The organism is Microbacterium sp. Root280D1, assembly GCF_001428975.1.
Taxonomy (GTDB): domain Bacteria; phylum Actinomycetota; class Actinomycetes; order Actinomycetales; family Microbacteriaceae; genus Microbacterium.
This window is the reverse complement of the sequence record NZ_LMJK01000002.1, coordinates 675,753-731,336: the sequence shown is the minus strand read 5'-3', so window position 1 is coordinate 731,336 and position 55,584 is coordinate 675,753. Positions and strand designations below refer to the sequence as shown.

The 55,584-nt window shown below is 66.9% G+C and carries 57 protein-coding genes and 2 tRNA genes (1 of these 59 cut by a window edge); 21 read left to right on the top strand and 38 right to left on the bottom strand.

The annotated features are described in order from the left end of the window. Positions 1–450: 450 nt before the first annotated feature. The 4 genes from ASE34_RS09710 to ASE34_RS09700 form a co-directional block, all read right to left on the bottom strand. Positions 451–1,578 (bottom strand): hypothetical protein, encoded by a 1,128-nt coding sequence (locus ASE34_RS09710; protein WP_056278732.1) that lies wholly within the window; start codon positions 1,576–1,578, stop codon positions 451–453. A 367-nt stretch (positions 1,579–1,945) separates the two neighbouring features. Next, positions 1,946–2,284 carry a helix-turn-helix domain-containing protein gene (locus ASE34_RS17550; RefSeq protein ID WP_082586583.1) on the bottom strand — a complete coding sequence of 113 codons (339 nt, stop codon included), beginning with the start codon at positions 2,282–2,284 and terminating at the stop codon, positions 1,946–1,948. 4 nt (positions 2,285–2,288) lie between these two features. Continuing rightward, positions 2,289–3,395: a tyrosine-type recombinase/integrase gene (locus ASE34_RS09705; protein WP_056278731.1), complete on the bottom strand. Its 1,107-nt coding sequence runs from the start codon at positions 3,393–3,395 to the stop codon at positions 2,289–2,291. A gap of 332 nt (positions 3,396–3,727) precedes the next feature. Continuing rightward, positions 3,728–4,054, bottom strand: a complete 327-nt coding sequence (locus ASE34_RS09700; RefSeq protein WP_056278730.1) for a hypothetical protein — start codon at positions 4,052–4,054, stop codon at positions 3,728–3,730. A gap of 100 nt (positions 4,055–4,154) precedes the next feature. Here ASE34_RS09700 and ASE34_RS09695 point away from each other — a divergent pair, with 100 nt between their 5' ends. Next, complete coding sequence (locus ASE34_RS09695; RefSeq protein ID WP_056278729.1) at positions 4,155–5,000, top strand: class I SAM-dependent methyltransferase; 846 nt, start codon at positions 4,155–4,157, stop codon at positions 4,998–5,000. Between the two features lie 66 nt (positions 5,001–5,066). On the opposite strand, the gene ASE34_RS09690 is transcribed toward ASE34_RS09695, so the two are convergent. From ASE34_RS09690 to ASE34_RS09680, 3 genes are read right to left on the bottom strand one after another with little or no spacing between them, the layout of a single operon-like run. Beyond that, a complete protein-coding gene (locus ASE34_RS09690) occupies positions 5,067–7,418 on the bottom strand; it encodes an ATP-binding cassette domain-containing protein (RefSeq protein ID WP_056278728.1) in 2,352 nt (783 codons plus the stop codon). A gap of 25 nt (positions 7,419–7,443) precedes the next feature. Continuing rightward, positions 7,444–7,854: a VOC family protein gene (locus ASE34_RS09685; RefSeq protein ID WP_056279056.1), complete on the bottom strand. Its 411-nt coding sequence runs from the start codon at positions 7,852–7,854 to the stop codon at positions 7,444–7,446. Positions 7,855–7,859: 5 nt separating this feature from the next. Further along, positions 7,860–8,258, bottom strand: a complete 399-nt coding sequence (locus tag ASE34_RS09680) for a helix-turn-helix transcriptional regulator (protein WP_235567500.1) — start codon at positions 8,256–8,258, stop codon at positions 7,860–7,862. Between the two features lie 179 nt (positions 8,259–8,437). Between ASE34_RS09680 and ASE34_RS09675 the strand changes: the two genes are divergently transcribed. Continuing rightward, the gene (locus ASE34_RS09675; RefSeq protein ID WP_056278726.1) at positions 8,438–9,037 is read left to right on the top strand and encodes an HdeD family acid-resistance protein; all 600 of its coding nucleotides are present in this window, start codon (positions 8,438–8,440) and stop codon (positions 9,035–9,037) included. Positions 9,038–9,100: 63 nt separating this feature from the next. Here ASE34_RS09675 and ASE34_RS09670 read toward each other — a convergent pair whose 3' ends face one another. Further along, the gene (locus ASE34_RS09670; protein ID WP_056278725.1) at positions 9,101–9,865 is read right to left on the bottom strand and encodes an SDR family oxidoreductase; all 765 of its coding nucleotides are present in this window, start codon (positions 9,863–9,865) and stop codon (positions 9,101–9,103) included. A gap of 120 nt (positions 9,866–9,985) precedes the next feature. Here ASE34_RS09670 and ASE34_RS09665 point away from each other — a divergent pair, with 120 nt between their 5' ends. The 4 genes from ASE34_RS09665 (at position 9,986) to ASE34_RS09650 (ending at position 12,674) form a co-directional block, all read left to right on the top strand. Beyond that, positions 9,986–10,459: an NfeD family protein gene (locus tag ASE34_RS09665; RefSeq protein ID WP_053096071.1), complete on the top strand. Its 474-nt coding sequence runs from the start codon at positions 9,986–9,988 to the stop codon at positions 10,457–10,459. 9 nt (positions 10,460–10,468) lie between these two features. Beyond that, a complete protein-coding gene (locus ASE34_RS09660; RefSeq protein WP_056278724.1) occupies positions 10,469–11,395 on the top strand; it encodes an SPFH domain-containing protein in 927 nt (308 codons plus the stop codon). Further along, positions 11,392–12,165: a glycerophosphodiester phosphodiesterase family protein gene (locus tag ASE34_RS09655; RefSeq protein WP_056278723.1), complete on the top strand. Its 774-nt coding sequence runs from the start codon at positions 11,392–11,394 to the stop codon at positions 12,163–12,165. The genes ASE34_RS09660 and ASE34_RS09655 overlap by 4 nt, the downstream gene beginning before the upstream one ends. A gap of 125 nt (positions 12,166–12,290) precedes the next feature. Continuing rightward, positions 12,291–12,674 carry an RNA polymerase-binding protein RbpA gene (locus tag ASE34_RS09650; protein WP_053096068.1) on the top strand — a complete coding sequence of 128 codons (384 nt, stop codon included), beginning with the start codon at positions 12,291–12,293 and terminating at the stop codon, positions 12,672–12,674. Here the strand turns inward: ASE34_RS09650 and lnt are convergent. The 9 genes from lnt to ASE34_RS09605 are packed head-to-tail and all read right to left on the bottom strand — an operon-like array spanning position 12,671 to position 22,386. Then, a complete protein-coding gene (gene lnt, locus ASE34_RS09645) occupies positions 12,671–14,194 on the bottom strand; it encodes an apolipoprotein N-acyltransferase (protein WP_056278722.1) in 1,524 nt (507 codons plus the stop codon). The genes ASE34_RS09650 and lnt overlap by 4 nt on opposite strands. Positions 14,195–14,205: 11 nt before the next feature. Continuing rightward, on the bottom strand, positions 14,206–16,683 hold the full coding sequence (locus ASE34_RS09640; protein WP_056278721.1) for a DEAD/DEAH box helicase: 2,478 nt from the start codon (positions 16,681–16,683) through the stop codon (positions 14,206–14,208). After that, complete coding sequence (tatC, locus tag ASE34_RS09635; protein ID WP_056278720.1) at positions 16,680–17,438, bottom strand: twin-arginine translocase subunit TatC; 759 nt, start codon at positions 17,436–17,438, stop codon at positions 16,680–16,682. Before tatC ends, ASE34_RS09640 begins: the two co-directional genes overlap by 4 nt. A gap of 54 nt (positions 17,439–17,492) precedes the next feature. Beyond that, positions 17,493–17,750, bottom strand: a complete 258-nt coding sequence (gene tatA, locus ASE34_RS09630) for a Sec-independent protein translocase subunit TatA (RefSeq protein ID WP_053096064.1) — start codon at positions 17,748–17,750, stop codon at positions 17,493–17,495. 27 nt (positions 17,751–17,777) lie between these two features. Then, on the bottom strand, positions 17,778–18,767 hold the full coding sequence (locus tag ASE34_RS09625; RefSeq protein ID WP_056278719.1) for a helix-turn-helix transcriptional regulator: 990 nt from the start codon (positions 18,765–18,767) through the stop codon (positions 17,778–17,780). Then, positions 18,764–19,759, bottom strand: a complete 996-nt coding sequence (locus ASE34_RS09620) for a helix-turn-helix transcriptional regulator (RefSeq protein WP_056278718.1) — start codon at positions 19,757–19,759, stop codon at positions 18,764–18,766. The genes ASE34_RS09625 and ASE34_RS09620 overlap by 4 nt, the downstream gene beginning before the upstream one ends. After that, positions 19,759–20,676 (bottom strand): hypothetical protein, encoded by a 918-nt coding sequence (locus ASE34_RS09615; protein ID WP_056278717.1) that lies wholly within the window; start codon positions 20,674–20,676, stop codon positions 19,759–19,761. Before ASE34_RS09615 ends, ASE34_RS09620 begins: the two co-directional genes overlap by 1 nt. 10 nt (positions 20,677–20,686) lie before the next feature. Then, positions 20,687–21,706: a tRNA (adenine-N1)-methyltransferase gene (locus ASE34_RS09610; protein ID WP_053096060.1), complete on the bottom strand. Its 1,020-nt coding sequence runs from the start codon at positions 21,704–21,706 to the stop codon at positions 20,687–20,689. Then, positions 21,703–22,386: an HAD family hydrolase gene (locus ASE34_RS09605; RefSeq protein WP_072591272.1), complete on the bottom strand. Its 684-nt coding sequence runs from the start codon at positions 22,384–22,386 to the stop codon at positions 21,703–21,705. Before ASE34_RS09605 ends, ASE34_RS09610 begins: the two co-directional genes overlap by 4 nt. A gap of 91 nt (positions 22,387–22,477) precedes the next feature. On the opposite strand from ASE34_RS09605, the gene ASE34_RS09600 reads away from it, so the two are divergent. Then, complete coding sequence (locus ASE34_RS09600) at positions 22,478–23,326, top strand: PAC2 family protein (protein ID WP_053096058.1); 849 nt, start codon at positions 22,478–22,480, stop codon at positions 23,324–23,326. Positions 23,327–23,344: 18 nt separating this feature from the next. On the opposite strand, the gene ASE34_RS09595 is transcribed toward ASE34_RS09600, so the two are convergent. Both ASE34_RS09595 and ASE34_RS09590 read right to left on the bottom strand, forming a co-directional pair. Continuing rightward, positions 23,345–24,169 carry an undecaprenyl-diphosphate phosphatase gene (locus tag ASE34_RS09595; RefSeq protein ID WP_053096057.1) on the bottom strand — a complete coding sequence of 275 codons (825 nt, stop codon included), beginning with the start codon at positions 24,167–24,169 and terminating at the stop codon, positions 23,345–23,347. Positions 24,170–24,214: 45 nt separating this feature from the next. Continuing rightward, the gene (locus tag ASE34_RS09590; RefSeq protein ID WP_056278716.1) at positions 24,215–25,510 is read right to left on the bottom strand and encodes a M20/M25/M40 family metallo-hydrolase; all 1,296 of its coding nucleotides are present in this window, start codon (positions 25,508–25,510) and stop codon (positions 24,215–24,217) included. 113 nt (positions 25,511–25,623) lie between these two features. Between ASE34_RS09590 and ASE34_RS09585 the strand changes: the two genes are divergently transcribed. After that, a tRNA-Leu gene (locus ASE34_RS09585) sits at positions 25,624–25,706 on the top strand. A 122-nt stretch (positions 25,707–25,828) separates the two neighbouring features. Here the strand turns inward: ASE34_RS09585 and ASE34_RS09580 are convergent. Both ASE34_RS09580 and ASE34_RS09575 read right to left on the bottom strand, forming a co-directional pair. Then, positions 25,829–26,926 (bottom strand): VIT1/CCC1 transporter family protein, encoded by a 1,098-nt coding sequence (locus ASE34_RS09580; protein ID WP_056278715.1) that lies wholly within the window; start codon positions 26,924–26,926, stop codon positions 25,829–25,831. Positions 26,927–27,051: 125 nt separating this feature from the next. Beyond that, the gene (locus ASE34_RS09575; protein ID WP_072591269.1) at positions 27,052–28,794 is read right to left on the bottom strand and encodes a DEAD/DEAH box helicase; all 1,743 of its coding nucleotides are present in this window, start codon (positions 28,792–28,794) and stop codon (positions 27,052–27,054) included. Between the two features lie 147 nt (positions 28,795–28,941). Between ASE34_RS09575 and ASE34_RS09570 the strand changes: the two genes are divergently transcribed. Beyond that, the gene (locus tag ASE34_RS09570; protein ID WP_053096053.1) at positions 28,942–29,769 is read left to right on the top strand and encodes an SGNH/GDSL hydrolase family protein; all 828 of its coding nucleotides are present in this window, start codon (positions 28,942–28,944) and stop codon (positions 29,767–29,769) included. Between the two features lie 18 nt (positions 29,770–29,787). On the opposite strand, the gene ASE34_RS09565 is transcribed toward ASE34_RS09570, so the two are convergent. Then, positions 29,788–30,591, bottom strand: a complete 804-nt coding sequence (locus tag ASE34_RS09565) for a TrmH family RNA methyltransferase (protein WP_053099109.1) — start codon at positions 30,589–30,591, stop codon at positions 29,788–29,790. Positions 30,592–30,689: 98 nt separating this feature from the next. Here ASE34_RS09565 and ASE34_RS09560 point away from each other — a divergent pair, with 98 nt between their 5' ends. Next, positions 30,690–31,529, top strand: coding sequence for a Sir2 family NAD-dependent protein deacetylase (locus ASE34_RS09560; protein WP_056278713.1), 840 nt, complete (start codon positions 30,690–30,692; stop codon positions 31,527–31,529). Then, on the top strand, positions 31,526–32,113 hold the full coding sequence (locus ASE34_RS09555; protein WP_053096051.1) for a histidine phosphatase family protein: 588 nt from the start codon (positions 31,526–31,528) through the stop codon (positions 32,111–32,113). The genes ASE34_RS09560 and ASE34_RS09555 overlap by 4 nt, the downstream gene beginning before the upstream one ends. A gap of 26 nt (positions 32,114–32,139) precedes the next feature. Here ASE34_RS09555 and ASE34_RS09550 read toward each other — a convergent pair whose 3' ends face one another. Genes ASE34_RS09550 through ASE34_RS09530 form a run of 5 tightly spaced genes read right to left on the bottom strand, consistent with a single transcriptional unit; the run spans position 32,140 to position 38,102 of the window. Further along, positions 32,140–32,946 carry an HpcH/HpaI aldolase/citrate lyase family protein gene (locus ASE34_RS09550; protein WP_056278712.1) on the bottom strand — a complete coding sequence of 269 codons (807 nt, stop codon included), beginning with the start codon at positions 32,944–32,946 and terminating at the stop codon, positions 32,140–32,142. Further along, entirely contained in the window at positions 32,943–33,422 is a 480-nt protein-coding gene (locus ASE34_RS09545; RefSeq protein ID WP_056279055.1) for a MaoC family dehydratase, read from the bottom strand. Before ASE34_RS09545 ends, ASE34_RS09550 begins: the two co-directional genes overlap by 4 nt. Before the next feature lie 47 nt (positions 33,423–33,469). Beyond that, positions 33,470–34,618, bottom strand: a complete 1,149-nt coding sequence (locus tag ASE34_RS09540; protein WP_056278711.1) for an acyl-CoA dehydrogenase family protein — start codon at positions 34,616–34,618, stop codon at positions 33,470–33,472. Positions 34,619–34,620: 2 nt separating this feature from the next. After that, positions 34,621–36,543, bottom strand: a complete 1,923-nt coding sequence (locus tag ASE34_RS09535; RefSeq protein ID WP_056278710.1) for an acetyl/propionyl/methylcrotonyl-CoA carboxylase subunit alpha — start codon at positions 36,541–36,543, stop codon at positions 34,621–34,623. Positions 36,544–36,548: 5 nt separating this feature from the next. Further along, positions 36,549–38,102, bottom strand: coding sequence for a carboxyl transferase domain-containing protein (locus ASE34_RS09530; RefSeq protein ID WP_056279054.1), 1,554 nt, complete (start codon positions 38,100–38,102; stop codon positions 36,549–36,551). A gap of 112 nt (positions 38,103–38,214) precedes the next feature. On the opposite strand from ASE34_RS09530, the gene ASE34_RS09525 reads away from it, so the two are divergent. Continuing rightward, a complete protein-coding gene (locus ASE34_RS09525) occupies positions 38,215–38,808 on the top strand; it encodes a TetR/AcrR family transcriptional regulator (RefSeq protein WP_053096047.1) in 594 nt (197 codons plus the stop codon). Here the strand turns inward: ASE34_RS09525 and ASE34_RS09520 are convergent. From ASE34_RS09520 to pdhA, 3 genes are read right to left on the bottom strand one after another with little or no spacing between them, the layout of a single operon-like run. Further along, entirely contained in the window at positions 38,801–40,165 is a 1,365-nt protein-coding gene (locus ASE34_RS09520; protein WP_056278709.1) for a dihydrolipoamide acetyltransferase family protein, read from the bottom strand. The two genes, ASE34_RS09525 and ASE34_RS09520, sit on opposite strands and share 8 nt — an antisense overlap. Next, positions 40,162–41,172, bottom strand: coding sequence for an alpha-ketoacid dehydrogenase subunit beta (locus tag ASE34_RS09515; RefSeq protein WP_056278708.1), 1,011 nt, complete (start codon positions 41,170–41,172; stop codon positions 40,162–40,164). The genes ASE34_RS09520 and ASE34_RS09515 overlap by 4 nt, the downstream gene beginning before the upstream one ends. A 2-nt stretch (positions 41,173–41,174) precedes the next feature. Beyond that, entirely contained in the window at positions 41,175–42,290 is a 1,116-nt protein-coding gene (gene pdhA / locus ASE34_RS09510) for a pyruvate dehydrogenase (acetyl-transferring) E1 component subunit alpha (protein WP_056278707.1), read from the bottom strand. Positions 42,291–42,458: 168 nt separating this feature from the next. On the opposite strand from pdhA, the gene ASE34_RS09505 reads away from it, so the two are divergent. Then, positions 42,459–42,932 carry an Lrp/AsnC family transcriptional regulator gene (locus ASE34_RS09505; protein ID WP_053096043.1) on the top strand — a complete coding sequence of 158 codons (474 nt, stop codon included), beginning with the start codon at positions 42,459–42,461 and terminating at the stop codon, positions 42,930–42,932. On the opposite strand, the gene ASE34_RS09500 is transcribed toward ASE34_RS09505, so the two are convergent. After that, positions 42,904–43,803, bottom strand: a complete 900-nt coding sequence (locus ASE34_RS09500) for an alpha/beta fold hydrolase (protein ID WP_056278706.1) — start codon at positions 43,801–43,803, stop codon at positions 42,904–42,906. The two genes, ASE34_RS09505 and ASE34_RS09500, sit on opposite strands and share 29 nt — an antisense overlap. Positions 43,804–43,883: 80 nt before the next feature. Between ASE34_RS09500 and ASE34_RS09495 the strand changes: the two genes are divergently transcribed. The 6 genes from ASE34_RS09495 to ASE34_RS17545 all read left to right on the top strand — a co-directional run bounded on the left by ASE34_RS09495 (position 43,884) and on the right by ASE34_RS17545 (position 48,335). Next, positions 43,884–44,636 carry an exonuclease domain-containing protein gene (locus ASE34_RS09495; RefSeq protein WP_056279053.1) on the top strand — a complete coding sequence of 251 codons (753 nt, stop codon included), beginning with the start codon at positions 43,884–43,886 and terminating at the stop codon, positions 44,634–44,636. Next, the gene (locus ASE34_RS09490; RefSeq protein ID WP_056278705.1) at positions 44,617–45,555 is read left to right on the top strand and encodes a helix-turn-helix transcriptional regulator; all 939 of its coding nucleotides are present in this window, start codon (positions 44,617–44,619) and stop codon (positions 45,553–45,555) included. The genes ASE34_RS09495 and ASE34_RS09490 overlap by 20 nt, the downstream gene beginning before the upstream one ends. Before the next feature lie 86 nt (positions 45,556–45,641). After that, complete coding sequence (locus ASE34_RS09485; protein WP_056278704.1) at positions 45,642–45,974, top strand: hypothetical protein; 333 nt, start codon at positions 45,642–45,644, stop codon at positions 45,972–45,974. Between the two features lie 77 nt (positions 45,975–46,051). Further along, positions 46,052–46,882: a glycosyltransferase family 2 protein gene (locus tag ASE34_RS09480; RefSeq protein WP_230100815.1), complete on the top strand. Its 831-nt coding sequence runs from the start codon at positions 46,052–46,054 to the stop codon at positions 46,880–46,882. Continuing rightward, positions 46,879–47,712, top strand: a complete 834-nt coding sequence (locus tag ASE34_RS09475) for an endonuclease/exonuclease/phosphatase family protein (protein ID WP_235567478.1) — start codon at positions 46,879–46,881, stop codon at positions 47,710–47,712. Before ASE34_RS09480 ends, ASE34_RS09475 begins: the two co-directional genes overlap by 4 nt. Next, positions 47,709–48,335, top strand: a complete 627-nt coding sequence (locus ASE34_RS17545) for a hypothetical protein (RefSeq protein WP_082586582.1) — start codon at positions 47,709–47,711, stop codon at positions 48,333–48,335. Before ASE34_RS09475 ends, ASE34_RS17545 begins: the two co-directional genes overlap by 4 nt. Here ASE34_RS17545 and ASE34_RS09470 read toward each other — a convergent pair. Together ASE34_RS09470 and ASE34_RS09465 are read right to left on the bottom strand one after the other, a co-directional pair. Further along, positions 48,317–48,390: transfer RNA gene (locus ASE34_RS09470), tRNA-Ile, on the bottom strand. The genes ASE34_RS17545 and ASE34_RS09470 overlap by 19 nt on opposite strands. Before the next feature lie 29 nt (positions 48,391–48,419). After that, positions 48,420–48,956, bottom strand: coding sequence for a gamma carbonic anhydrase family protein (locus ASE34_RS09465; protein WP_056278703.1), 537 nt, complete (start codon positions 48,954–48,956; stop codon positions 48,420–48,422). Between the two features lie 140 nt (positions 48,957–49,096). On the opposite strand from ASE34_RS09465, the gene ASE34_RS09460 reads away from it, so the two are divergent. Continuing rightward, positions 49,097–49,582 (top strand): Dps family protein, encoded by a 486-nt coding sequence (locus tag ASE34_RS09460; protein ID WP_053096038.1) that lies wholly within the window; start codon positions 49,097–49,099, stop codon positions 49,580–49,582. A gap of 57 nt (positions 49,583–49,639) precedes the next feature. Here the strand turns inward: ASE34_RS09460 and ASE34_RS09455 are convergent, their stop codons facing one another. Genes ASE34_RS09455 through ASE34_RS09435 form a run of 5 tightly spaced genes read right to left on the bottom strand, consistent with a single transcriptional unit; the run spans position 49,640 to position 54,505 of the window. After that, positions 49,640–51,136, bottom strand: a complete 1,497-nt coding sequence (locus ASE34_RS09455) for an amidohydrolase (RefSeq protein ID WP_056278702.1) — start codon at positions 51,134–51,136, stop codon at positions 49,640–49,642. Then, positions 51,133–51,774, bottom strand: a complete 642-nt coding sequence (locus ASE34_RS09450) for an FMN-binding negative transcriptional regulator (protein ID WP_053096036.1) — start codon at positions 51,772–51,774, stop codon at positions 51,133–51,135. Before ASE34_RS09450 ends, ASE34_RS09455 begins: the two co-directional genes overlap by 4 nt. A gap of 23 nt (positions 51,775–51,797) precedes the next feature. Beyond that, positions 51,798–52,796 (bottom strand): Fpg/Nei family DNA glycosylase, encoded by a 999-nt coding sequence (locus tag ASE34_RS09445; protein ID WP_056278701.1) that lies wholly within the window; start codon positions 52,794–52,796, stop codon positions 51,798–51,800. Position 52,797: 1 nt separating this feature from the next. Then, positions 52,798–53,283: a ribose-5-phosphate isomerase gene (locus ASE34_RS09440; RefSeq protein WP_053096034.1), complete on the bottom strand. Its 486-nt coding sequence runs from the start codon at positions 53,281–53,283 to the stop codon at positions 52,798–52,800. 37 nt (positions 53,284–53,320) lie between these two features. Further along, positions 53,321–54,505, bottom strand: a complete 1,185-nt coding sequence (locus tag ASE34_RS09435; RefSeq protein WP_056278700.1) for a ferrochelatase — start codon at positions 54,503–54,505, stop codon at positions 53,321–53,323. A 124-nt stretch (positions 54,506–54,629) separates the two neighbouring features. On the opposite strand from ASE34_RS09435, the gene pepN reads away from it, so the two are divergent. After that, on the top strand, positions 54,630–55,584 hold the beginning of the coding sequence (gene pepN / locus ASE34_RS09430) for an aminopeptidase N (RefSeq protein ID WP_056278699.1). It continues 1,598 nt past the right edge of the window; only the first 955 of its 2,553 coding nucleotides appear in the window; it begins with the start codon at positions 54,630–54,632; its stop codon lies off the right edge, out of view.

Here is a 55,584-nt window from a genome sequence, read left to right as displayed (position 1 = left end):
CGGGATCCGCATACGTGTTCTCGCGTTGGTCTCCCTCGAGTCTCGAAACTTGCTTGATCGACCATGCCATGAACCCTCCGCCTACAGCTTTGATGTGTCGCACTAGCGTCGGGGCGGCACACTCAAGCGCGACAACGCAGAGGATGAAGAGACGTTAGCGTTCATGCTTCAGCCCGCGCCGTGGGAGAGCCGCACCGACGATGATGCCGCTTCGACTTCGAAACTAGGCGTTCGACACGACTGAGCCGGAACGAGACTCTGCTAAATCCTCGGTGGAGGCGGAAGCGGCTACGCGACCGTTCGTAACGGCGGGGCTATACGACTCGCAGACCGCGCTCCCGCAAGCGTTCGCCCTCCGGTTTGTCGCCCGAGACGGGGGAGTGGCTGCTGACCTTGGCTCTGAACGAGAGATGTTGCTGAACAGCACCGAAGGCGCACCGGCCGACGACGTCAGGAGGTTTCATCCTCACGGTGAAATCGGCCATGCACGTACTGTTCGAAGCGGACGCCCTGGTGGATCTCATGCTGGTCCATCGCGTTGAAGCTGAATCCCATCGCCATTGCGACGAGCGGCGCTGGCATCCGGGTGACGAGGTCGTCCAGGCTGGTGTTCTTCGCTGCGAGAACGTCGATACCAAGCGCGTTTAGCTCCTCTTTCAGTTGTTGCGCGGTGATATGTCTGCCGGCTCGCATCCCGGGGAAGAGGTACGAATTGTCGTCGACTCGCTGGGTTCGGACGCGGGCACGCGCGGCGAGGTGTGCGGAAACGATACTCGCGAACGGCTCCGGCACCGGTACGTCCTTCCCGGAAAATCTGACAATCAGTTCATCGGCATCGGTGCGGGTGAACTGATCAACGCGCATTTTCGAGAGGCGCGTCAGCGGTTGACCGAACAAGAGAAACATCAATGCTGCCGTGCGGGTCGCGAGTTTCAGGTCAGTGGCGTCGCAGTAGAAGCGGATCCAGCGAAGGCGTTCGTCCGCGTCCATCCTTCGCGTGGAGCGCGCGTTGCGGCGCGGCACCGTCAGCGGGTGGGAGAGCTTGTGTTCCGTGCAGTAGTCCAGGAACAGCTTGAGGTTATAGCGTGTGGTCGGCCCAGTTGTCAGCCATTCATCGACGAGTCCCTGTCCACAATCGCCGAGGCTGACATTCTGCACCTCTAGCCATTGCAGGAACTCGCTCGCCGCCGTGATCTGCTGTTTGGCGTAATGTGCGGGGGAGTGGGCGTCCTGCCCCCGCTCGACTAGTTGTCGCACACGATTCAGGTGATGCCAGACGGCATACTGCGTGAGAGGCAGACGCTGGTTCGGCGGGGTCTCTTGGACAACACGGTTGACCCAGTTTTCAAAGGAGACGTAGGCCTCATCGCGAGTCGGGAGCAGCTTCATATCGACGAGCAGTGCTCGTATGTGTTGCACGGCTCCCGTACGCCCAGCACTGTCGAGACCTTCATGGGTGATCGAGATGGATCCGTCCGCGAGTCCGCGGAGGATGGTCTTGACCTTGGGTGAGCGCATCCAGGTAAGCACGCTTGTCGGACGGTCGCTCTCGAGTAGGCGGGTCTTGAGCGCCGACATCGTCGGATCAAACTGATCAGCCCCGTTCAGGACTTCGCTGAGATCGTCGTCAAGGGAACATCGTTCACAATTCCCGCGTCGGAAGATGGCACCCTCGTGCCCGCATCGGTGACAAATGAAGCTGCGCCCGAGGCCGCCGCAGTCAGAGCACACCGAGCGTCCCGACGAGTCGATTCCGGGCAGCAGCCTGTTGGTCGAACACCCGGGACAGTCGCCGAAGGTGTGGGTCGCTCGGTCGTAGCAGCGCCCACAGATCAGACCTTCAGGGAACCGATACTTCGTTGTCGTCTTGGGTGTCTGTTCCTGGCACCGCGCGCACGTGACCTCGCCCGGCGCCCGTGGTCGGCCCTTTGGTCTCCTCCCGTTGTCAGCGGTCATCGGCAATCACCCTCGCTCGTTTCGGTCGGGCTCGGCTCCCCACGGCGTTCAGGTTGGTGACCTCATTCACTGCTCGTTTCGCGGATGCGGCATCTGTTGCCGACGTAGTTATCAGGTCGGCAGGCGTGCAGTGAAAGATGTCGCACAGTGCGGCAAGCAGGGGCAGCGAAAGTCGTTCAGGCCTCCCAGTGACCATCCGCCAAATCTGCGCTGACGACAAGTTGATCCCCCGATCCGCTAGGTGGGGAGCGAGATCTGTGGAGTTATGCATGGCGTTGCGTGCCATCAGCTCAGACAGCTTCCAGTCGTAGTCGGTTGTGCGGCGCATTTCATCATTCCTTGGATCCGTTTCTGAGAGCGTCTCCGATAGTTCCACCGAGCATGTCTCGAACAGTCGAGGTGAGGTATTCGTCGGAAACACCCGTGTACAGCGCGGTGGTCGACGCGTACTCATGACCAACCTGCCTCTGTACAAAGTACGCTGGTGCGCCTGCTTCGATGAGGTGTGTGATGTACGAGTGTCGCAGTGAGTGCATGACGACCTCGCGTCCTAGCCCTATATCGTCCCGATACTGACGGAACCTGGCGCCTAGGGCAGTTTCGGACACGAACGTTCCACGTTCAGTTGTAAATAGCTCGGTGCCGCCTTGAGTTGCCAAGTGGGGATGCCCTCTCTCGAGCCACTCCTCGAGTATCTCGCTGCCCCACGGGAAGAGGGCGAGGACGTTGCGCTGTTTGTAATCCGATCCTCGCATCGCCTTTCCGTACCGGACGTTGAGGTGACCGTACTTACCGAACTCGGGCGCTTTTCGATTGCGACTGAAGTCGAAGGTCTCAAGATGACGGACTTCGTTCCTGCGAAGCCCGAAGCAGTATGCGATCTTGAAGAGTGTCGCGTCGCGAAACGCTGCCGCCCAGCCTTTTCGATCTGTCCGTGCTATGCGTTCGACCTCATCATCGGCACGGTCGAAAAAGGCTTGAAGCTCGGTGTGACGAAACGGTCGACGTCGTCCTCCGTGCTCCGCTTCTTGGATGTGTCGAGCGGTATTCCAGTAGTGGAAGACCGGCGCGGGATGCGTGTCGAAGAGTTCCATACAGCGGTCTATCCAGCCGTATGACTCCGAGCAGATGTAGTCGGTGAAACCCGACAGCGCGTTCTGGTAACTGCGGATCGTGGAACGTTGGTTGCCGTGGACCGCGCGACGGTCAGCGAAGAACTCATCGACCATGTCCACACTCCAGGCCCAGGGGTACTCATTCATCTCGGTAGCGAAGCGGCGGATCAGTCCCTCCCGATTCTCGACAGTGGAGAAAGCAAGATTTCGCGTCAGCTGCTGGCGCCGAAAGCCTTGCAACATCTCGGAAAACACAGTCTCTTCCGGGTGAAGCAGCACGAATCCGGATTGCTGCACGAATCGTCCTTGCTCGTCGAGACCCATGACCTATCCTTTCATTTGATGATTGAATCATGCACTTAACGAAGGATCCGCGCAACCACTAGTTCTGGCACCCATCGACGCGCGTGCTTCTGCTTGGTGGCCACGGACCCGCCACGCCCTTGATGACGAGTAAGCCGATGGCTTCTTCCCAGATCAGACGGCGCTTCTTGCTAGATTTGATCGAGCCGCCACGCACGCGCGAAGGGAACCGCGGCGGATTTCATCTGTTGAAATAAAGCTCAGTCGAACTGACATAATGTACATTATCGGCTATTACCCATTTCGATGGCTCCCGCTGCGCCGTCGTCCAGAACGCCGCGGGACGGCCGATGTCATTCGAGGTCGTATCCGGGTGGATACTCGATCTCCAGCGGCTGACTCGTCGGAGACTCGATAGAACGGGTGCGCTGTCGCAGTCGCTCGACGAGTTCGGGATCCTCGATCTCCGGACCCTCGCCAGCGGCCTCCTTGGACACGATCTGGCTCGCTGGACCGATGAGGAACTTCGCGACTGCTGTGCCGCCGTCGTTCTCCCGCACCGGGATCTCGACGATCTCGGCACGCTCATCGTCTCCCAGTGCTCGGCTGTAAGCCAGCAGCGCATCGGCGATCGCATCTCCAGTGAGGAACTCATCTCCGGCGTAGATGATCTTCTGCATGCTGCTTTTCTAGAGGATGTCGCCGTCGACAAGATCTCCCTTGAACCGCGACTCGTTATTTGCTACGAGAACGATGCGAGCGCATCGCTAGGCTCTAGGCGTGAACGGTAGCAACATCGACATCGATTGGACGGTCGCCCGCGACGCCAATCAGGACAACTGGAACGATCGCGTCCCGCTGCATCAGGTCGCCTACGGTCTCGACGAGTTCGACGATCCTTCGCATCTCAGCGACGTGGTCAGTGCCGATCTCCCGGTGCTTCGCCGATTCCTGCCCGACGGCAGAATCACGGGACTCGACCTGTGCCATCTGCAATGCCATATCGGTACCGACTCCGTCTCGCTGGCCCGTGCGGGAGCGACCGTCACCGGCGTCGACTTCTCGGCGCCGGCCCTTGCTGCGGCCGAAGCGCTGGCCGAGCGCACGGGGGTTTCGGCGACATGGATCGAGACGGACGTCCTCGACGCACGCGCAGCCGTGACGGGTGACTTCGACGTCGTCTACACGAGCATCGGCACGATCACCTGGTTGGACGACCTCGACCGCTGGGCCGCTCAGATCGTCGGCCTGCTGCGTCCGGGAGGCACGTTCTTCATCCGCGACGGACATCCTGCTCTGTACGCGCTCGACGAAGATGCGCCGACGCTCGTGACCCGCTACCCGTATTTCGGTGACGGCCGGGCGCAGCGATGGGACGACGAATCGACCTACGCCGGGGACGGCAAGGTCGCGCACCCGCGCACGTACGAATGGCCGCACCCGCTCTCGGAGATCCTGGGGTCGCTGTTGAAAGCGGGCCTTCGTCTTCTGCACTTCGACGAGGGGCGAACACTCCCCTGGCGGTTCAGTCCTCGGATGGTCGAGGTCCCCGGCGGGTATGCCTGGCCTGAAGCGGAACGGAACCTTCTCCCCTGCACGTACACCGTGGTCGCACGCAAGGACTGATCGCTCGTCGCGAAGGTTCGTACTCATCTGGCGACACGGCTCGTGACATGGCGCCAGCCGCCCGCTCTACGCGCCGACGTACTCTGCCAGATGCTCGCCCGTGACCGTCGATCGCGCAGCCACGAGTTCTGCGGGGCTTCCCTCGAAGACGATGCGGCCGCCATCGTGGCCCGCGCCGGGACCGACGTCGATGATCCAGTCGGCGTGCGCCATCACAGCCTGGTGATGCTCGATCACGATCACGGTCTTTCCGGATTCGACGAGTCGATCGAGCAGTCCGAGGATGTTCTGGACGTCAGCGAGGTGGAGCCCCGTGGTCGGCTCGTCGAGCACGTACGTGTCGCCCTTCTCCCCCATCTGGATGGCCAGCTTGATGCGCTGGCGTTCGCCTCCGGACAAGGTGGACAGCGGCTGTCCCAGCGATAGGTAACCGAGGCCCACATCTTCGAGGCGTCCGAGGATCGTCGCTGCCGCCGGCAGCTTCGCCTCCCCCTCGGAGAAGAACACCCGTGCCTCGGCGACCGGGAGATCCAAGACCTCGGTGATGTCCTTGCCCGCCAGCTTGTACTCGAGGACGGCAGCCTGGAAGCGCTTGCCGCCGCAGTCCTCGCAGGGTGTCTCTATCGTGTCCATGAACCCGAGTTCGGTGATGATGACACCGGCGCCCTTGCAGGTCGGGCAGGCACCCTCGGAGTTCGCGCTGAATAGGGCCGGCTTGACGCCGTTGGCTTTGGCGAACGCCTTGCGGATCGGTTCGAGCATGCCCGTGTAGGTGGCGGGATTGCTGCGCCGTGATCCCTTGATCGCGCCCTGGTCGATCGCCACGACCCCCTCGCGCTTCGACACGGACCCGTGGATCAGGGAGCTCTTGCCGGAACCCGCGACCCCGGTCACGACGGTGAGGATCCCGGTGGGGATGTCGACATCGACGTTCTGCAGGTTGTTGGCCGAGGCGCCTCGGATCTCGATCGCGCCGGTGGCACTGCGCACCGAATCCTTCAGCGCGGCTCGATCGTCGAGGTGGGCGCCGGTGCGGGTTCCGCTGGCCTTCAATCCCTCGATGGTCCCCTCGAAGCAGATCTCACCACCGGCGCTTCCTGCGCCGGGACCGAGGTCCACCACGTGGTCTCCGATGGCGATGGTCTCCGGCTTGTGCTCCACCACCAGCACGGTGTTGCCCTTGTCGCGCAGGCGCAGCAGGAGGGTGTTCATCCGCTGGATGTCATGCGGGTGGAGGCCGATGGTCGGCTCGTCGAACACGTACGTCACATCGGTGAGAGACGAGCCGAGGTGACGCAGCATCTTGATGCGCTGCGCCTCTCCCCCGGACAGCGTCCCAGATGGACGCTCGAGGCTGAGGTATCCCAGGCCGAGCGTGACGAACGCGTCGAGGTTCGCGCTCAGCGCCTCGAGCAGGGGCGCCGCCCCGGGGAGCTCCAGGCCCCTCACCCACTCGGCGAGATCGGTCACCTGCATGCGGCAGGCATCGGCGATGCTGATGCCGTCGATCTTGGAGGACCTCGCTCCTTCGGTGAGGCGGGTGCCATCGCACTCCGGGCATGTCGCGAACGTCGCCACGCGTTCGACGAAGGCGCGGATGTGCGGCTGCAGCGCGTCGAGGTCTTTCGAGAGCATCGACTTCGTGATCTTGGGGATCAACCCCTCGTACGTCATGTTGATGCCCGAGATCTTGACCTTGGTGACCTCGCCGTAGAGGAAGAGCTGTCGCTGCTTCTCGGTGAACTCCGAGACCGGCTTGTCGGCGGGATAGAAGCCCGATGCGGAGAAGCCCTTCACCATCCAGCCGTCCGCCGTGTAGCCGGGAACCATGATCGCTCCCTCGTCGAGAGACTTCGACTCGTCGACGATCTGCGCGAGGTCGAGATCCGACACCGCTCCCCTGCCCTCGCACCGAGGGCACATGCCGCCGAGGTAGATGGCGTCCTTGACGATCTTCTTCTCGCCGCCCGGCCCCGTCATCACTCCGCTGGCCTTCTGAGTCGGGATGTTGAACGAGAACGCCGTCGGGCCTCCGATGTAGGGGTCACCGAGCTTGCTGAAGAGAATGCGCAGCATGGCGTTCGCGTCGGTGACCGTTCCGACGGTGGATCGCGGATTCGCGCCGAGACGCTCCTGATCGACGATGATCGAGGTCGTGAGTCCCTCGAGCACGTCGACGTCCGGACGCGGGACCGACGGCATGAAGCCCTGGACGAACGCGCTGTACGTCTCGTCGATCATGCGCCGTGACTCGGCGGCGATCGTGTCGAAGACCAGCGAGCTCTTGCCGGATCCGGAGACTCCGGTGAAGACGGTGAGGCGACGCTTGGGAATGTCGACGCTCACCTCTTTGAGGTTGTTCTCGCGCGCACCCTGTACGCGGATGATGTCGTGGCCGTCAGCGGGATGCGTCGTCATGGTGATCCTCGAATAGCGACCGGGGTCAGCCGGCCTGGTTGATTCGGAGCAGGTTGCCTGCGGGGTCTCGGAAGGCGCAGTCGCGCACGCCGTAGGGCTGATCCATGGGCTCCTGCACCACATCGGCGCCGTTGTCGACAAGTCGCTCGAACACCGCGTCGAGATCGTCGCTCGCGAGAGTCAGCGCGCCGTAGCTGCCCTTCGCGATGAGTTCGAGGATCGTCTGGCGCTCGGCGTCCGTGATCCCGGGATCGGTTGCCGGCGGGTGCAGCACGATCGACGTCTCCGGCTGCCCCGCGGGACCGACCGTGAGCCACCGTAGGCCGTCGTAGCCGACGTCGTTGCGCACCTCGAAGCCGAGGGCGTCACGGTAGAAGCCGAGAGCCGCCTCGGCATCGGTGTGCGGAAGGAATGCGTAGTGGATGCTGATGTTCATGAGACTCACGTTAGGTGCGCGCCCGTGCGCGGCGCTTCTTGATTCCTGATCGGTCGGATGACGTGCTTCGCCTGGAACGTCGGAATGCCGTCGACGTCGGCGGCGCGCTCACGATACACGCGGGGTGGGACACCGACCAGTTCCGTGAATCGAGTGCTGAACGTGCCCAGCGATGAGCATCCGACTTCGAAGCACACCTCGGTGACGCTGAGGTCGCCGCGGCGCAGCAGAGCCATCGCGCGCTCGATCCGCCGCGTCATCAGATAGGAGTAAGGCGACTCGCCGTAGGTCTCCTTGAAGCGCCTGCTGAGATGGCCGGCCGACATGTGTGCTCCGCGGGCGAGCGCCTCCAGATCGAGAGGCGTGGCGTACTCGCGGTCGATCCGATCCCGCACCTTGCGCATCACGACGAGCTCGCGGAGCCGCGCGTCGTCGTCCGAGGTCACCCCCTGATTTTGCCATGACCGCGCGTGACGGAGTGTGAACGTCGGCGACATATCGATATCGGGTTCCCCCATCCGTCACCGGACAGCGCTACTCTGTCAGCATCCCTCACAGGATTTTCTCAGAAAGGGTCTCCACCATGACTGATTCCCTCGCTTCCGAAGCGAAATCGCTGTTCAAGTCCATTCGAGTCGTCCTGGCCGTCTCCGGTGTCATCGCACTGATCGCGGGCATCGTCCTGCTCGTCTGGCCCGCCAAGTCCGCCGTCATCGTGACGGGCATCTTCGCCACCTACCTCGTGATCGCGGGCCTCGTCTACATCGGGCTCGGCATCTTCTCCCGCGTGAAGGGCGGGTGGGCTCGAGTCGGGCACATCGTGCTGGGCCTCGTGTACATCGTGGCCGGCGTCATCGCGTTCGCGAACCTCGGCGTCGCCGCTGCCACTCTCGCGCTCGTGGTCGTCATCTTCATCGGCATCAGCTGGATCGTCGACGGAGTGGTCGCGTTGTCGCTTCTCGGAAAGGACGGCTCGCGAGTCTGGACGCTGCTCTACGCTCTGCTCAGCATCATCGCCGGTATCGTCGTCCTCTTCTCGCCCCTGTACGCGGCAGCCGTGCTCTGGCTGGTGCTCGGCATCTCGCTCGTCGCCCTCGGAATCGTGCAGATCGTGCGCGCGATCACACTGGGCAAGGACGCGAAGGAGTTCGTGGCATCGGCGAAGGCCGACTCCGCGCTCTGATCCTCCCCGTACCGCGAAGAGCCCCGTCCACGCGGACGGGGCTCTTTCGGTGGTATCAGCCGCTCACTCCGCGGCGAATGCGCTCACATCGCCGACGAGACGCGTGTTGTCGGCGGGGACAGCGTCGATTGCCGCGCGAGCGACCTCCGCGGCGAACTCCGACACGTTGTAGAGCTTGCCTGCGGATTCGCGCCGCTCCGCGATCGCTCCGGGGTTGGCGCGCTCGAGCAGAGTCGCGGTGATCGTGCCTTCGATCATGTCTCCGGACACCACGGTGAAGCCGATGCCCTTCTCTGCGAGGCCGGGGATCCGCTCGCGGAGCGCGTCTTCTCCGGCGCGCTTCGACAGGGCGACGGGCTCGTACTCCGGCATGGTCGGGGTGGTGCGGATGAAGTGCGCCTGGTGGCTCGTGACGAAGACGACCCGCGCGCCGTCGCCGAGCAGCGGAACAGCAGCGTCGAGGACGTTCAGCTGCGCGTCGCGGTTGAGGGTCAGGGCGTAGTCCTCGGCCATTCCCGATTCCATGCCGCCGGAGGCATTGAGGACGAGGACGTCGAGGCGTCCGAATTCGGCCTTCACCGCATCGAACATCTCGCCGACGGACGCGGGATCGGTCAGGTCGGCACCGACGACCAGCACGCGGCGGCCCAGCTCGCGCAGCTGCCCGGCGAGCTTCTCTGCACGTGGGGCCTTGTTGCGGAAGTTGATCACCACGTCGGCGCCGGCCTCGGCGAGGTAGCGCACGGTGTCCGCCCCGATGCCTCGAGACGAGCCGGTGACGAGGGCGACCTTGCCCTCGAGAGAACCTGCGGGAAGAACGTCGGTCACAGTGACTCCTCTGATGCGTGATTCGCCGTGATGACACGGCGCTTTCAGACTATCAAGCCGGCCCCGTCCAGCCGGGACCGGGCTCGACCTGCGTGATAGGTTGACCGCAAAGGAGGCCGCATGGACAACTTCGCGACATTCGTTCAGTTCATCGACCAATGGGCATGGATCGGTTGGCTGATCCTGATCGCCATCTTCCTCGTGATCGAGATGCTGACTCTCGACTTCACCTTCCTGATGCTGAGCTTCGGCAGCGTCGTCGGGCTCGTCACGGACTTCCTCGGCATCCCGGTCTGGGTACAGGTGCTGATCGCCGCCGCGGCGGCCGCGCTCTTCATCCTGTTCCTGCGTCCGCCGCTGATCAAACGCCTGCATCGAGGCGAGGACCCGACCAAGTCCAACGTCGACGCACTTCTCGATCTCCGAGGCATCGCGCTGCAGGACATCACCCAGATCTCCGGCCAGGTGAAGCTGAGCAACGGCGACACCTGGACCGCCCGCACCGCCGGAGCCGTGCCGATCCCGCAAGGATCACCGATCGCCGTCATGACGATCAACGGCGCGACCGCGACCGTCCGTCCCGTCAACGACTAGGAGAGTCTCTTGGACGATGCATCGTTCATCCCCGCAGCGATCGGGTGGATCCTCGTCATCGCGATCATCATCTTCGTGGTGGTCACGCTGGCTCGCTCCATCCGCATCATCCCCCAGGCCACGGCCGGCGTGGTCGAGCGCCTGGGCCGATATCACAAGACACTGACGCCGGGTCTGAACATCCTGGTGCCGTTCATCGACCGGCTGCGTCCCCTCATCGACATGCGCGAGCAGGTCGTGTCCTTCCCACCGCAGCCCGTGATCACCGAGGACAACCTGGTGGTCTCGATCGACACCGTCGTCTACTTCCAGGTGACCGATGCTCGCGCTGCGACATACGAGATCGCCAACTACCTGGGCGCCGTCGAGCAGCTGACGACGACGACACTGCGAAATGTGGTCGGTGGACTCAACCTCGAAGAGGCCCTGACCAGTCGCGACAACATCAACGGACAGCTTCGCGTCGTGCTCGACGAGGCGACGGGCAAGTGGGGAATCCGCGTCGGCCGCGTCGAGCTGAAGGCCATCGACCCGCCCATCTCCATCCAGGACTCGATGGAGAAGCAGATGCGCGCCGAGCGGGACCGTCGAGCGGCGATCCTCACGGCTGAGGGAACCAAGCAGTCGGCGATCCTCGAGGCCGAAGGTGCGCGACAGGCCGAGATCCTCCGCGCAGAGGGCGACAAGCAGGCCGCCGTGCTGCGCGCCCAGGGTGAGGCCGAAGCGATCCAGAACGTGTTCACCGCCATCCACCAGGGCGAGCCTGACGACAAGCTGCTCGCGTACCAGTACCTGCAAATGCTTCCGAAGATCAGCGAAGGCCAGTCGAACAAGCTCTGGATCATCCCGAGCGAGCTGACCGAGGCGCTCAAGGGCATCGGCACCGCGTTCACCCCGCGACCGGGACAGCCCCCGACGAACCTGCCGGACGCGTGACGCACCCGTATTTCGTCAAGGCGCGTCACCCCCGAGTCCTCGCTCACCGCGGTCTGATCACCGCGGCGGGCGGGGACTCCGGTGTCTGGGAGAACTCGGCCGCCGCCGTCGCCGCCGCTCATGCCGCCGGAGCAGAGTACATCGAGACCGACTGCCGGGTGACGGCCGACGGTGACGTCGTGCTCTTCCACGACGCGACGCTGCACAGACTGGCCGACGATCCCCGTCCCGTCGGTGAGGTGCGCACCCGCGAACTCGCCGCGATCTTCTCCGACCACGGCGGGCTACTCACGGTCGCTGACGCACTCTCCGCCTTCCCGACCACGCGCTTCAACATCGACGTCAAGACCGTCGACGCGGCAGCACCCCTCGGCCCCCTCCTGGCGGAACACACGCATCGAGTTCTCGTGACCAGCTTCTCCGATGCGAACCGACGTGCGACGATCGCAGCGGTCCTGCGCGCGGGGGCTCCGCTCCGACCGGCGACGTCGGGCGGCAGCCGCACCATCGCCGCGGTCCGCGCTCTCTCCGCTCTGCGCCTCTGCCCCGGCCGCGCTCTGCTCGACATCGACGTGCTGCAGATTCCTGAGCGGCATCGCGGCGTGAAGGTGCTGACGCCTGCACTCCTCCGAGCGGCGCACCGGCGCGGCGTCGAGGTTCACGTGTGGACGGTGAACGACGCGGACTCCATGCGACGACTCGTCCGGCTCGGTGTCGACGGCATCGTCACCGACCGCGCCGATCTCGCGCTGGTCACGATCGGCCGCTGAGACCGCCACGCCGCCATTACGCTGTGGCGCTGGGATTCCGCTGTGAATAGCGCCGAGAACGCGCTCGTATGGATGAAGCGCACAGGCTGGAGCGTTATACCTGACAGCGACGAGAGGACCACACAATGGCAGATCGCAGCCTACGCGGCATCCGACTCGGCGCCCAGAGCCTACAGAGCGAAGAGGGCGTCGTTTTCATGGAGCGCCGTGAAACCACCTACATCTGTGACACCTGCGGCCATGTCACGAACCTGATGTTCTCGGCGGACGCAGAGCCGCCCCAGACGTGGGAATGCCGTTCCTGCGGAGCGGACGCGCGCCTGAACGTCGACGGCCAGGCCGTCACGCTCGATGCCACGGACGAGAAGGCCGCCCGCACACACTGGGACATGCTTCTCGAGCGTCGTACCCGCGCAGAGCTCGAGGAGCTCCTCGAGGAGCGACTCGCCTTCATCCGTGCCCGCCGCGGCGCAGGTGAAGACCCGACCCGCGAGAAGATCGGCGCCTAGCGCCTGCGGGCGCGCAACCACCCGAAGGCCAACGCGCCCAGTCCGCCCCAGACCAGAAGAACCTGGATCCAGGGTCCCAGGACGACTCCAGCAGTCAGGCCGGAGCGCAGCTCGACATCCTCGAGCAACGCTCCGGCCTTTCCTGCATCCAGGCTCGAGACCGTCGTGCCATCCGCGCGGATCACCTGGCTGGTGCCGACCGTCGAGATGTTCACGACGCTGCGGCCGGTCTCGATCGCACGCATCCGCGCGACGGCGAGTTGCTGCAGATTCTCATTCGTCCCACGGAAGTCCGCGTTGTTCGTCTGGAAGACGAGCACTTCGGCACCGTCTGCCATGCCCTCGCTGATCACGTCGTCGTAGATCACGTCGAAGCAGATCGCCAGCCCGACCTTCACACCGTCGACGTCGACGACCGGCGGATTCGAGCCCGGGGTGTACTCGCGCTGGATCAGACCGATCAGATCGGGTGCGAGTGCGCTGAAGAAGGCGCGGTCGGGGACGTACTCCCCGAAGGGGACCGGATGCCGCTTGTCATGGACCTGCCCGTCGGCGCCCTCTTCCGTCCAGAGCATCGACGTGTTGTAGAACAGACCGTCTCGTTCCGTGGCGGCATTCGCCAGCAGCGGTGCGCCGACACGCGAGGCGATCGCGCTCATTCTTCTCGCCAGAGAGTCCGATTGGAACGGATCGAAGTCGAGCGACCCCTCGGGCCAGACCAGCAGGTCGACGTCCTCGCCGTAGAGCGGTTCGGTCGCGTCGGTCTGCGCGTCGATGAGGGAGTAAGGCTCGCGCTCGTCGAAATACCCGCTCGGCCCGTTCCCCTGCACCGCCGCGATGCGCAGCGACCCGCTGGTGGTCGTGGGGAAGAGCGGTGTGAGCAGCAGAACCACGGTCACGACGACCGGTGCGATCAGCGCAGCCGGCCGGCGCCACAGTCGTTCGCGCACCACCTGGATCACGAGGGCGACGAGGAACACCATCAGGAAGCTGAGACCGCTCACGCCGGTCCAGGACGCGACGTGAGCCAGCGGGCTCTCGGCCTGGCTCATGCCCAGACGAGCCCAGGGGAACCCTCCATAGGGCCAGGAGCCGACGAACACCTCGCGCCCGACCCAGAGCGCCGCCACCACGGCCGGAAGGAGCAGGAGCCGCGCCCAGACGCTCGGGAAGGCTCGGGGCATCCAGCGATAGGCGAGGGTGATCAGGATCACGGCCACCGCCGTGAGCACGCCTTCCAGGACACTCAGCGCCGCCCAGGGCAGCGGGCCCAGGTAGCGAGACGTGAACGACACGAGCAGTCCGAAGAAGAGCACACCGTAGACGAGTCCGACCGCGAGAGCTCCGCCGGCCCGTCGGCCGATCAGCGCCACGAGCAGCAGCGCTGTGGCCGGGAAAGCCAGCACCCACACCGCAGTGGACGGATAGGACAGATTCATCAGGAGCGCGGCCATCGCCGCAGCGGGGAGGGCGAGCGAAAGCGGCAGGAGGGGGCGCTGCGGCACGCGGGGTTCGGGCATCCTTCCTATTCTCACATCGAGGAATAGGCGACGATGCCGCGACGGACGCCGTCCAGAGCCACGCGGGCGTTGCGGGCCAGCGCACCGTCTTCCGCGACGATCGAGAGCTGATCGAGCAGATCGATCGTCTGTTTGGCCCATCGCACGAAGTCGCCGGCCGCCATGTCTGCGTCCACGAGGACGCGGTCCAGCATCCCTCCTCGCGCCCACGAGTGCATCGCACCGGCGAGGCCCGCCGACAGAGGCTCGGATCCCGGCAGATGGTGGTCCTTCTCGAGGTCGTCCAGCTCGGCCCACAGGGTCGTCGTCTTCTCGTACGCTGCGCGGAAGGCACCGCGGGGCAGGTCCCGCTCCCCCGCGTTCGCCTCGTCGCGACGAGGCTCGTAGACGAGGCAGCAGGCCATCGCAGCGAGGGACGGCGCGTCGAGACCGTTCCACAGCCCCTGCCTGAGAGATTCGGCCACCAGCAGATCGCGTTCGCCGTAGATCCGGCGCATCGTCCGCCCGGCCTCGGTGAGCGTTGTCTCCCCCTCGTCGTCTCGGTGGAGATAGTCCAGGGTCTCGAGCACCTCGACGACGCGATCGAAGACGCGAGCCACCGTGCCGGTCCTCGTCTCGATCTGTCGGCGGATGCGATCGTTCTGACGCTTGAGCTTCCAGTACCGCTCGGCCCAGCGCGCATGGGCTTCGCGATCAGGGCATCGATGGCATCCGTGACGCTGCATGCGCGTGCGGAGGCTGTGGATCTGCTTCATGCGCTTGTCGCGCGATGTGCGCGGCGCGTTCGAGTCCTGGCGGTTCTTCTTCTCGAGATCGCTCAGCTCGCGGCGTATCGAGGCGTAGTCCAGGAAGTCGCCGTGATCGCAGACCATCGCCGCCTTGTACCCGTCCAGCGACTCCTCCGCTTCGCGGACCTGTCTCGCCAGTCCGACGACTGCGCGGTCGGCCTGGAACTGCGCGAAAGACGACTCGAGCACTTCGCGGGCCCGGGGCTTGCCGAACAGATCGATCAGGTTGACGGCCATGTTATACGTCGGCCGGAAGCTGGAGTTCAGCGGATAGGTGCGGCGAGAGGCGAGGGCCGCGACCGCCTGCGGATCCATGCCCTCGGTCCACTGCACCACCGCGTGACCTTCGACGTCGATGCCGCGTCGTCCCGCGCGACCGGTGAGCTGCGTGTACTCCCCCGATGTGATCGCGACTCGGGCCTCGCCGTTGAACTTCTCCATCTTCTCGAGAACGACGGTTCTCGCGGGCATGTTGATGCCCAGAGCCAGGGTCTCGGTGGCGAAGACGACCTTCACGAGCTTGCGCTTGAAGAGGTCCTCGACGACCTCCTTGAAGGCCGGCAGCAGACCCGCATGGTGCGCAGCCACACCGCGCTCGAGGTTCTCGAGCCACTCCCAGTAGCCCAGCACACCGAGGTCCTCATCCTGCAGCGAACGGGTCCGGTCCTCGACGATCGCTCGGATCTCCGCGCGCTCCTCGGTCGACGTCAGCCGCACGCCCGATCTCCGGACCTGCTGCACCGCCGCATCGCACCCGACTCTGCTGAAGATGAAGAAGATGGCAGGCAGGAGGTTGGCCTGCTCGAGCAGCCGCACCACGTCCGGGCGATCCATGCGCTCGATCCGACGCACGTTCGCGGAACGGACGGGGCGACGTCCGCCTCGTGGCGGGCGCTGCGCCTGTCGGCCGGCATGGCGATTGCTGCGATACTCCTGCGCCGAACGATTGTTGTCGTAGTTGGAGCCGGTGAAGGAGCGGATCCGCATCAGCTCCTGATTGACCTGTGCGGTCGCGATCCCCGCCCGATCGTCGAAGAGCGGCAGCAGATCATCACGGACGAGCACGTGCTGCTCGAGTGGAACCGGACGGATCTCCGAGACGATCACCTCGGTGTCCCCGCGCACGGTGTCGAGCCAGTCCCCGAACTCCTCGGCGTTCGAGACGGTGGCGCTCAAGGAGACCAGCCGGACGTGCTGCGGCAGGTGGATGATCACCTCCTCCCACACTGCCCCGCGGAAACGATCCGCGAGGTAGTGGACCTCGTCCATGATGACGTAGCGGAGGTCCCGGAGCGCGGCCGAGTCGGCGTAGATCATGTTGCGCAGCACCTCGGTCGTCATCACGACGATCCGGGCGTTGCCGTTGATGTTCGTGTCGCCGGTGAGCAGACCGACGTCGTCCGGGCCGTACACATCGACCAGCTCGCGGAACTTCTGATTCGAGAGCGCCTTCATCGGCGTCGTGTAGAAGGCCTTGTCCCGTGGAGTCTGCATCGCGAGATGGATGGCGAACTCGCCGACGATCGTCTTGCCTGCACCGGTCGGCGCGGCGACGAGCACGCTCTGGCCGTCTTCGAGTGCGTGGCATCCCTCGACCTGGAAGGGGTCGAGCTCGAACTTCTGGTTCGCAGCGAAGGCGACGGTCGCCGGGTGCCCTGCCGCCTGTCGAGCCGCGGCGTATCGTTCGGCCGGCGAGCTCATACGGCCACGGGTTCGATGCCTGCAGCGGCGTCGCGCTTGCGCTTGCGTCGGTCGAAGAGCATCGAGATGAAGGTCGCCGCGAAGTACAGCACGATCATCGATCCCATCAGCAGCAGCATCGAGAACACATCAGCAGGCGGAGTCGTGACGGCGGCGAAGATCGTGCACACCAGGATGGCGACTCGCCAGCCCTTCAGGATGTCGCGGCCCGACATGATGCCGGCGAGATTGAGTGCCACCAGGAAGACAGGCAGCACGAAGGCGATGCCGAGCACGAGCAGGAACTTGAAGACGAAGTCGTAGTAGGTGGAGTAGTCGAAGAACTGCGCCATGCCGGTGGGGACGAACGACGCCATGACTTCGATCACATGCGGAAGCACGAAGAACGCGACCGTGCAACCGCCGAAGAACAGCGGGATGGCCGCCCCGAGGAATCCCCAGGTGTACTGGGTCTCCTTCTTCGTGAGCCCCGGCATGACGAAGGCCCAGACCTGCCACAGCCACACCGGCGCGGAGATCAGGAGTCCGATCGCGAAGGCGATCCGCATGCGCAGATCGAACCCGCTCGTCACGGTGGTGAAATTCAGGCCGGTGTACTCGCGCCCCTGCTGCTCCGCGATCGTGGCGATCGGCACCGAGAGCAGGTCGATGATCGGCCCTGTCACGAAGAAGGCGATGATCATGCCGACCACCAGGGCACCAGCCGCGATGAACAGACGCTTACGGAGCTCGATCAGGTGCGCGCCGAGAGACATCCGCCTGTCACGGCCCGGCGTCTCCTGGTCGGCGGAATCGAGAGCGGACACGAACTAGGCGGATCGAGGAGGCTGACCCGGATCCGTGTCGCGAGCCGTCACCGTGGTGTCTGCGACCGAGGTCGTGGTGGTCGGGGATGCCGGATCTGCGGCATCAGTCGCGTCCTCGTTCTTCATCGCCTTCATCTCGCCCTTGAACACCCGGGCGGACTGACCGAGGCTCTTCGCCAGTGCCGGCAGCTTCGCCGCACCGAAGAGCAGCAGGATGACGGCGAGGATGATCAGCAGATGTGGCCAACCGAAAGCGCCCATGATTCTCCTTCGTCGTTTGGTGAAAGTCTAACGGGCGTTGTCGCCTTCGGGGTGGCGATACAGGGCGAGTCCGGCCGCAGCCCATTCCCGCGCCGCAGTTCGAGCGACGCCGGGATCCACCACTTCGAGGGCGCCGCCGAACTTCGCCGCCAGTCGCTTCACTCCCCGAGGGTCTGCGAGATGCAGCCGAACGGTGACGATCCCATCGCTGGCGTCGGAGTTGTCGGCCGTCAGGAAGTCTCCGAGCAGGGGCGCCATCCGCTCGGGCACCCGCACTCGCACCTCCCCCTCGTCCTCGACGGCCGAGAAGGCCTCAGGGACGTGCTCGCCCGCGTGCGTGATCGGGATGTCGGTCAGCCGGGCATCGCTCACGCGATCCAGGTGGAAGGTGCGCATGGCCTGTCGCATGTGGCACCACCCCTGCAGGTACCACTGCGCGTTGGTGATGAGCACCTGCACGGGATCCACGGTGCGCGTCGTGGGCGCGGCATCGGGAGCCTGATACGTGAACGACACGGCGACGCCGTTCTGCACGGCCCTCGACACCACCTGGCGGACCTCGTCGACGGCGCTGGGTGCGACGACGACCTCGGCCGGCGCATCGGCCGCGCCCCGCGAGAGCTTCGAGATGAGGCCGCTGACCAATCCCGAGTCGGAGACCGCCGGCACGGCCGCGACCATCTGCAGGCCCGCGAGGAGCGCGGCGGCTTCTCGGGCCGTGAATCGAGGAACCCGGCGCAGAGCGACATCGTTGGTGATCTCGATGATGTCCTCTTCGTCGAGGAGGTCCCAGTTGATGTCGAACATCTCCTGCGGCTGCTGCCAGAAGCCGGAATCACCGGGCAGGCCGATGACCGTGAGCTTCTCGACCATCTGCCGCATCTCCGTCGAGGTCACACCGAACTCGGCAGCCGCCTCGGCGAGCGAGACCTGTCCGTGCTCGAGGAGATAGGGCACCAGAGTCAGATAGACGCGGACTCGGTCGGCGGCGAGCAGCGGCTTGCCTCGGGCGCTCATCGGACCTCCCCCGCATCCGAATTCGTCGCCACGACCGCGGTCAGGCGATCGACGACGGCCGAGCGGAGCTCCGCAGGCTCGACAACCCGCACCTCGGGACCGTACGACGCGAGCTCGTCGGCGAAGATGTGCAGGTCCACGAACGGGACGAGGATGCCCTGGGTCGCCGCCGGAGTCGCCCGGCGGCCGAGCCGCAGCGACGCCTCGGTGCCGGGTGTGACCTCGAGCAGCGCAGAGTTCTGAGCGGCGACGCGCTCGAGACCGGCCAGGGCACGCTCCCCCGCGCCCTCGCGCAGCGCAGGGTCGAATGCCTTCGCCGTGATCTTCACATCGCCGACGATCCTGCTGAGCAGGAACATGCGGTCTTGCTCGATGTCCACATCGACGCCGAACACGTGCCATCTCGCTTCATAGTCGACGAGTGCGAGCGGGCGGATGCTGCGGCGCCGCGGTGCGCCCTCCCCCGGCTTGAGGTAGTCGAAGACGACCACGCGGCTCTTCTCGATCGCATCCTGCAGTGGAGGGAAAGCGGCATCGCGCGCGGTGATCCGCGGCGCGAACCCGATGATCGGTTCGTCGCCGTCGATCCCGAGCGCCCGGATCTTGCGCACGCCGGCCTTGGCGTCGCCGGATGCGGACTCGGCACTCCACACGCTCCCCGCCAGCTGCAGCACGGCGAGCTCGGCGGCCGTGAACTCGATATCGCTGGGCAGGTCGTATTCCGCCTGCGGAATACGGTATCGCGCTTCGCGGAGGTCATTCGGATCGGCCTGATCCCCGATCGTCTCGACGGGGACGCCGAGAGTGCGCAGCTCATCCTTGTCGCGCTCGAACATCTTCTCGAGTGCATCCGAGCGCACGCCCGCATCGGCGCGCTGACGGTAACCCGACACGTTGTCGAGGATCTGCTGCTTGGTGAGCCCGATCTCCGTGGCCATGAGCGCCACGACGAGATTCGTCAGGCGCTCCTCCGCGGGAATACGGGCCGCCATCACTGCTCCGGGACGGGAACGACGCCCAGGATGTCGACCACGATCGCGGTCGCCGGGTTTCCGTCTGCCTCGGGCACGACGACCAGGAGCTGGGAGCCGATCGTCGCGCCGACGAGCTCCTTCGCCGCGGGGCCGATGTTGGGCTCGGCACCCCACGTGCTCGAGGTGACCGTCTTGTCGTCCCATCCGAGCGCCATGATGTTGGTCACGATGGTCGATTCCTTCTCGACCTTCTCCCCGTCACCCTTGATGAGCGTCTGAGTGACGGTCTCGGTGGGGGCGTCGCTGTCGGGGATGATCACTCCGGGGGTGCCATCGGGAGCACGGACGACGGTCGGCAGGCCCCGGGCGTCGTTGAACTGCGATGAGCCCTCGGCATGAGCGAGGTAGACATCCTGGAGGTCGATGATGGCGACCACGTTCTCATCCTCTTCGAGACCGAAGGCCTCGACATTCGCCTCGCCGAAGTCCTCGGGGGTCAGCACCGCGACGATCCGGCTGCCTCCGGTCGCGCACTCCAGCACGGTCTCGAGACCGGCGGACCGCTCTGCCCAGTAGGAGATGCTGTGCACACGGCTCGGGTCGCCGTTGAACTCGGACTCGTAGAGCTTCTCGCCGCTCTCGCCGCCATAGAAGGCGATGTCGAGCACCATCGGCTGGGAGGTGGTGGTGAGGGTGTTTCCCTCGCCGGTCACCACGTCGGCGAAGGACGTCTCGTCCGCCTTCACCGGGCTGTACACGGTGACGTCCGGAGCCTCTCCGAGGTCGCCCTCGACGGTGACCGAATCCTTCACGGATGCGGTCGATGCCGCCGCCCGATCGCACGCATCACCGGCGAACGAGGGCGCCGAGGCGCATCCGGTCAGAGTGAGGACGGCGAGGCTGATGGTTGCCAGAACGGCGGACGTTTTACGCACGCGCTCCAGTCTATTCCGTCGGTGGCTCGGATTCGCGCGAACCGGCGGCGAGACGGGCGCCCTCAGCGGCCTTCGCGGCCTCTCTCGCCCGCTTGCGCAGATTCTTGTCGTTGATCTCGCGATCGCCGACAGCCCCCGGCGTCCACGCCTCGACATCCGCATCGCCGTAGCTGCTCTTCGATGCCCTGCGCTTCACCTGTGGGGCCACGGCGCCCGGCGCCAGCCGACGAGCCGTGAGGAGGAAGCCGGTGTGCGCCACCATCCGGTGATCGGGTCGCACGGCGAGACCCTCGACGTGCCAGCCGCGAACCATCGTCTCGGACGCCTCGGGATCCGTGAACAGGCCCGTGCTCCGGATGTACTCGGCCACCCGCGAGAGCTGCGTGGCGGTGGCCACGTAGCACAGCACGACGCCGCCGGGGGTGAGTGCGTCGGCGACGACATCCATGCATTCCCACGGCGCGAGCATGTCGAGTACGACACGGTCGACCGTGCCCGCCGGGAACTCCGCCGGCAGCGCATCCGCGAGATCTCCCACCACGACGTCCCAGGTGTCCGGCGTCTCGCCGAAGAAGGTCTCGACGTTGCCCCGTGCGACCTGGGCGAAGTCCTCACGACGCTCGAACGACACCAGCCGGCCGACCGGACCGATGGCCCGCAGGAGCGAGAGCGAAAGGGCACCGGACCCGACACCCGCTTCCACGACGACGGCACCGGGGAAGATGTCGGCCTGCATCACGATCTGCGCGGCGTCCTTGGGATAGACGATCGCGGCGCCGCGCGGCATCGACATCGCGAAGTCGCGGAGCAGAGGCCGGAGCGCGAGGTACTCGTGTCCCGAGCTGTTCGCGGCCACTGAGCCGTCGGGCAGACCGATGAGGTCGCGGTGCCGGAGCACGCCCTGGTGCGTGTGCAGCTCGCCGTCCTCTCGGAGGGTCACGGTGTGCAGGCGCCCCTTGGGGCCGGTCAGCTGCACCCGATCGCCCTCGCGGAACGGCCCGCTCGGCCGCTGTGAGGTGGTGTCGGTCATCGGGTGGCTCCCGTCATGGAGGTTTTTCGGTCGAAGAGTTCGATCAGGTCGGCGGCCGTGCGCCCCTCGAGACTCGGCCAGAGCTCATGCGCGCCCACGTGATCGAGCGAGACGATGTGCGGCACGCCGAGGGCGACGGCGCCGGATGCGATGCCCGCGCGGAGCCCGGTCGGCGAGTCCTCGATGACCACCGCATCGGCGATGTCGATCTCGAGCAGGGATGCCGCGTGGAGGTAGGGCTCGGGGTGGGGCTTCGGGTTGGTCACATCATCGCCGGCGACGACGATGTCGAAGGCCTGGAACTCGATCAGGTCGACGACGCTCAGCGCCATGCGACGCAGCGACATCGTGACGAGTCCTGTGGGGATCCCCGCTGACCTCAGGTCCTGCAGCAGCTCGCGGGCGCCGGGGCGGAAGGGCACTCCCTGCGTGCGCAGTGCATCCTGCACGCCGTCGGTGAGGAGCGAGATGATCGCCTCGGCATCCATGTCGACGCCCGCGTTCTGAAGGATGATCGCGCTGTCGATGAGTCCGTTGCCGACGAGCTGAAGCGCATCCTCGTGGGTCCACGTGCCGCCGAAGGATTCGACCAGCGCGGTCTCGGCCGCCATCCAGTACGGCTCGGTGTCGACGAGTGTTCCGTCCATGTCCCAGAGGATCGCGCGGGGCTGTCTGCTCACCGAACCATGTTACCCGTGGCTCCACCCTGTCCCCGCGCCGTCGGACTAGCCTGGAGGGATACCGATCCGGAATCCACGAAGGGAGCCCACGATGGATGGCCTCGGTTCACGCATCGTCATCGTCGCCTTCGACGGGTGGAACGACGCAGGGGAAGCCGCGAGCGGCGCGGTCGCCGCACTGCGCGAGACGACGGATTACGACCTCGTGCACTCGATCGACCCGGAGCTGTACTTCGACTACCAGTACACGCGCCCTGCGACGAAGATGGACGCCGAAGGGCGTCGCCAGCTCACCTGGCCCGAAGCCGGACTCTGGCGCCCGCGCGACCCGGGTCCCGGTCCCGAGTTCTGGATCCTCACGGGAGTGGAGCCTGCGCGCACCTGGCAGGCTTTCGCGTCGGAGTTCATCGACGTCGCTCTCCGCGACGACATCACGGGCTTCGTGACGCTCGGCGCGATGCTCTCCGACGTGCCCCACACCCGCCCCATCTCGATCTTCGCGTCGAGCCAGAACGAGCAGGTCCGCGAGGCGCACGGCCTCGAGCGCTCGCTCTACGAAGGCCCCGTCGGAATTCTCAGCGTCATCGAGCACTTCGCCGAGAGCGCCGGCATTCCGACCGCCAGTCTGTGGGCGAGCGTGCCGCACTACGTCGCCTCCGCCACACCGTCGCCCAAGGTGACCCTCGCTCTTCTCGATCGGCTCGAGGAGCTGACCGGCGTGGACGTGCCTCGCGACCACCTGCGCACCGAGGCCGCCGCCTGGGAGGCATCGATCGATGCCGCCGCCGCGGACGACGAGGACATGACCGAGTACATCCATCAGCTCGAGCGCACGCGCGACACGTGGGACTCCCCCGATGCGTCGGGCGATGCCATCGCTCAGGCCTTCGAGCGCTATCTCAAGCGCCGTGGCGACGGCCCCGGCGACCACAAGCGGTAGTCGCCGGGGCCCTCGTCATCACGCCGCGATGACGCCGGTCCCCAGCAGCACCAGGAGGACGGTGCCCAGGAGGATGCGGTAGATCACGAACGGCAGGAAGCTCCGCTTCGAGATGTAGTTCATGAAGAAGGCGATCACGCCGAGCGCCACGACGAATGCGATGCCCGTCGCCGCGAGCGTGTCTCCGAAGGAGAAGAACGACGGCTCGTCCCAGCTCTTGAACACCTGGTAGAAGCCACTGCCGAACACGGCGGGGATCGCGAGCAGGAACGCGTAGCGAGCGGCTGCGGCACGCTCGTAGCCGAGGAAGAGTCCCATCGTGATCGTTCCACCGGAGCGCGAGACTCCGGGGATCAGCGCCAGAGCCTGCGCGAAGCCGTACGCGATGCCGTGCGGGTAGGTGAGCTGATCGAGCTTGCGCCGCTTCGCGCCGACGTGGTCGGCGATCCCGAGCAGGATGCCGAAGACGATCAGCATGATCGCGACGATCCAGAGGGAGCGGAAGACGGTCTCGATCTGGTCCTGGAAGAGCAGCCCCAGGACCACGATCGGGATGCTGCCGATGATGATCATCCATCCCATGCGCGCATCCGGATCGCTGCGCGGGACCCTGCCGGTCAGCGACCGGAACCACTGCGCGATGATCCGCACGATGTCGCGCCAGAAGAACACCACGACCGCCGCCTCCGTGCCGATCTGGGTGATCGCGGTGAACGCGGCGCCGGGATCCTCACCCGAGGGCAGGAAGGTGCCGAGGATGCGCAGATGGGCGCTGGAGGAGATCGGGAGGAACTCGGTGAGTCCCTGGACGATGCCGAGGATGAGCGCTTCGAACAAGTGCATGGAGGAGCTTTCTGAGTCGTGGTGCGCGGACGTGGAGCCGAGAGCTCAATACGTGCGCAGCAGATCGGCCAGCACCCGCTGACCGAAGACAAGCGATTCTACGGGCACCCGCTCATCGACCCCGTGGAACATCCCGGTGAAGTCGAGGTCTGCGGGAAGCCGGAGAGGCGCGAACCCGTACCCGGTGATTCCGAGATAGGCGAGCGCCTTGTTGTCGGTTCCTGCACCCAGCAGGTACGGGATGACCGGCACGCCGGGGTCATGCCGGCCGAGACTCGCGACCATCGCCTCGACGAGCTCGCCGTCGAAAGGCGTCTCCATGCCGATGTCCCGCACCACCGTCTGGATCTCGATCTCGTCGCCGACGATCTGCTGCAGCTCGGCGAGCACGTCGTCTTCGGTTCCGGGGATCACCCGCACGTCGATCAGCGCCTCGGCACGCTCGGGGATCACGTTGTGCTTGTATCCGGCGGACAGGGCGGTCGGGTTCGTCGTCGTGCGGAACGACGAACGGAGGAAGGCCTCGGCGGGCCCCGCAGCCGCCGCGAGGGCATCCGGGTCGTCGACGGAGCGCCCGGTGAGATCGCTCAAGCCCTGCAGCAGTGCCTCGGTGGTGGGAGTGAGTCGCAGGGGCCACCGCGTGCGACCCAGGGCCGCCACGGCCTCCGCGAGCTTCGTGACCGCATTGTCGTCGTGGAGACGGCTTCCGTGGCCGGCGCGGCCCTTCGCCACGAGGCGTATCCAGATGAGCGCCTTCTCCCCCACCTGCAGCAGGTAGGCGCGGCGATCGTCGACCGTGATCGAATAGCCGCCCACCTCGCTGATCGCCTCGGTCGCGCCCTCGAACCACTCGGGGCGGTTCTGCACGACGAGAGCCGATCCCTCGACTCCGCCGTTCTCCTCGTCGGCGAAGAAGGCGAGCACGAGGTCGCGTTCGGGCTGCTCGCCCGCTCGCAGCAGGTCGCCGACCGCCGTCAGGATCATCGCGTTCATGTTCTTCATGTCGACGGCGCCCCGCCCCCAGAGCATGCCGTCCTTGACGACGCCCGCGAAAGGATCGACGGTCCAGTCCTCGGCCATGGCCGGGACGACGTCGAGGTGCCCGTGCACCACGAGCGCCGGCTTGCTGCGGTCGCGTCCGGGCACCCGCGCCATGACGTTCGTGCGCCGCGGGATGGGCTCGTAGTACTCGACTTCCAGGCCGAGATCCTGCAGATAGGCGCCGACGTACTCGGCCGCTTCCCGCTCGCCCTTCGCGTTGCCCCCGCCGAAGTTCGAGGTGTCGAATCGGATCAGGTCGCGCGCGATGCGAACCACCTCGGGCAGAGACACGTCAGTCATGGAGTCCAGGCTATCGAAAGGCCGTGGCGCGCCCGGGCGTCGCCGTCGGTTTCTGAGTGCCCCGAAGCTCGTGCTAATGTAAATCTTCGTTCGGCAACGAACATCCAACACCTGCGCGGGTGGCGGAATGGTAGACGCGCTACGTTGAGGTCGTAGTGCCCGTAAGGGCGTGGGGGTTCAAGTCCCCCTCCGCGCACAGACAGGCCCCGGATATCCACATGATATCCGGGGCCTTCTTCGTTTCCGATGTCGCCGTGTCGTCGGACAGGACTCGCGTGGATCGTCGAGTCCTGTCCGACGCGGTCGGGCCGGCGCCTGTCAGACCGCGCCGACGCCGAACACCAGACCGAGCACGTACGTGACCGCTGCGGCTCCGAAACCGATCGCCAGCTGACGCAGCGCACGACGCAGGGGCGGGCCTCCGGACAGGATGCCGACCATCGCTCCCGTCGAAAGGAGCGCAATGCCCACGAGCACGAGAGCGACGACCACCGCTGTGGTCCCCTCGAGCCCGAAGAGCCACGGGAGCACGGGGATGATCGCGCCGGATGCGAAGAGCAGGAAGCTCGAGATCGCGGCGGTCCAGTCGCTGCCGACGATCTCGTGGTCGTCTCCGGCATGGACGTGGACCGGCCCTGTGGCGGTGCGTTCCACGCCGGCGCGCGCGGCATCGACGATGCGCCGTGCGCGCTCCAGAGCCTCCTGCTGGCCGATCCCGCGCGCCCGGTATACCAGAGCGAGCTCGTTCTCATCGATGTCGAGGTCGGCGGCGGATGCCGCGGCATCCTCGTTGGCCTCCGTCGACGCGAGCAACTCTCGTTGAGACCGCACGGACACGAACTCCCCCGCCCCCATCGACAGCGCCCCGGCGAGCAGGCCTGCGATGCCGCTGAACAGGACGAAACCCGAACTGACGCCCGTGGCGCCGATGCCGAGCACGAGCGCGAGGTTGCTCACGAGGCCGTCGTTGGCCCCGAAGACCGCTGCGCGGAACGAGCCCGACAGGCGACGCCGGCCCCGCGCAGCGAGACCGCGAACCACCTCGTAGTGCACTTTCTCGTCAGCGCGCATCGCCGGCGTCGCGTACTGCTCCGAGTCGTACGGTGAACGTGCCTCGGCGCTCTGCGCGAGGGCGAGCACGAAGATGGATCCGAAGCGGCCCGCCATCCAGCCGAGGAGGCGGGAGCGGATGCCGGCGCGTGGCAATCGGCCCGGTTCCGCGCCGAGCAGATCGAGCCAGTGCTGCTCATGGCGCCGCTCGGCGTCGGCGAGGCTGAGAAGGATCTCACGCTCCTCCCCCGTGCGTCGGCTCGCGAGCTTCTGGTACACGTGTCCTTCGGCGCGTTCCTCGACGAGGTACCGCGCCCAGCGGCGGCGGTCTGCGGCGGTGGGCTCGGCGGCAGCGGGGGCTGTCATGAAGTCTCCTGATCGACGGTCCCCGTTCTCGGGGCAACCGTTCAACGCTAGCTTCGGGAGCCCGTCTCCATCGCACCCGGCGACGGTATTGCCAGCTTTTCGGGTATCCGAACCGACGCCAGGGTTCAGGAGCGGACGCGCTTGCGGAGCACGTCGATACGGGACTGCAGCTGCGTCACCGTAGCCTGGGCGACTGCTGGTCCGCCGCAGATCCGGCGCAGCTCGGCATGGACCGCGCCATGCGGTTCACCCTTCTGACGGGCGTACAGCCCCACGAGGCTGTTCAGCAGCTGCCGCTGCTCGCGCAGCGTGCGGTGCAGGGGCGCAGGGAGCGTCGTCGTCTCGGTGGGGCCCGCCTCGGCTTCTCTCGTCTCTCGCAGTCGCGTCTGCCGCGCCTGTCGCTGCATCAGGAGCTCGTGCACGTGCTCGGGCTCGAGAAGACCGGGAAAGCCGATGAACTCCTCTTCTTCGGGGGTGCCCGGCTCGGCCAGCTGACCGAACTCCTGGCCCTCGAACACGACGCGGTCGAAATGGGCCACCGATGAGAGCGCCTGATAGCTGAATTCCTGGGTCAGCGCGTCGGACGCGTCGTCCTCGCGGTTCGCGGAGTCGAGCAGCGAGTCCTCAAGCCCGTCGTCGTCCTTCGACTGACGGTCGAGCGCGTGATCGCGCTGCTTGTCCATCTCGTTCGCGAGACCCATCAGGACCGGCACCTGAGGGAGGAATACGCTCGCGGCCTCGCCACGGCGGCGTGCTCGCACGAATCGGCCGATGGCCTGAGCGAAGAACAGCGGCGTCGACGACGACGTGGCGTAGACGCCGACCGCGAGACGCGGCACGTCCACCCCCTCGGACACCATGCGCACCGCGACCATCCAGCGGTCCTCGCTGTTGCTGAACTTCTCGATGCGTTCGGAGGCCGTCGCGTCATCGGACAGGACGATCGTCGGCTGCTGACCGGTGATGCTGTGCAGGATCTTGGCGTAGGCACGCGCGACGGTCTGATCGGTCGCGAGCACCAGGCCGCCGGCATCCGGAACGTGATGCCTGATCTCGGTCAGACGACGATCGGCTGCGGACAGCACAGCCGGCATCCACTCGCCCTCGGGGTCGAGCGCCGTGCGCCAGGCCTGCGAGGTCACGTCCTTGGTGTTGTCCTGCCCGAGATGCGTCTCGAGCTCGTCTCCGGTGCTCGTGCGCCATCGCATCTTGCCGGCGTACATGTGGAACAGCACGGGGCGGACGACGCCGTCGGCCAGGGCGCGACCGTAGCCGTAGTTGTAGTCGGTGCGGGAGATCCGTGCACCGGACTCGTCAGGGTGATACTCCACGAACGGGATCGGTGCGGTGTCGCTGCGGAAGGGCGTTCCAGACAGCAGCAGTCGGCGCTTCGCCGGCCCGTACGCGTCTCGGATCGCATCACCCCAGCTGAGGGCGTCTCCGCCGTGATGCACCTCGTCGAGGACGACGAGGGTCTTCGCATCCTCGGTCAGATGACGGTGGACCGACGACTTCGCCGCGACCTGCGCGTAGGTCACGACGGCGCCGTGGTAATGCCGCGCCGGCGCCCAATGACTGTTGCGGAACCGGGGATCCAGACGGATGTGCACCCGCGCTGCTGCATCGGCCCACTGCGTCTTGAGATGCTCGGTCGGCGCGACCACGATGATCCGGTTGACCTCCCCCATGCGCATGAGCTCGACCGCGAGGGTGAGCGCGAAGGTCGTCTTGCCTGCACCGGGTGTCGCCGCGACGAGGAAGTCACGCTGATCCGCCTGGAAGTACTGTTCGAGCGCCTCCTGCTGCCAGGCGCGCAGCTTGTTCGCAGTACCCCAGGGGGCGCGCTGGGGGAAGGACGGAGAAAGCATCGAGTCAACGATAATCGCTGCCGCCGACACTCGGCACGCTCACGCGATCCGCCGCGCGCGTCCTCCCCACAGCCCACGCACCCGAGTAGGCTCGGTCACTGCGTGGCCGCCCCACATGGGCCGCGTTCGTTCGCGAAGGAGAGCTGGATGACAGACCAGGATTCGATCCGAACCCCGGAACTCGACAACGAGAATCCGCACCCCTGGCGGAGGTTCGTCGCGATCGGCGACTCGTTCACCGAGGGGATCGGCGACCCCGACCCGTCGCAGCCCGGCAGCCACCGCGGCTGGGCCGACCGCGTCGCCGAGGTGCTCTCGCGTCAGGTCGACGACTTCGCGTACGCCAACCTCGCCGTGCGCGGCAAGCTGATCGCCCAGATCGTGCGCGACCAGATCGAACCCGCCGTGGCGCTGCATCCCGACCTGATCTCGATCTGCGCGGGCGGCAACGACGTGATCCGTCCGGGCACCGACCCCGACGCCATCGCCGTCCAGCTGGAGGACGCCGTCGCACGCCTGTCGTCGACGGGTGCCGCCGTGCTGCTGTTCACCGGGATCGACACCGCCTTCACTCCTGTCTTCCGAGCGTTCCGCGGCAAGGTCGCGATCTACAACGAGAACGTCCGCGCGATCGCCGAGCGCCACGACTGCATCGTCGCCGACCAGTGGGCGCTCAAGGTCGTGCAGGACATGCGGTTCTTCGATGACGACCGTCTGCACTACAACTCGCTGGGCCATCATGAGGTCGCCCGCATGGCGCTGCGCGCGCTCAACGTGCCCAACGACCTCGAGTCCATGCAGCCCGAGCCGCTTCCGCTGCGCACCTGGCGGGAGGCGCGCTCCGAAGACCTCGGCTGGGCGCGGGAGCATCTGGTTCCGTGGGTGCTGCGGCGTCTTCGCCATGAGTCATCCGGTGATCACATCGTCGCGAAGCGTCCCGAGCCCTCGCCGATCATCTTCCCGTCGTCCGACTGACCATCTCATCTCATCCCGTCAGCGGCGTCCGAGCGCCCACAGCGCCACGGCCGCGGCAGACGCCACGTTCAGCGAGTCGACGCCTCCCGACATGGGAATCGTCACCACGGTGTCTGCCTCGTCGAGGGCGGTGCGTGAGAGTCCGTCGCCTTCGGATCCCATGACGAGAGCGACGCGCTCGGGACGCGACGCGACGTAGGCGTCGAGAGTCACCGCGTCGTCGCTCAGCGCGAGGGCTGCGACGTCGAACCCCGCGGCATGAAGGTCGGTGACGGCGGACGCCCAGTCCGTGATCCGGGTCCACGGCACCTGGAACACCGTTCCCATGCTGACGCGCACGCTGCGCCGGTACAGCGGGTCGGCTCCCCCGGGAGACACCAGCACGGCATCCGCTCCGAGCGCGGCGGCCGCACGGAATGCGGCGCCGACATTCGTGTGATCGCCGACGTTCTCGAGAATCAGCACGAGCGTGGCCGAGTCGATGACCTCACGCACCGTCGGCAGGTCAGGACGATGCATCGAGGCGATCGTGCCCCGGTGCACGGCGAAACCGGTCAGCGCCTCCGCCACGTCGTCCGGGACGACGTACACAGGTACATCGAGTTCTCCGACGATCGCTCGGATGTCCTCCACCCGCCGCTCCTGAACGAGGACCGATCGCGGACGATGCCCCGCAGCGACGGCTCGCGCGATGACTTTCGTCGATTCGGCGATGTACAGCCCGCCGGCCGGGTCGCTCACACTTCGGAGCGCGGTGTCGGTCAGTGCGCGATAGTCGTCGAGTCGTCGATCATCGGGATTCGTCACGCGCAGCAGTTCCACGAGCCCCAGTCTGCCATCGCTCTCCGAGTCGCCGTCGCGGTCGGCCGCGACGCGTCGAGCGGGCCTGCGCACGCCGTAGACTCGCACAGGGAGGTCCTGTGAGCGCATCGAGTCCGGTCGAACTGTCGACCACCATCGCTCGCACCGCCGAACTCCTGCGCGGTCGAAAGATCGCCTTGCTCACCGGCGCCGGGATCTCCACGGACTCGGGAATCCCCGCTTACCGCGGCGAAGGGTCGCGCAACCGGACTGATCCCATGACGATCCAGCGGTACCTGGCCGATGAGACGGCGCGGCGTCGTTATTGGGTCGGCGGGCATCTCGGCTGGCGGGCGTTCGCCCGCGCCGAGCCGAACCCCGGCCATCTCTCCCTCGCCGCCATGGAGTCCTCCGGACACGTCACCGGCGTCATCACCCAGAACGTCGACGGACTGCATCTGCGCGCGGGCAGCTCGCACGTCATCGAAGTGCACGGCACCATGCGCAGGGTTCTCTGCCTGAAGTGCGGCCAGGTCTTCGATCGCCGCGACATCGCAGTGCAGATCGAAGAGCGCAATCCGTGGATCTCCGTCCCCGAGAACGTGGCGCTCGCTCCCGACGGCGACGTTCTCCCCGAGAGCACCGACGGCTTCATCGTGCCGGTGTGCACGGTGTGCGAAGGAATGCTGAAGCCCGACGTCGTGTTCTTCGGGGAGTACGTGCCGCAGGGGCGCTTCAAGGCCGCGGAGTCGCTGCTCCGGGCGAGCGATGCGCTGATCGTCGCCGGCTCTTCCCTCGTCGTCAACTCCGGCGTGCGCCTCGTCGAGCGTGCACGACGCCGCAGCATCCCCCTGATCATCATCAACCGCGAGCCGACGCGCGCGGATGTCTGGGCCGATGCCACCATCGCCGCAGGCACCAGCGACGTGCTCCCCGCGATCCGGGAGCTCCTCGAATGACTCTGCTCACGCTCATCCGCCACGGCCAGACGGATTGGAACCTCGCCCGACGGATCCAGGGCTCCACCGACATCCCCCTGAACGAGAAGGGCCGTGCGGACGCACGCACCGCCGCGGATCGTCTCGAGGGCGTGACACATCACTCGATCTACGCCAGCCCGCTGAAGCGGGCGCGGGAGACGGCAGAGATCATCTCCGAAAGCCTGGGCCTCGGGGCTCCCGTGCTGGTGCCGGACATGCGCGAGCGCGAGTTCGGTGAGGGCGAGGGCATGCTCGTCTCCGACTACATCGAGAAGTACGGCGATTGGCTCTCGCCGGTTCCCGGCGCGGAGACCCTGGAAGGTGTCGCCGAACGGGCGCTGGTCGCCCTCGACGCGATCGCCCGCGATGCTCGCCGTCGCTCCGCACCGGTGGCGGAGTCCGTCATCGTCGTGACGCACGGCGGCGTGATCCGGTCACTGATCAACCACGTCTCGGGCGGCACGCTGCCGCGCGTCGGCGAGGTGCTCGCGAACGGTTCCGCCCACCGTTTCGAGGCCTCCCCCGGATCTCTGCGTCTCATCGACCAGGCGATCCTGGTCTGAACGACAGACCGCCACAGGTCGTTCGATCAGCGGGTGCGACCGAGCAGCGACCGAGCATGCCTCAGCACGGGCTCGTCTATCATGCGTCCGTCGAAGCGGAACACGCCTCGCTCGCTCGCTGAGGCGGCGAGAACCCGGCGGGCCCACTCGAGCGTCGCGTCGTCCGGAGCGTACGCCGCGCGGATGACCGCCACTTGACTCGGGTGGATGCACGCGGTCGCGACGAACCCGGACGCGGCAGCGTCGACAGCCTCGGCCTCCTGACCTGCGACATCGCCGATCTCGATGTGCACGGCGTCGATGGCGCCCTTGCCCTGTGCCCCCGCTTCGAGGAGAACGCGGGAGCGGGCATAGCGCGCGATGTCTCGATAGCCACCCTCCGGTGTGCGGCTCGATGTGCCGCCGAGGGAGGCGACGAGATCCTCCGCGCCCCACATCATCGCGACGACCTGCGGATGTGCTGCGATGCGATCTGCCGCGTGGATCCCCTTCGCCGTCTCGCACAGGGCGATCAACGAGAACCTCTCGTCGAAAGCGGTGAGGCTCTCAGCGCTCTCGGTCTTCGCGACCATCACGGTGCGGAAGTCGGTCTGAGAGAGCATGGCGAGGTCTGAGACGAAGGCGTCGGAACCCGGTGCGTTCACGCGGACGATCACTCGATCGGGGTCCAGGTCGGCATCGACGAGATTGTCGCGAGCTGCGGCCTTCGCCTCGGCCAGGACCGCGTCTTCGAGGTCGAGGATGACAGCGTCCGCCTTCTCGAGGGCGCCGCGGAACCGTTCGGGTCGATCGGCAGGGCAGAAGAGCAGTGCCGGTCCGAGATCGAAGCTCATCGTTCCCCCTCGGGAAGACAGTGCACGAGCACCGTTCGGGTCGCGGTGGCGACGACTGTGCCGTCCTGGTTGCGTCCGGTATGCGCGATGGTCACGATCCCCTGCCCCGCTCGTGACGTCGAGAGCCGCTTGTCGACGACCACGCTCTCGGTGTACAGCGTGTCACCGGCGAACAGCGGATGCGGGAAGGCGATCTCGCCCAACCCGAGCTGAGCCACCAGGGTGCCTTGCGTGAGCTGCGCGACGGATGCCCCGACCATGGTCGAGAGCGTCCACATCGAGTTGATCAGACGCGCACCGAACGGCTGCTGCCCATCGGCGAAGGCGGCGTCGAGGTGCAGCGCCTGGGTGTTCATCGTGAGCGTCGTGAAGAGGACGTTGTCGGCCTCGGTCGCGGTGCGCCCAGGGCGATGAAGATATCGGGCATCGGTGACGAACTCCTCGAAGAAGAGACCACGCTGGACGATGTCGTGCATGATCACCTCACCTCCTCGGTTCGCTGAGCGGATGGCATCCTGCCACGCTACCCGGCGAGCCCCAGCGCTCGCGCGATCACGAGGAGCTGCACCTCGGTGGTGCCCTCGCCGATCTCGAGGATCTTCGAGTCGCGATAGTGACGGGCCACCGGGAACTCGTTCATGAAGCCGTTGCCGCCGAAGATCTGCGTCGCATCCCTGGCGTTGTCCATCGCGGCCTCGCCCGCCACGAGCTTCGCGATCGCCGCCTGCTCCGCGAACGGCCGCCCGGCGTCACGGAGCCGTGCCGCATGGTGCCAGGCGAGCCGTGCCGTGTGCACTCGGGCACGCATGCGCGCGAGGGTGAACTGCGCGTTCTGTCGCGTGCTGAGGGCGCTGCCGAAGATGGTGCGACTCTTCGCATACTCGACGGCTGCCTCGAGGCAGCCCTCCGCGGCGCCGGTCGACAGCGCGGCGATCGCGATGCGGCCCTCGTCGAGGATGCTCAGGAAGTTGCGGAAGCCGCTCCCCTGCTCGCCCAGGAGGTTGCCGGCGGGGACCCGTGCCCCGGTGAAGCTGAGCGGATGCGTGTCGGACGCGTTCCACCCGACCTTGTCGTACGGCGCCTCGACGGTGAAACCGGGTGCGCCGTTGGGCACGATGATGGTTGAGATCTGCTTGCGGCCCCCCTCGTTCCCGGTGACCGCGGTGACCGTGACGAAACGCGTGATGGGCGTTCCTGAATTGGTGATGAACTGCTTCGACCCGTCGATGACCCATTCGTCGCCGTCGAGCCGGGCGGTGGTCCGGGTCGCTCCCGCGTCGCTCCCGGCCTCCGGCTCGGTGAGGCCGAAGCCCGCGAGCGCTCGGCCGGCGAGCAGGTCCGGCAGGTACTCCTGCTTCTGCTCCTCGGTGCCGAAGCGGAAGACGGGCATCGCACCGAGGCTGACTCCGGCTTCGAGCGTGATGGCGATGGACTGGTCGACGCGTCCGAGCGCCTCGATCGCGATGCCCAGCGCCATGTAGTCGCCGCCCTGACCCCCGTACTCCTCGGGGAACGGCAGGCCGAACAGCCCGAGGTCACCCATCTGGGCGACCACGTCCATCGACAGCGTGTGCGTGCGGTCCGCCTCGTAGGACTGCGGCGCGACGACCGTCTCGGCGAACTCGCGCACCATCGCCGCGAGTTCGCGCTCTTCATCGGTCAGCTCATGCATCGTCACTTCTCCTCCGTCGTCATGTGCGCGACCGGCTGGTCGCGTCGAACCTGATCGCCGACGGCGACCATGAGGCGCACCGTCCCGTCCTGGGGCGCCAGCACCGGGTGCTCCATCTTCATCGCCTCGATCGAGACGAGCGGCGTGCCGGCGGTCACGACGTCGCCGTCGCGGACATGCACGGCCACCACGCTTCCCGGCATCGGAGCTCTCGCATCCGGACCGTTCGCGGACTCGCTCTGCTCCCTCTGCTGCAGACGGTGCAGCAACAGGGCTCGGCGATCGAGAGGCTCCAGGCGCACGGTGCGTCCGTCCTCGCTGACCCAGACCGCACCGTCGTCGTCCACCGCAGCGATGGCGCGCGACCGCGAGCCGCTGGATGCAGGCGCGGGGATGACCTCGCCGCGTTCGGTCCGGAAGGAGATCTCGCGCCGATCGTCCTGCGTGAGGTCCTGCCACACCGCGCCCGCTCGCTGACTCGCCCTGGTCGCGCCGACCGCGTCATCCGTGCCTGAGACGGTTCGCCGTGCGGCGGCCAGCATCGTCGGCGATGGCGGCTCCTCGACGAGCGGCAGAAGCGTCTCGATGAGTCCCGTGTCGAGGTCCCCGGCCGTGACCCGCTCATCGCGGCAGAGTGTGCGCAAGAACCCGATGTTCGTGTCCACACCCAGCACGACGGTCCTGCTCAGAGCCTCATCGAGCAGGCGGAGCGCGGTGGTCCGGTCGTCAGCGAACGCGATGATCTTCGCGATCATCGGGTCGTAGAATCCGGTCACGTCGTTGCCCGTCTCCACGGCCGCATCGACCCTCACGCCGCGCGGCGGATCGAACAGCAGCACGCGTCCGGTCGAGGGCAGGAATCCGCGCTCCGGCGATTCCGCGTACACGCGCGCCTCGACGGCGTGACCGTGCAGACCCGGCGCAGGGTCGAGAAGTCCGCCTGCCGCGACGTGGATCTGCAGGGCGACGAGGTCGAGGCCGGTGACCTCCTCGGTGACGGGGTGCTCGACCTGCAGACGGGTGTTCATCTCGATGAAGAAGACCTGGTCCGGAAGATCGGCGTCGATGAGGAACTCCACGGTTCCGGCGCCGACGTACGAGACGCTCTGTGCGGCCTGCGTGGCGGCTTCGAGGAGTCGGTCCCTCGTCGACTCGGGGATCCCCGCAGAGGGAGCCTCCTCGATCACCTTCTGGTGACGTCGCTGCAGCGTGCACTCGCGCTCGCCGAGGGTGATCACCGTTCCGTGAGCGTCGCCGAACACCTGCACCTCGATGTGCCGGGGGCGTCGGATGAGCCGCTCCAGGATCAGGGAGTCGTCACCGAACGCCGAACGCGCCACCCGTCGAGCGGACGCCAGTGCGGCGCTGAGCCCGGATGCCGCCTCGACGACCTCCATACCCTTGCCGCCGCCGCCCGCACTCGGCTTGACGAGCAGCGGGTAGCCGACAGCGTCGGCCTCGTCAGCGATCTCCGCGTCCGACAGTCCTCTCGCATCGAAACCCGGCACCACCGGGACCCCGGATCGCACGACATGGTCGCGGGCCTTCGCCTTGTCTCCCATGATCTGGAGTGCGTCGACCGACGGACCGATGAAGACGATGCCGCTCTCCGCGCATGCCTCGGCCAGCCCGACGCTCTCCGAGAGGAATCCGTAGCCCGGATGGATGGCCTGCGCTCCGGTCGCGCGGGCTGCGGCGATGACGGCATCGATGTCGAGGTACGACTCGGCGACCGGCGCCGGGCCGATCCGCACGGCTTGATCGGCCTCGCGCACATGGGGGGCGTCGGCATCCGCATCGCTGTAGACGGCGACGCTGCGGATGCCCATCGCACTGAGAGTGCGGATGACCCGGCGTGCGATCTCGCCTCGATTGGCGACGAGGACGCTGTCGAAACGATGGGAGGTGGGGACACTGTTCGTCATTGCGGTCACATCCGGAAGAGGCCGAAACGCGGCTCGGGCAGAGGGCTTCGCGCGACCACATCGAGGGCGAGCCCCAGCAGGTCGCGGGTCTGGGCGGGGTCGATGATGCCGTCGTCCCACAGGCGGGCGGTGGCGTAGTACGGCTCACCCTGGGTCTCGTACTGCTCCCGGATGGGCTGTTCGAACGCGAGCCTCTCGTCGGTATTCCACGCCTGTCCGCGAGCCGTCAGCTGGTCGTCCTTCACCGTCCCGAGAACGGAGGCCGCCTGGGCGCCGCCCATCACCGAGATACGGCTGGCCGGCCACGTCCACAGGAAGCGAGGCGAGTACGCACGTCCGCACATGGAGTAGTTGCCGGCCCCGAAGGATCCGCCGATGATGACGGTGAGCTTCGGCACGCGGGTGCTGGCGACGGCGGTGACCATCTTCGCTCCGTCCTTCGCGATGCCGCCCGCTTCGGCTTCCGATCCGACCATGAAGCCGGAGATGTTCTGCAGGAACACCAGAGGGATGCCGCGTTGGTCGCAGAGCTCTATGAAGTGCGCGCCCTTGAGGGCGGATTCGCTGAAGAGCACTCCGTTGTTCGCGACGATCCCGACCGGGTGCCCGTGCAGGCGCCCGAACCCGGTGACGAGGGTCGTGCCGTACTCCTTCTTGAACTCGCGGAACGTGTCGCCGTCGATCAGCCGATCGATCACCTCGTGCACGTCGTACGGGGTGTTGACGTCGACCGGGACGACGTCATAGAGCGAGCCGGGTTCGGACGGCCGACGCGACTCGACCACGTCCCAGACCGGAGCGAGGGGCGACGGCAGGGTGGCGACGATGTCGCGCAGGATCTCGAGTGCGTGCTCCTCATCCTCGGCGAGATGGTCGACCACCCCGCTGCGCCGGGCGTGCAGTTCGCCGCCGCCGAGCTCCTCCGCCGACACGATCTCACCGATCGCCGCTTTCACGAGCGGAGGGCCGCCGAGGAAGATCGTCCCCTGGCCGCGCACGATGACGGTCTCGTCACTCATCGCGGGGACATAGGCTCCGCCCGCCGTGCACGAACCGAGCACGGCGGCCAGCTGCGGGATCCCCTCCGCGGACATCCTGGCCTGGTTGAAGAAGATGCGTCCGAAGTGCTCGCGGTCCGGGAACACCTCGTCCTGCTTGGGGAGGAAGGCGCCGCCGGAGTCGACGAGGTAGAGACACGGAAGTCGATTCTCGAGCGCTATCTCCTGTGCGCGCAGGTGCTTCTTGACCGTGAGCGGATAGTAGGTTCCGCCCTTGACTGTCGCGTCGTTGCACACGACCATCACGTGCCTGCCGTGGACGAGGCCGATCCCCGCGATGACTCCCGCGGCTGGCGCCTCTCCCCCGTACAGTCCGTCGGCCGCCAACGGGGCGATCTCGACGAAGGGGCTGCCCTCGTCGAGGAGTCTGGTCACGCGATCACGCGGGAGGAGCTTGCCGCGCTCGATGTGCCGTTCCCGGGACGCCTGCGGCCCCCCTTGAGCGGCGACGGCCAGTCGTTCGTGCAGCTCGGCAGCGAGAGACTGCTGGGTTGCGGGCATCGTGACGTCCTCCTCGACCACATCGCGCCGGCGTCATCGCCCTGGCGCATTCGATGCTTTCTCGGTTAGTGTTCACTAACCGATCGCATCAGGTTAGCGAGGATTAACTGAGATGACAAGCCCTCCCACTGCGCGAGACCGCGCCAAGGCGGAGCGGTCTGACGCCATCCTCCGAGAAGCCGCACGGCTCTTCGCCGAGAGCGGATACAACGGTGTGAGCCTCGAAGACATCGGCGCCGCCGTAGGCGTCTCCGGACCGGCGGTCTACCGCCACTTCGCCGGCAAGCAGGCGCTGCTCGGCGCCGTGCTCGTCCAGGTGAGCGATGACCTGGTCTCGGGCGGCACGAGTGTCGCGGCGGGCGGGTCCACACCCGAGGAGCGCATCCGCGCGCTCGTCGCCTTCCACGTGGAGTTCGCGCTGGGTCACGCGGATGTGATCCGAGTGCATGACCGGGACGTCGCGCATCTCGCCGCTCAGGATCATGCCGAGGTCCGCCGGCTGCAGCGCGCATACATCGAGCTCTGGATCGAGACCCTGAGCCCTCTGGTCGATGCCGACGCCGACGAGCTTCGTCTGCGGGTGCAAGCGTGCTTCGGGCTCATCAACTCGACACCGCACAGCACGCGCGCGGCGTCCCGGCAGCGCTCCGCCACCGCGACAGTGCTCGCCGCGATGGCGGAATCAGCGCTCCGAGCGACTACCTGAGCAGCATCGCCCTCCCAGGTTCCTCCAACACGTCCGCGACGTCCTTGAGGAACCTCGCTCCCTCCGCCCCGTCGACGATGCGGTGGTCGAACGACAGGCTGAGAGTCATCACCTGGCGAAGGGCGATCTCACCGCGGTACTCCCACGGAAGGCGCCGGACGGCGCCGACGGCGAGGATTCCCGACTGCCCCGGAGGCAGGATGGGGGTGCCCGAGTCGATGCCGAACACACCGATGTTCGAGATGGAGAAGGTGCCGCCCGCCAGCTCGACAGGAGATGTGCGTCCTTCCCGCGCGGTGACGGCGAGAGATGCCACCGCATCGGCGAGCTCCGTGAGTGTCAGAGACTCGGCGTCGCGGATGTGAGGCACGATGAGTCCCCGCTCGGTCGCTGCGGCGATCCCGAGGTCCACGTATCCGAACTGCACGATCTCGCCCGCGGACTCGTCCCATCGGGCATTGAGCCCGGGCGTGCGACTCAAGGCGAGACAGGCCGCTTTCGCCACCACCGCAAGCGGACCGATCCGATGCTCCGAGAGTGAGCGGTCGCCCCGCAGCGAGGCGATGAGGTCCATCGTCGCCGTGACATCCACCGTGTGGAAGACCGTGACGTGCGGTGCGGTGAACGCGCTCTCGACCATCGCCGCAGCCGTGTGCTTGCGAACTCCGCGGATGGGGATCCGCGTCTCCCGAGAGCCATCACGGAGGCTCGCGGCATCGTCCGGAACCCGCGGTCGGGGAGGCGCGGGATCGACCTGTTCTGCGGTCGTCGCCGTGCGAGACGCGTAGTCGTCGACATCCCCGCGGGTGATCACGCGATCCCCCACCGTCGCCGCCACCAGCACGAGATCGATCCCGAGACGCTTGGCATACGCACGCACGGGCGGAGTGGAGCGCGGCCGCTCGGCGACGACCTCGACGCTCACGGTCGGCGACGCGTCGTGCGGCGCCGCTTCGAGCACGGCCGTGTCGGTCGCCGCCCGTCCGCCGACCGCACGTCTGGCACGTCGGGCCGGTCGCCCGGATGCTGATGGCGCAGCTCCGTAGCCCACGAGGTTGGGTTGCGCCTTCTCCTCAGCACCGCCGCCATCCGAGGCGGCAGACGAAGCGTCGTCGGCTCCCTCGACATCGAACTCGATCAGCGGCGCGCCCACTGCGACGGTCTCCCCCGCCGCAGCATGCAGGGCTGTGACGACGCCTGCGTGCGGAGAAGGCAACTCGACGATCGCCTTGGCGGTCTCGACCTCGGCGAGAGTCTGATTGAGCGCGACGACATCGCCGGGAGCGACGAGCCACTGGACGACCTCCGCCTCTGTGAGTCCTTCTCCGAGGTCGGGCAGTCTGAACTCCGCGTTCACGCGTCTGCTCCCGTCAGGCTGTTCGGACGGTCGAGCACCCGGTCGACGGCGTCCAGCAGTCGGTCGAGATCCGGCAGATGGTATTTCTCGAGCTTCGCCGGCGGGTACGGGACGTCGTGTCCGGTCACGCGCAACGGCGCCGACTCGAGGTACTCGAAGCAGCGCTCCGTGACGCTCGCGATCACCTCAGCCGCCATACCGGCCTCTCGCGACGCCTCGTGCGCGACGACGACACGGCCGGTCTTGCGGACCGACGTCGCCACGGTGTCGTAGTCGACCGGCGACAGCGAACGCAGATCGATGACCTCGAGCGAGATGCCATCGTCTTCGGCGGCCTCGGCGGCCTGCAGCGCGGTCGTCACCATCGCCCCGTAGGTGATGAGCGTCGCATCATCGCCTGTGCGGACGACTCGCGCGAGTCCCATGGGGGCGGCATCCGCGAGCGGGGCGTCGAGATCGACATCGCCCTTGTGGTGGTAGAGCCGCTTCGGCTCGAAGAAGATCACCGGGTCGTCCGACGCGATCGCCTGGCGAAGACTCCGGTAGGCGTCTTCCGGATTGGAGACCGCGATCACACGGAGCCCTGCGGTGTGCACGAAGTACGCCTCAGGCGATTCCGAGTGATGCTCGGCCGCACCGATGCCTCCCGCCCAGGGGATGCGGATCGTTATCGGCATCTTCACTCGGCCCTGCGTCCGGTAGTGCAGCTTCGCCACCTGCGCGACGATCTGGTCGAAGGCCGGATAGACGAAACCGTCGAACTGGATCTCGACCACAGGCCGATAGCCGCGGAACGCCAACCCGACCGCCATGCCGACGATGCCGGATTCAGCGAGGGGCGTGTCGATGACACGCTGGGGCCCGAACTCGTCGAGGAGTCCATCCGTGATGCGGAAGACGCCTCCGAGCTTGCCGATGTCCTCGCCCAGCAGCACGACCTTGTCGTCGTCGCGCATCGCCCGTCGTAGACCTGCTCCGAGCGCCTTTCCGAGAGTGATCTGAGTCATGCTCACGCCTCGCCGTCGAACGACGCGAGGTACGCGGCGTACTCGTCGCGCTGCCGCTCGAGGCCGGAGTGCGGCTCTGCGTAGACGCCGTCGAACACCGCGAGCGGAGGACGCGTCACCATGCCCAGGCACTCGGCGCGCATGTCTCGAGCCGCGGCGTCCGCCGCTCTCTGCGTGTCCGCGAGCTGCTCGTCGTCGAGCTCGCCGATCGATCGCAGGTGTGCCTCCAGCCGGGCGATCGGGTCACGCTCACGCCATGCCTCGAGTTCGTCGTCGCTGCGGTAGCGGGTCGGGTCGTCGGCTGTCGTGTGCGGACCCATGCGATATGTGACGGCCTCGATGTAGGCGGGGCCCTGTCCGGACCGCGCGTGCGCGAGAGCCCAGCGCATCGCGGCCATGCAGGCCAGCACGTCGTTGCCGTCCACGCGCAGGCTCGGGATGCCGAAGCCGGGCGCGCGTCCGGCGATCGGATACTGCGATTGCACCGACACCGGCTCCGAGATGGCCCAGTGGTTGTTCTGGCAGACGAACACCACCGGAGCCTGATACGAGGACGCGAAGATCATCGCCTCGTTCACATCTCCCTGGCTCGTGGCACCGTCGCCGAAGTAGGTGACGGCGACCTCGTCCGCATCTTCGTGACGGATGCCGAGCGCATACCCGACCGCGTGGAGCGTCTGCGCTCCGATGATGATCTGCAACGGAGCGACGCGGAGTGCTGCGGGGTCGTGACCCGCGCCCTCTTCACCACGCCACATACGGACGAAGTCGCCCGGCTGCGCGCCCCGTGCATAGATGACACCCGTTTCGCGGTAGCTCGGGAAGACGTAATCCTGCGGTGCGAGCGCCCTCGCGGTTCCGATCTGGGTCGCCTCCTGCCCCTGGCATGGCGCCCAGAGACCCAGCTGGCCCTGACGCTGGAGGGCCACCCCCTCCGCGTCGATGCGCCGGAGGATGACCATGTCGCGGTGGAGCGCGCGCAGTCCGGCACCGTCGATGTCGGCGACGAACCCGTCGAGACGAGTGTTCGCGACGCGCTCGCCGTCCGGCGCGAGGATGCGCTCCGCGAGTTCGAGATCCTGCGCCATGTCGGCGATCGGAGTGATCTGGGGTGACATCGTCGTCCTCCTCGTTCGTGGCCGTCGTCACGGGTTCTACGCGCGGCCCCGGCCTCAGCGCCGGTTCACTTGAGAGTACGTCCGCTCATCACCTCGCTCAAGCAATCGAGAGCGGCTTGAGCATGTTGCCAAATCTGGGGTGCATCCTCCCTGCTATCGTTTGGCACTATGGCCGGACTTGACCGCATTGATCTGGAACTTCTCGCCGCACTCGCCGATGACCCTCGCGTGACGATCGTGGCGCTGGCAGAGAATCTCGGACTCTCCCGCAACACCATCCAGGCGCGCATGGCGCGACTCGAGCAGACAGGGATCTTCCAGTCGTACGAGCGGTCGTTCTCGACCGACGTGCTGGGGTTCCCCCTTCAGGCGTTCGTGAGCATCGGCGTGCGTCAGACCGAATTGCCGCGGATCATCAACGAACTGGCGCGCATTCCCGAGGTCGTGCAGGCGCACGGACTCAGCGGATCGATCGATCTGCTTGCACGCGTCGCGTGCAGGGACGCCCGCCACCTGTTCGACACCGATGCGCGCATCCTGTCGATCGACGGAGTCGAGCGGACTGAGACCTCCCTGGCCATGGGCGAGGTCATCCCCTTCCGGGTTGCCGGCCTCATCGGGCTCGCGAGACGGGAATCCTGAGGAATCGTCGTACGGCGCCTGCAGCCTCGGCAGGCGTCTCGTAATGGATCAGGTGTCCGACCTCGGCGATCTCCACGAGGGTCGCGTCATCGAATCTGGTGGCGAGCTCCCGCTCGACCTCGATCGGTGTGATGTCGTCGCGCTGAGCGGCGATGAGCAGAGTCGGCGTCGGGATCGAGCGGGCGAATTCGCTCACATCATGCGACACGCTCGTCACGAACGCGTCCCGCAGGACATCGCGGTCGGCGAAGCGCGAGAAGTAGGTGTCGTGCTGATCGTGGATGAAACGTCGCAGCTGCGGGTCCGACGTCTTCGCCATCGTGATGCTCATGACTCTGACGATCAGTCGATTCCGCAGCAGAGCAGTGCCCAGCCGCTCGGGCAGCCGCGCCCCGAGCGAGTAGTACAGCACGGCCAGCCGCGTCATGATGCCCTTGGGACCCTCGAGGGCGGGTGCGCCGATCGGATTGATGAGGATCAGCCGCGGAGTCTCGAGCCCTGCCGCCACGGCCGCGGAGGCGACGATCGATCCGAAGGAGTGCCCGAGGATCACCGCCGCGGGGGCCACCGCAGCGGCGAACTCGGTCAGCCACGCGACGTACTCATCGAGATCGTACAAGCGCCCGGCGACGGGCGCCGTCTCTCCGAAGCCGGGAAGGTCGGGAGAGATGACCCGGACCTCGGGGAGGAACGCGAGAACCGGCTCGAGACCGTGGTGCTCGCCTCGGAATCCATGCACGGCGACGACTGTCACATCTGCATCGGAGGGACCGTACTCCCAGTACACGGTCGTCCCGCCTCTGACCTCGACCTCATGACGCACGACCGGCAGTCGGCTCAGACGGTCGGCATACGGAGAGGGCGCGGGCATGGATCAAGTCTAGGGTCGTCGCATGCGGGATCCCCGTGTGCCTCCGCCCCGATGTCGGAGCCCGGTTCTACGGTGAGATCATGCCCCCGGCACCCTCGCTCCCGCACTGGATCACTCGCGTAGGCGTGTTCGACCTCGAGACGACCGGTGTGGACGTGGAGCACGACCGCATCGTCAGCGCACACGTCGGGCTCCTCGACGCCGGCGGCCGCGAGATCGCCGCACGGGACTGGCTCGCGGATCCCGGCATGCCGATTCCGGACGGCGCCACCGCCGTGCACGGGATCTCGACCGAGCACGCGCGCCGCCACGGACGGCAGGGCGCCGAGGTGGTCCGAGAGGTCACGGCGGCCCTGCGATCCCTGCTCTCTCAAGGTGTGCCGATCGTGGCCTACAACGCCGCATACGATTTCTCCCTCCTGGCGCACGAGTCGCATCGCCACGGCATCCCGCCACTGGAGGACCCTTCACCGATCATCGACCCGCTCGTGATCGACAAGGCCTATGACCGCTATCGTCCGGGCAAGCGCACGCTCGAGGTGGTCGCAGCCCTCTATGCGGTGCGCCTCGAGGACGCCCACGAAGCGGCGGCGGATGCCGTGGCCGCCGGCCGGGTCGCGCAGGCTCTGGCCCGCCAGTTCGTGCTTCCGGATACGCTGGAAGAGCTGCACACACGCCAGATCGGGTGGGCCCGCTCTCAGGCGGCGAGCCTCACGGAGTACTTCATCCGGATGGGCCGCATCGAACCTGATGAGCGCCTCGACGGAACCTGGCCGGTCCGTGCACGTCGAACCGTTCAGGAGGTGCCCCGCGATGCGATTCCGTACCAGTGACGTCTCGCGTGTCGAGAGCACCTGGAAGCAGTTCGTCCCGTCCGCCGTACTGCACGACGTCGACCCGCAACGCTTCCGCTTCGACTGGCACTCTGCCGATCTCGGTGCCGTGAGTCTCGTGCGCTACGACCTCGCCGCCGAGGTGCGCTCGACAGCCGAACCGCAGGACCAGGTGCTGGTCTGCCGTGTCGATGGGCCCGATGCCCGGGTGTACTCCGATCGAGGAGATCTCGATGCGAGTCTCCCCTGGATCTCCGATGGTCCGAGAGTGCGCGCCCGCTGGGATGCGGGAGCGAGGGTCACGGCACTCGTCTTCGAGCGGGACACCCTGACCCGCCTCGCGAAGAGGATCAGTGGCGACGACCGCGTATCCGTCCGCGTGGGCGATCTCGCTCCGCGCTCCGCGCACGCCGGGGCCGCCTGGGATCGCATGTTCGCGTATCTCGAGATGAGCGCCGCGGATCTCGTCGACGATACGGACGATGACGATCTCGTGCGCAGCGAACTGGCTCGCCATGCCGCGGCGACGACGCTCGCGGCCTTCGCGACGACGAGTCGCCTGCAACGGCATCGGCCGACGCAGAGCATGCCGGCGCCGGCGACGGTGCGTCGCGCCCTCGCCTTCATCGCCGAGAATTCGCACCGGCCGATCACGGTCGACGACGTCGCCGCTGCCGTCCACATCTCGACGCGAGGCCTTCAATACGCCTTTCGGCGCGCACTCGACACGACGCCGGCGGAGTCGCTGAGGCAGGCGCGCCTCGATGGAGCGCACCGCGACCTGCGTTCGGGCTCACCGACGACGGTCGCCGCGGTGGCCCGACGGTGGGGTTTCTCGCATCCGTCTCGCTTCGCCGCGGCGTATCGCGAGAGCTTCGGCGTGCTTCCTTCTGTGACGGCGGCGAAGCACCGTCGATGACACTATGCGAACAGATTGTTCGCACGTGTCGCGCGCCGCGACCAGCACGCCGAGAGCGGCGCCGACTGAGACATATATTCCGAGATATGGGTTCTCTCTATTACGGCGGCTCGGAGCCGATCCATATCGAAGATCGGGCGCTCGCGCACCTCAAGGTCGTCGTCGCGACGAAGTTGCGTCGCAACGAGAGCTTCACACTCACGTGGAAGCATCCCGACGGTGACACCGAAGGCCGTTCGACGGTCTGGCTGCATCCGTCGATCCCGCTGCGGTTCGTCTTCGACGAGAGCGAGACGCCCGAGCTCAGCCGCCGATGGATCGAGGATCTCGCTCATTCGGCCAACTCGAGCGGGGGCATCACGCTCGTCGACGAGGTCATCGACCCCTCGCCCGACCTCGACGCCGCGGGCACTCGCTGACGTCCACAGGCATCGGCACGCACCCGCCGGTGTCAAGTCCCTCGCGCCCGACGTCGGGTGATGCCACGATCGAACCGATGACGGCACACACCGAGGGGCACACGATGGAGGCGGTCGATGGCCTTCCGTCGACGGCGAATCAGGGCACACGGCTCACCACGTCAGTGGTCATCCCGGTCAAGGACGATGCCGAGCTGCTGGCGCGCTGCCTGAGCGCTCTGCACGCCCAGGACCAGCCGGCCGACGAGATCATCGTCGTCGACAACGGCTCATCCGACTCGTCGGCCTCCGTCGCCCTCGCCTGGGGTGCGCGCGTGCTGACGTGTCTCGATCCCGGCATTCCCGCTGCAGCGTCGACCGGGTATGACGCGGCTCTCGGCGAACTGATCCTGCGCCTCGACGCGGACTGCGAACCGGATGCTCAGTGGATCACGGCCATCGTCTCGGCCTTCGACGACGACGAGCACCTCGGGGCGATCACTGGGCCCGCGCGCTTCACGGACGGGCCGGCAGCCCTGCGCACGCCGCTCTCGCGGCTCTATCTCGGCGCCTATATGACCCTCTTGAGCGTCACTCTCGGACATCTGCCCCTCTTCGGATCCAATCTCGCGTTCCGCAGGGAGGCCTGGCAGGCCGTGCGGTCCGACGTGCACCGAGGAGACCCCGACATCCACGACGACCTCGACCTCGCCTTCCACCTCGGCGAGAACCACCGCATCGCCCGGCTCCCGCACACCACGATGGGGATGTCGATGAGGCCGCTCACCGCAGGACAGTTCGGTCGACGCGTGCACCGAGGCGTCCGTAGCGTGCTCGTGCACTGGCCCCGCGACTTCCCACCCCTGCGTTGGGGACGGCTCATCGTCCGCCGCCGCCTGTTCAGCACCGCGGGACGGAGCGCCCGGTGACGGTCGTGCCGCTGATCGGTCACGTTGCTGCACCGGACCTGCACGTGATGTCGTTCAACATCCGTCGCGCGATGGAAGGCGCCCTGCGTCGGAAGCGTGACCGCTGGAGCCATCGCGAGCCTGCGGTCGCCGAGATGATCCGCTCGGAGCGGCCGACCGTCCTCGGACTGCAGGAAGTGCTCCCCCGATCGCTGAACGCCGTCACCGACGCCCTCGGGCGGGACCATCGGTTCATCGGCAGAGGGAGGAACCGCGATGGCACTGGTGAGGGAACACCCATCCTCTACGACGCGTCGCGGCTGGAGCTGCGCGGGTGGGACCAGCACGCTCTCTCGACACGGATCGACGAGCCGGGCAGCCTGTCATGGGGAGCGCTCTTTCCTCGCATCGTCGTCTCCGCGGAGTTCAGGGACAGGTCGACAGGGGTCGGGTTCCTGGTCGTCAACACCCATCTCGATCATCTCTCGCGTCGGTCTCGGCGACGTTCTGCCGAGGTCATCGCCGCACTGGTTCGTGCGCGCTCCCTTCCGACGGTCGTGATGGGAGACCTCAATGCGGGCCCCGGCTCCCAGGCCCTGCGCACACTCGTCTCGCGCGCCGATCTGAGCGACTCCTGGGGCGCGGCAGATGATCGGCTGACGCCCCTGTGGAGCACCCTCAGCGGATATCGGCGTCCGAAGGTCGGCGGTCGACGCATCGATTGGCTGCTCGTCAGTCCGGATGTCCGAGTCCGTGCCGCTGCAGTGAACGCACACGTCTTCGACGGGATCGCGCCCTCGGATCATCGCCCGGTGCAGGCGCTCCTGCGCCTGACGGGGAGGACACCGTGAAAGAGGACTTCCTGCGACCGCCGCGCACCGTCACGGAGTGGTCGGCCGACGTCGTGCGGGCGGTGGGCATCATCGGGGTCGCCGTCGCGCTGGTATGGCTCGCCCCGACCGACGCCGGCATCGCGGCGCTTGCGCTTCCCGCTCTGATGCTGCCACGAGTTCTGGGCATGCGCGGGTGGTTCGACCTCACTGTATGCGCCACCGTGCTCGTGGCGGCGTGGAGCAATGTGCTCGACCTGTACCGGTCGATCCCCGGATGGGACCTGCTCCTGCACCTGATCTGCACGGGGGTTCTCACGGTCGTCGCCGCACTGATCCTCACCCGGGCAGATGTCGTGCCCCTGACTCGCGACTCGGGCGCCAGCCGACGCACCTCGCTGATCCTCGCACCCGTCCTGGCGCTGGCGCTGAGCGCGGTGTGGGAGATGATCGAGTGGCTCGGCTGGGCCTACCTCAGTGACGAGATCTTCGTCACCTACCAGGACACGATCGGCGACATGGTCTTCGGCGCCTTGGGCGGGATCGCCGCCGGAACAGTCCTCGCGACGTCGTCCCTCGATCGACAGCGGTCGACCGATGACGTCGCTGCGAAGCGGAGCAGGAGTAGGGCGGGCGGGACTTGAACCCGCGATCGTTGGGTTATGAGCCCACTGCCTTAACCAGCTTGGCCACCGCCCCGTAAGGACCAGCCTATCGGTCGATTCCGATCAGATCGGTGTCGCCGCGGCGTGGGTCCGGACGTGCGCGAGGTAGACGTCGGCGTTCGCGATCAGGTCGGCACGCTCCTGGTCGCTGAGCGCTCGGCGCACCTTCGCGGGCACCCCGGCCACCAGTGATCCGTCTGGCACCTCTGTGCCTCCGAGCACGACGGCTCCACCGGCGATGAGACAGCCGGCGCCGATGACGGCCCCGCTGAGCACGACGGCTCCCATGCCGATGAGCGAACCGTCTCCGATCGTGCACCCATGGACGACCGCGTTGTGACCGATCGACACCTTCGCGCCGATGACGACCGGATGCGCCGCGTCGACATGGACCGAGACGTTGTCCTGGACGTTGCTGTCGCGTCCGACCGCGATGGAGGCAGAGTCGCCTCGAAGGACCGCGTTGTACCAGACACTCGCACCCTCGGCCAGCGACACGTCTCCCACGATGCGTGCGCCCTCGGCGATGAACGCGTCGGCGGCGATCCACGGGGACTTCCCCGGCAGGGCGAGGACGGAGGCTCCGGCAGCGATGCTCATAAGGTGAGACTATCCTCCCAAGCCCGGATTTCCGCGTGATTCCGGGCCACTAAGCCGAGCCTTCGCTTGCTTGCGGAATGATTTCAGACGAGTAGCGTTGTCCTCATCAGGCACGAAGAGACAACTCCGGAGGAGTCACAATGAGCAAGGTACAGACCGTTTCCACCACCGCCAGCGACCCGACCGTGGCCGCTGCAGCGTCTCAGTTCCTCTCCCCCGTCGTGCTCGGTCTCCAGGCGCTGACGATCGACGGCAAGCAGGCGCACTGGCATGTCCGCGGCGCCAACTTCGTCGGAGTTCATGAGCTTCTCGACACCATCGTCGCGCACGCCGGCGACTTCGCCGACACGGCCGCCGAGCGGATCGTCGCCCTCGGTCTCCCGATCGACGCGCGCATCAGCGCCGTCGCCGCCAAGGGCGGTGCGACGTCGGTTCCGGCTGGCTTCACCCAGTCCGATGAGCTCGTGCGCGCCGTCATCTCCGACATCGACGCGATCCTCGTCGACGTGAAGGCGGCGATCGACGGGCTCGACGAGGTCGACCTCACGAGCCAGGACGTCGCGATCGAGATCATGCGCGGGCTCGAGAAGGACCGCTGGTTCCTCGTGTCGCACATCGCAGCCTGAGCACCCACGCGACGAAGAAGGGCACCGGGCTTCCGGTGCCCTTCTTCGTTCTCGCGCTCATCCGCCGTAGGTCAGCCGCCCGGCGACCATCGTCGCCATGACCGGCATCCCTCGCAGATCCGCACCTGATGCGGAGAGCGGGTCGTAGCCGCACAGGGCGATGTCTGCGGCCTCCCCCGGACGCAGAGCCGTGCGGACGCTCGCCTGGATCGCCTGTTCCCTCGTCAGTCGCTCTTCGGGGTGCCAGGGGTCGCGATCATCGTCCGTGCGGGTGACCGCCGCGGCGATCGCCTGCCAGGGATCGAGGGGAGCCACGGGAGCGTCGGATCCGAAGCGGATCTCCACACCGGCGTCTCGGAGGGCACTGAGCGGATAGCCGATCGACGTCTGCCCGGCCCAGTGCCGGCCGACCAGATCCCTGTCATCGAGCGCGTGCTGCGGTTGCACACTCGCGATGACGCCGAGCCTGCCGAACCGCGCGAGGTCGGAGTGCCGCACCAGCTGAGCGTGCTCGATGGTTCCGACGGCACCCGACACCGTGAAGGCGTCCAGCGCCCCGGTGACGGCGCGATCACCGATCGCATGCACCGCGACCGAGAGCCCTGCGCCGGTGGCGGTCGTGAGCAGCTCGGCGAGCTCGGCGGTCGGTACATTGAGCACCCCGAAGTTCTCGGGATCGCCAGGATACGAATGCGAGCAGGCCGCGGTGCGCGTGCCCAGCGAGCCGTCGCTGATGATCTTCAGCGGCCCGATCCGGATCAGGCCGCGCCCGGCTTCCGGTGCGTCCGCCGCCTCGTGCAGCTCGCCCGACCGGAGCCCGGCGCGGATCGCACGTCCGAGGTCGAAAGGGTAGATGGCGAACTCGACACGATGGGCAGCGAACCCGGCACGGATACGCCGCGGCCAGGCATCGGCGTTCCAGGCCATGTCGAAGTCCACCAGGCCGGTGATGCCTCGAGAGGCGGCCCTCTCCCCCGCGTCGCGGACCGCTCTGTCGCCGCGTTCCGGGTCGACGGCGTTCAGGCGACGGGAGATCTCGAAGGCTTGCTCCTCTCTGAGCATCCCGTCCGGACTGTCGAAGCCCTCGAGCCGCAACGCCGCCGAGTTGAGCCACGTGCTGTGCACATCCGCGTTGATGAGATAGGTGGGCACTTCTCCCGTGGCGCTGTCGAGAAGTGCGAGCGAGGGCTGATCGGGCCACATCGCATCACGGAACCCGCTGCCGACCTTCCGCCCGTCCGGGAGGGGCGCCGCGGAGGACATGATCGCAGCCGCCTCCGACGCGGAGCCCGCGCCACCGAGAGCGACGCGTTCGGCGGCCAGAGCCCACTGCACCGTGTGCACGTGGTTGTCCCAGAGGCCCGGCACGGCCCACGCTCCGTTGCCGTCGAGGATGCGCCCCTGTGGCGGCAGCGCTCCGGCGGGGGCGATGTCGCTGATCCGGCCGTCTTCGATGAAGATGTCGACGGGCTCGTCGTCGATCAGGAACTCCTTGCCCGGTCCTGAGACCCGGACGCCCGACAGGGTGGCCACGCTGTCTGCGGCTCCGGTCACGAGCGGGCTCCGACGCGCGCCTGCTGGGCGCGACGCATCTCGGCGGCGAGGGCGGGCTGTGCGTACGGCCCATCGGCCTCGAGTTCGGCGATGATGGTCTCCACTGTCTCGGCCGGCTTGTTCTGACTCAGTTTGCGTTTGGCGACGACGCGTGTCGGGGTGAGCCTGAATCCCACCGTCCCTGCGGCCAGCCGTGTGATGAACGCGGGGTCGTTCGGCCGTTCCCACATCTGCCGTGGCTCCGGCATCCGCCCCTCGAAACGGTCGACGAGTCGATCGAGAACGGCGAGATTCTCTTCGTCGCTGAGTATCTCGGGAACTCCGGCAAGATGAACGGCCGTGTAGTTCCACGTCGGAACGGACGGGACATCGCCATACCAGCCCGGTGAGATGTAGCCGTGCGGCCCCTGGAACACGATGAGCAGTTCCCTCTCGCCCAAGCCGTGGATCAGGTCGTCGGGCCGGCCGACGTGACCGACGACCGTGAGATCATCGCGATCCTGGTCGAGCAGCACGACGTAGTGAGAGGAGACGAGGCCCTCCGGTCCGTCGCTCACTATGGTCGCCCACGGATCGGCATCGATGACCCGACGGATCTCGGCCACATCAGCGAGCGTGAAACTGGGGTTCTGACGCATCCTCTCAGCCTACGGCTGACCGGTCAGGCCTGGCAGCGCGGGCACCAGTACAGCTTGCGGGCGCCGATCTCCTCGAGGGCGATCTCGGTGCCGCAGATACGACACGGCAGACCGGCACGATGGTAGACCCAGTGGCGATCGTCGCGGCTCGCCATCGCCGCCCGATAGGCGTCGGGCGACAGATCATCCATGGTCATCATCTGGCCGGTCTCCACACCGACGGCCAGCAGCCGCACCCAGTCGCGCCACAGTGCTCGCACGACCTCCTCGGGCACCTCGCGGCCGGGCGTGTGGGGGTTCAGCCGCTGTCGGAACAGCATCTCCGCCCGATACACGTTTCCGATGCCGCTGACCACGGCCTGATCCATCAGCAGAAGTGCGATCACCGTCTGCTTCTTACGGACCGCCTGCACGAAGCGCTCCTCGTTCTGCGCGGGATCCCCCACGAGGGGATCCGGGCCGAGCTTGGCGACGCTAGCGAGCATCTCCTCCGGACTCTGGAGCACGCAGGCCGTGGGGCCGCGCAGATCGGCAGCCGTGATGTCGGTCATCAGACGCAGTCGAACCTGACCGACGACCGGTGGGGGCCATTCGAGTCCCTCGTCGGCGAGCCCCTTCGTCTGCTCCGACATGCGCACGTGCACCCGAGTCCGGCGAGGTGCGCCGATCGAGGCGAGCGAGTTCTCTCCGGCATCGTCGAGGATCTCCTCGTCGACCACAGTTCCGCGCTGGTTCGTCTGGCCCATGCGGCCGTTCGCAGAGGCGATCGTCGGGTCGACCAGGATGTCGCCGGCGAAGTCCCACGCGCCGTACAGGCCAAGGTGCACCCGAAGCCACACATCGCCTTCGGCCTCGAGGAACATCTGCTTCCCCACCGCCTGCACGCTGATCGCCTCACGACCGTTCAGGACGGCCGCCCCCTCGGCGAATCGTCCCTGGGGGCTCGAGGCGAGCATCTGCTTGCCGACGAAGTTACGGTCGAACTGGCGCGCGATGCGGTGGACCGAATGTCCCTCGGGCATCTCAGGCTCTCGGATCCGGGAGCAGCGAGCCGTTGCGCTCGAAGTCCGCGATCTGACCGATTCGGCGGATGTGGCGCTCGTCCTCCGAGAACGGCGTCGCGATGAAGGTGTCGATGAACGAGGTGACCTCGTCGAAGGAATGCTGCCGCGCCCCGATCGAGATCACGTTCGCGTCATTGTGCTGGCGGGCCAGCTCGGCGGTCGACGTGTTCCACACCAGCGCGGCACGGACGCCCTCGACCTTGTTCGCGGCGATCTGCTCGCCGTTGCCGGAGCCGCCGAACACCACACCGAGCGTCTCGACACCGGCCGCCTGATCCGCGACGACGGCCTGCGCCGCACGGATGCAGAATGCGGGGTAATCGTCGAGCGCGTCGTACTCGATCGGCCCGTGGTCCACGACCTCGTGTCCCGCGCCGCGGAGGTGATCCTGTAGCTGCGTGGAGAAGTCGAGACCGGCGTGATCGGTGGCGATATGGATGCGCATGGCATCCATCCTAGAAGCGCCGCGGGTCAGCGGGTGCTCACGGGGCCACGCCGGCGGCGGCCGGCTTGAATCCGGCGCGGACGTTCTCGCAGCAGCCCGGACGGCACACGTCGAACGCACCCGGCAGCGACGTCACATGAGGGCGCTCCTCGTTGGGGCGGCCTTCCAGCCGCTCGACGATCAGGTCGACGATGCCGGTGACGAATGACGGCGCCACCCCGGGCGTGGGAGTGCGTGTGAAAGCCAGACCGGCCTCTTCCGCCGCTTCGGCCGCCTCGGTGTCGAGGTCCCAGAGGACCTCCATGTGGTCGCTCATGAAACCGACCGGCACGACCGCCACGGCTTTCCGACCGCGCTCGGGGAGTTCGCCGATGACGTCGCACACATCCGGCTCCAGCCACGGCTGCGAGGCGGGACCCGAACGGGACTGGTAGACGAGCTCCCACGACACGTCCGCCGCCTCGGGGATGCTCTCGCGGACTCGATCCATGACCCACGCGGCTACCGCGAGGTGCTGCGCCGCGTAGGCGCCGCCCTCGCCCCAGTCGATGTCCCGCGCACCGGAGCGCTCCGCGTCGGCCGTCGGGATGCTGTGGGTCGAGAACAGGATCTGGATGTCCACGGGGGCGATGCCCTGTCCGAGGAACGCCTCCACGGCCTCGCGGACGCCCGTCTCGAACGACTCGACGAATCCGGGGTGGTCGTAGAAGGGACGGATCTTGTCGATCGTCACCCTGTCGCCGAGCTTCGTCTCCTCGAGCACCCGTGCGAAGTCCTCGCGATACTGCCGGCAGCTCGAGAACGAGCTGTAGGCACTGGTGGCGAACGCGAGCAGGGTCGTCTTCCCGTCGGCGGCCGCCTCGGTCACGACCTCCTCGAGGTACGGACTCCAGTTGCGGTTGCCCCAGTACACCGGAAGATCGATGCCGCGGCGTGCGAGCTCGCCCTCCAGAGCCTCCTTGAGGATGCGGTTCTGACCGTTGATCGGGCTCACGCCACCGAAGTGACGGTAGTGATGCGCCACCTCTTCCAGTCGTTCATCGGGGATACCGCGACCGCGCGTGACGTTGCGGAGGAACGGGATGACGTCGTCCTGTCCCTCGGGCCCTCCGAATCCGGCGAGCAGGATGCCGTCGTACGCCGTCGGCGTCGATACGTAGGGCGCACCTTCGGCAGCGGCAGCAGAGGCAAAGAGGACGTGGTTCGGCTCGATCGCGGTCACCCCTCCATCCTTTCACCTTCCAGACGTGAGACAGGCCGCCGTGCTGGCGTAGGCTGTCATGGTTGCCGTGGGCGCCAACTGCGCTGGGTTGCGGCAGCATCCCCTCACCCCTGGGAGTACAGCTGTGCCTGGAGAGAACCTCACCCGCATCGAAGCGCAGGAGCGCCGCGACGTCATCGACACTCAGTCGTACGAAGTCTCGCTCGACCTGACGAAGGGTGCGGAGGTCTTCGGCTCCCGCAGCGTCGTCCGGTTCACCGCGACGCCGGAGAGCACCACCTTCATCGATCTGATCGCCCGCGACGTGCGCGAGATCTCGCTGAACGGCGAGCAGCTGGACCCCGACGAGGTCTTCGCCGACTCGCGCATCGCACTCGCCGGTCTGCAGGCCGAGAACGTTCTCGTGGTCGACGCGGACTGCCTCTACACGAACACCGGAGAGGGACTCCACCGGTTCGTCGATCCCGTGGACGGCGAGGTCTACCTCTACTCGCAGTTCGAGGTCCCCGACTCCCGACGCGTGTTCGCGGTGTTCGAGCAGCCCGACCTCAAGGCGACGTTCCAGTTCACGGTCACCGCACCGGCGTCGTGGAAGGTCGTCTCCAACTCCCCCACGCCCGAGCCCATCGTGCACGACGACCACTCGGTCGCCACCTGGGGCTTCGAGCCCACCCCGCGCATCTCCTCGTACATCACCGCGCTCGTCGCCGGGCCCTACGAAGCGACGTTCTCCGAGCTCACCAGCGCCTCGGGCCGGGTGATCCCGCTCGGCGTCTACGGACGCAAGAGCCTCTGGCAGCACCTCGACGCCGACTACATCTTCGACAAGACCCGCGAGGGATTCGCATACTTCGAGTCGAAGTTCGGCGTCCCCTACCCGTTCGCGAAGTACGACCAGCTCTTCGTCCCGGAGTTCAACGCCGGCGCCATGGAGAACGCGGGCGCGGTGACCTTCACCGAGACCTACGTCTTCCGCAGCAAGGTGACCGACGCCGTCAAGGAGCGTCGCGTCGTCACGATCCTGCATGAGCTCGCACACATGTGGTTCGGCGACCTCGTCACGATGAAGTGGTGGAACG

Bases quoted from the DNA above. Each gene is read 5' to 3' on its own strand.
- ASE34_RS09710 (WP_056278732.1), bottom strand. From the start codon at position 1,578: ATGTCGGCGCTCAAGACCCGCCTACTCGAGAGCGACCGTCCGACAAGC.
- ASE34_RS17550 (WP_082586583.1), bottom strand. From the start codon at position 2,284: ATGCGCCGCACAACCGACTACGACTGGAAGCTGTCTGAGCTGATGGCA.
- ASE34_RS09705 (WP_056278731.1), bottom strand. From the start codon at position 3,395: ATGGGTCTCGACGAGCAAGGACGATTCGTGCAGCAATCCGGATTCGTG.
- ASE34_RS09700 (WP_056278730.1), bottom strand. From the start codon at position 4,054: ATGCAGAAGATCATCTACGCCGGAGATGAGTTCCTCACTGGAGATGCG.
- ASE34_RS09690 (WP_056278728.1), bottom strand. From the start codon at position 7,418: ATGACGACGCATCCCGCTGACGGCCACGACATCATCCGCGTACAGGGT.
- ASE34_RS09685 (WP_056279056.1), bottom strand. From the start codon at position 7,854: ATGAACATCAGCATCCACTACGCATTCCTTCCGCACACCGATGCCGAG.
- ASE34_RS09680 (WP_235567500.1), bottom strand. From the start codon at position 8,258: ATGCGCAAGGTGCGGGATCGGATCGACCGCGAGTACGCCACGCCTCTC.
- ASE34_RS09675 (WP_056278726.1), top strand. From the start codon at position 8,438: ATGACTGATTCCCTCGCTTCCGAAGCGAAATCGCTGTTCAAGTCCATT.
- ASE34_RS09665 (WP_053096071.1), top strand. From the start codon at position 9,986: ATGGACAACTTCGCGACATTCGTTCAGTTCATCGACCAATGGGCATGG.
- ASE34_RS09650 (WP_053096068.1), top strand. From the start codon at position 12,291: ATGGCAGATCGCAGCCTACGCGGCATCCGACTCGGCGCCCAGAGCCTA.
- lnt (WP_056278722.1), bottom strand. From the start codon at position 14,194: ATGCCCGAACCCCGCGTGCCGCAGCGCCCCCTCCTGCCGCTTTCGCTC.
- ASE34_RS09640 (WP_056278721.1), bottom strand. From the start codon at position 16,683: ATGAGCTCGCCGGCCGAACGATACGCCGCGGCTCGACAGGCGGCAGGG.
- tatC (WP_056278720.1), bottom strand. From the start codon at position 17,438: ATGTCTCTCGGCGCGCACCTGATCGAGCTCCGTAAGCGTCTGTTCATC.
- tatA (WP_053096064.1), bottom strand. From the start codon at position 17,750: ATGGGCGCTTTCGGTTGGCCACATCTGCTGATCATCCTCGCCGTCATC.
- ASE34_RS09625 (WP_056278719.1), bottom strand. From the start codon at position 18,767: ATGAGCGCCCGAGGCAAGCCGCTGCTCGCCGCCGACCGAGTCCGCGTC.
- ASE34_RS09620 (WP_056278718.1), bottom strand. From the start codon at position 19,759: ATGGCGGCCCGTATTCCCGCGGAGGAGCGCCTGACGAATCTCGTCGTG.
- ASE34_RS09610 (WP_053096060.1), bottom strand. From the start codon at position 21,706: ATGACCGACACCACCTCACAGCGGCCGAGCGGGCCGTTCCGCGAGGGC.
- ASE34_RS09600 (WP_053096058.1), top strand. From the start codon at position 22,478: ATGGATGGCCTCGGTTCACGCATCGTCATCGTCGCCTTCGACGGGTGG.
- ASE34_RS09595 (WP_053096057.1), bottom strand. From the start codon at position 24,169: ATGCACTTGTTCGAAGCGCTCATCCTCGGCATCGTCCAGGGACTCACC.
- ASE34_RS09590 (WP_056278716.1), bottom strand. From the start codon at position 25,510: ATGACTGACGTGTCTCTGCCCGAGGTGGTTCGCATCGCGCGCGACCTG.
- ASE34_RS09580 (WP_056278715.1), bottom strand. From the start codon at position 26,926: ATGACAGCCCCCGCTGCCGCCGAGCCCACCGCCGCAGACCGCCGCCGC.
- ASE34_RS09575 (WP_072591269.1), bottom strand. From the start codon at position 28,794: ATGCTTTCTCCGTCCTTCCCCCAGCGCGCCCCCTGGGGTACTGCGAAC.
- ASE34_RS09570 (WP_053096053.1), top strand. From the start codon at position 28,942: ATGACAGACCAGGATTCGATCCGAACCCCGGAACTCGACAACGAGAAT.
- ASE34_RS09555 (WP_053096051.1), top strand. From the start codon at position 31,526: ATGACTCTGCTCACGCTCATCCGCCACGGCCAGACGGATTGGAACCTC.
- ASE34_RS09550 (WP_056278712.1), bottom strand. From the start codon at position 32,946: ATGAGCTTCGATCTCGGACCGGCACTGCTCTTCTGCCCTGCCGATCGA.
- ASE34_RS09545 (WP_056279055.1), bottom strand. From the start codon at position 33,422: ATGCACGACATCGTCCAGCGTGGTCTCTTCTTCGAGGAGTTCGTCACC.
- ASE34_RS09540 (WP_056278711.1), bottom strand. From the start codon at position 34,618: ATGCATGAGCTGACCGATGAAGAGCGCGAACTCGCGGCGATGGTGCGC.
- ASE34_RS09535 (WP_056278710.1), bottom strand. From the start codon at position 36,543: ATGACGAACAGTGTCCCCACCTCCCATCGTTTCGACAGCGTCCTCGTC.
- ASE34_RS09530 (WP_056279054.1), bottom strand. From the start codon at position 38,102: ATGCCCGCAACCCAGCAGTCTCTCGCTGCCGAGCTGCACGAACGACTG.
- ASE34_RS09525 (WP_053096047.1), top strand. From the start codon at position 38,215: ATGACAAGCCCTCCCACTGCGCGAGACCGCGCCAAGGCGGAGCGGTCT.
- ASE34_RS09515 (WP_056278708.1), bottom strand. From the start codon at position 41,172: ATGACTCAGATCACTCTCGGAAAGGCGCTCGGAGCAGGTCTACGACGG.
- pdhA (WP_056278707.1), bottom strand. From the start codon at position 42,290: ATGTCACCCCAGATCACTCCGATCGCCGACATGGCGCAGGATCTCGAA.
- ASE34_RS09505 (WP_053096043.1), top strand. From the start codon at position 42,459: ATGGCCGGACTTGACCGCATTGATCTGGAACTTCTCGCCGCACTCGCC.
- ASE34_RS09500 (WP_056278706.1), bottom strand. From the start codon at position 43,803: ATGCCCGCGCCCTCTCCGTATGCCGACCGTCTGAGCCGACTGCCGGTC.
- ASE34_RS09495 (WP_056279053.1), top strand. From the start codon at position 43,884: ATGCCCCCGGCACCCTCGCTCCCGCACTGGATCACTCGCGTAGGCGTG.
- ASE34_RS09490 (WP_056278705.1), top strand. From the start codon at position 44,617: ATGCGATTCCGTACCAGTGACGTCTCGCGTGTCGAGAGCACCTGGAAG.
- ASE34_RS09485 (WP_056278704.1), top strand. From the start codon at position 45,642: ATGGGTTCTCTCTATTACGGCGGCTCGGAGCCGATCCATATCGAAGAT.
- ASE34_RS09480 (WP_230100815.1), top strand. From the start codon at position 46,052: ATGACGGCACACACCGAGGGGCACACGATGGAGGCGGTCGATGGCCTT.
- ASE34_RS09465 (WP_056278703.1), bottom strand. From the start codon at position 48,956: ATGAGCATCGCTGCCGGAGCCTCCGTCCTCGCCCTGCCGGGGAAGTCC.
- ASE34_RS09460 (WP_053096038.1), top strand. From the start codon at position 49,097: ATGAGCAAGGTACAGACCGTTTCCACCACCGCCAGCGACCCGACCGTG.
- ASE34_RS09450 (WP_053096036.1), bottom strand. From the start codon at position 51,774: ATGCGTCAGAACCCCAGTTTCACGCTCGCTGATGTGGCCGAGATCCGT.
- ASE34_RS09445 (WP_056278701.1), bottom strand. From the start codon at position 52,796: ATGCCCGAGGGACATTCGGTCCACCGCATCGCGCGCCAGTTCGACCGT.
- ASE34_RS09440 (WP_053096034.1), bottom strand. From the start codon at position 53,283: ATGCGCATCCATATCGCCACCGATCACGCCGGTCTCGACTTCTCCACG.